This is a genomic window from Arcicella lustrica (assembly GCF_034930985.1).
GTDB lineage: Bacteria > Bacteroidota > Bacteroidia > Cytophagales > Spirosomataceae > Arcicella > Arcicella lustrica.
The window spans coordinates 1-57,671 of the sequence record NZ_JAYGIM010000022.1 but is presented as its reverse complement, the minus strand read 5'-3'; the positions used below and the strand labels follow the sequence as shown (position 1 = coordinate 57,671).

47 protein-coding genes and 1 other RNA gene (1 of these 48 running past the window's edge) are annotated in these 57,671 nt (G+C 34.7%); 21 read left to right on the top strand and 27 right to left on the bottom strand.

The genetic code is table 11. The annotated features are described in order from the left end of the window. The 13 genes from VB798_RS23125 to VB798_RS23065 form a co-directional block, all read right to left on the bottom strand. Positions 1-481, bottom strand: partial view of a sugar phosphate isomerase/epimerase family protein gene (locus VB798_RS23125; protein WP_323689610.1) — the 5' portion only. The gene continues 431 nt to the left of window position 1, outside the view; the window shows 481 of its 912 coding nt (coding positions 1-481); it begins with the start codon at positions 479-481; the stop codon falls past the left edge of the window. 96 nt (positions 482-577) lie between these two features. Further along, a complete protein-coding gene (locus VB798_RS23120) occupies positions 578-1,087 on the bottom strand; it encodes a hypothetical protein (RefSeq protein WP_323689609.1) in 510 nt (169 codons plus the stop codon). Position 1,088: 1 nt separating this feature from the next. Then, positions 1,089-2,987 (bottom strand): OmpA family protein, encoded by a 1,899-nt coding sequence (locus VB798_RS23115; RefSeq protein ID WP_323689608.1) that lies wholly within the window; start codon positions 2,985-2,987, stop codon positions 1,089-1,091. A gap of 165 nt (positions 2,988-3,152) precedes the next feature. Next, a complete protein-coding gene (locus VB798_RS23110) occupies positions 3,153-3,794 on the bottom strand; it encodes a 7-carboxy-7-deazaguanine synthase QueE (RefSeq protein WP_323689607.1) in 642 nt (213 codons plus the stop codon). Between the two features lie 275 nt (positions 3,795-4,069). After that, positions 4,070-4,507: a VOC family protein gene (locus VB798_RS23105; RefSeq protein WP_323689606.1), complete on the bottom strand. Its 438-nt coding sequence runs from the start codon at positions 4,505-4,507 to the stop codon at positions 4,070-4,072. 613 nt (positions 4,508-5,120) lie between these two features. Beyond that, positions 5,121-5,518: a transfer-messenger RNA gene (gene ssrA, locus VB798_RS23100) on the bottom strand. 154 nt (positions 5,519-5,672) lie between these two features. After that, positions 5,673-6,254, bottom strand: a complete 582-nt coding sequence (locus VB798_RS23095) for a hypothetical protein (protein ID WP_323689605.1) — start codon at positions 6,252-6,254, stop codon at positions 5,673-5,675. 134 nt (positions 6,255-6,388) lie between these two features. After that, entirely contained in the window at positions 6,389-8,422 is a 2,034-nt protein-coding gene (locus VB798_RS23090; protein WP_323689604.1) for a TonB-dependent receptor family protein, read from the bottom strand. A gap of 92 nt (positions 8,423-8,514) precedes the next feature. Further along, positions 8,515-8,898, bottom strand: coding sequence for a type II toxin-antitoxin system VapC family toxin (locus tag VB798_RS23085; RefSeq protein ID WP_323689603.1), 384 nt, complete (start codon positions 8,896-8,898; stop codon positions 8,515-8,517). Further along, positions 8,898-9,113 (bottom strand): type II toxin-antitoxin system VapB family antitoxin, encoded by a 216-nt coding sequence (gene vapB / locus VB798_RS23080; protein WP_323689602.1) that lies wholly within the window; start codon positions 9,111-9,113, stop codon positions 8,898-8,900. The genes VB798_RS23085 and vapB overlap by 1 nt, the downstream gene beginning before the upstream one ends. A 56-nt stretch (positions 9,114-9,169) precedes the next feature. After that, positions 9,170-9,637, bottom strand: a complete 468-nt coding sequence (locus VB798_RS23075) for a DUF1801 domain-containing protein (protein WP_323689601.1) — start codon at positions 9,635-9,637, stop codon at positions 9,170-9,172. A gap of 89 nt (positions 9,638-9,726) precedes the next feature. Beyond that, positions 9,727-10,737 carry a threonine aldolase family protein gene (locus VB798_RS23070; protein ID WP_323689600.1) on the bottom strand — a complete coding sequence of 337 codons (1,011 nt, stop codon included), beginning with the start codon at positions 10,735-10,737 and terminating at the stop codon, positions 9,727-9,729. A 152-nt stretch (positions 10,738-10,889) separates the two neighbouring features. After that, entirely contained in the window at positions 10,890-14,747 is a 3,858-nt protein-coding gene (locus tag VB798_RS23065) for a pyruvate carboxylase (protein WP_323689599.1), read from the bottom strand. 396 nt (positions 14,748-15,143) lie between these two features. Here VB798_RS23065 and VB798_RS23060 point away from each other — a divergent pair, with 396 nt between their 5' ends. The 5 genes from VB798_RS23060 (at position 15,144) to VB798_RS23040 (ending at position 19,574) form a co-directional block, all read left to right on the top strand. Continuing rightward, the gene (locus tag VB798_RS23060) at positions 15,144-15,614 is read left to right on the top strand and encodes a DUF418 domain-containing protein (RefSeq protein ID WP_323689598.1); all 471 of its coding nucleotides are present in this window, start codon (positions 15,144-15,146) and stop codon (positions 15,612-15,614) included. Positions 15,615-15,673: 59 nt separating this feature from the next. After that, complete coding sequence (locus VB798_RS23055) at positions 15,674-16,366, top strand: DUF418 domain-containing protein (protein WP_323689597.1); 693 nt, start codon at positions 15,674-15,676, stop codon at positions 16,364-16,366. Positions 16,367-16,517: 151 nt separating this feature from the next. Continuing rightward, positions 16,518-17,537, top strand: a complete 1,020-nt coding sequence (gene pdxA / locus VB798_RS23050; RefSeq protein WP_323689596.1) for a 4-hydroxythreonine-4-phosphate dehydrogenase PdxA — start codon at positions 16,518-16,520, stop codon at positions 17,535-17,537. A gap of 83 nt (positions 17,538-17,620) precedes the next feature. Then, positions 17,621-18,499 (top strand): sugar phosphate isomerase/epimerase family protein, encoded by an 879-nt coding sequence (locus VB798_RS23045; protein WP_323689595.1) that lies wholly within the window; start codon positions 17,621-17,623, stop codon positions 18,497-18,499. Positions 18,500-18,632: 133 nt separating this feature from the next. Continuing rightward, on the top strand, positions 18,633-19,574 hold the full coding sequence (locus VB798_RS23040) for an NAD(P)-dependent oxidoreductase (RefSeq protein WP_323689594.1): 942 nt from the start codon (positions 18,633-18,635) through the stop codon (positions 19,572-19,574). A 95-nt stretch (positions 19,575-19,669) separates the two neighbouring features. On the opposite strand, the gene VB798_RS23035 is transcribed toward VB798_RS23040, so the two are convergent. Next, positions 19,670-20,122 carry a methylglyoxal synthase gene (locus VB798_RS23035; RefSeq protein ID WP_323689593.1) on the bottom strand — a complete coding sequence of 151 codons (453 nt, stop codon included), beginning with the start codon at positions 20,120-20,122 and terminating at the stop codon, positions 19,670-19,672. 225 nt (positions 20,123-20,347) lie between these two features. Between VB798_RS23035 and VB798_RS23030 the strand changes: the two genes are divergently transcribed. Continuing rightward, positions 20,348-21,700, top strand: a complete 1,353-nt coding sequence (locus VB798_RS23030; RefSeq protein ID WP_323689592.1) for an MATE family efflux transporter — start codon at positions 20,348-20,350, stop codon at positions 21,698-21,700. A gap of 338 nt (positions 21,701-22,038) precedes the next feature. Here the strand turns inward: VB798_RS23030 and VB798_RS23025 are convergent, their stop codons facing one another. From VB798_RS23025 to VB798_RS23005, 5 genes are all read right to left on the bottom strand, one after another. Next, on the bottom strand, positions 22,039-22,572 hold the full coding sequence (locus VB798_RS23025; RefSeq protein WP_323689591.1) for a YfiT family bacillithiol transferase: 534 nt from the start codon (positions 22,570-22,572) through the stop codon (positions 22,039-22,041). Between the two features lie 128 nt (positions 22,573-22,700). Then, positions 22,701-23,123 carry a PIN domain-containing protein gene (locus VB798_RS23020; RefSeq protein WP_323689590.1) on the bottom strand — a complete coding sequence of 141 codons (423 nt, stop codon included), beginning with the start codon at positions 23,121-23,123 and terminating at the stop codon, positions 22,701-22,703. A 3-nt stretch (positions 23,124-23,126) separates the two neighbouring features. Beyond that, the gene (locus tag VB798_RS23015) at positions 23,127-23,375 is read right to left on the bottom strand and encodes a DUF6364 family protein (protein ID WP_323689589.1); all 249 of its coding nucleotides are present in this window, start codon (positions 23,373-23,375) and stop codon (positions 23,127-23,129) included. 161 nt (positions 23,376-23,536) lie between these two features. Further along, positions 23,537-26,344, bottom strand: coding sequence for a leucine--tRNA ligase (gene leuS, locus VB798_RS23010; protein ID WP_323689588.1), 2,808 nt, complete (start codon positions 26,342-26,344; stop codon positions 23,537-23,539). 199 nt (positions 26,345-26,543) lie between these two features. Then, complete coding sequence (locus tag VB798_RS23005) at positions 26,544-27,572, bottom strand: GntR family transcriptional regulator (protein WP_323689587.1); 1,029 nt, start codon at positions 27,570-27,572, stop codon at positions 26,544-26,546. A gap of 368 nt (positions 27,573-27,940) precedes the next feature. On the opposite strand from VB798_RS23005, the gene VB798_RS23000 reads away from it, so the two are divergent. After that, entirely contained in the window at positions 27,941-28,756 is an 816-nt protein-coding gene (locus VB798_RS23000) for a substrate-binding domain-containing protein (protein WP_323689586.1), read from the top strand. Positions 28,757-28,812: 56 nt separating this feature from the next. On the opposite strand, the gene VB798_RS22995 is transcribed toward VB798_RS23000, so the two are convergent. Further along, positions 28,813-29,430 (bottom strand): hypothetical protein, encoded by a 618-nt coding sequence (locus VB798_RS22995; RefSeq protein WP_323689585.1) that lies wholly within the window; start codon positions 29,428-29,430, stop codon positions 28,813-28,815. A 70-nt stretch (positions 29,431-29,500) separates the two neighbouring features. Between VB798_RS22995 and VB798_RS22990 the strand changes: the two genes are divergently transcribed. Beyond that, complete coding sequence (locus VB798_RS22990; protein WP_323689584.1) at positions 29,501-29,965, top strand: GNAT family N-acetyltransferase; 465 nt, start codon at positions 29,501-29,503, stop codon at positions 29,963-29,965. 187 nt (positions 29,966-30,152) lie between these two features. Further along, on the top strand, positions 30,153-31,151 hold the full coding sequence (locus VB798_RS22985) for a zinc dependent phospholipase C family protein (protein ID WP_323689583.1): 999 nt from the start codon (positions 30,153-30,155) through the stop codon (positions 31,149-31,151). Positions 31,152-31,211: 60 nt separating this feature from the next. Here VB798_RS22985 and VB798_RS22980 read toward each other — a convergent pair whose 3' ends face one another. The 3 genes from VB798_RS22980 to VB798_RS22970 form a co-directional block, all read right to left on the bottom strand. Then, positions 31,212-31,955: a phosphatase PAP2 family protein gene (locus VB798_RS22980; RefSeq protein ID WP_323689582.1), complete on the bottom strand. Its 744-nt coding sequence runs from the start codon at positions 31,953-31,955 to the stop codon at positions 31,212-31,214. Between the two features lie 101 nt (positions 31,956-32,056). Then, positions 32,057-36,136, bottom strand: coding sequence for a two-component regulator propeller domain-containing protein (locus VB798_RS22975; protein WP_323689581.1), 4,080 nt, complete (start codon positions 36,134-36,136; stop codon positions 32,057-32,059). Positions 36,137-36,189: 53 nt separating this feature from the next. Next, on the bottom strand, positions 36,190-36,831 hold the full coding sequence (locus tag VB798_RS22970) for a hypothetical protein (protein ID WP_323689580.1): 642 nt from the start codon (positions 36,829-36,831) through the stop codon (positions 36,190-36,192). A 358-nt stretch (positions 36,832-37,189) separates the two neighbouring features. On the opposite strand from VB798_RS22970, the gene VB798_RS22965 reads away from it, so the two are divergent. The 4 genes from VB798_RS22965 to pdxH all read left to right on the top strand — a co-directional run bounded on the left by VB798_RS22965 (position 37,190) and on the right by pdxH (position 40,249). Further along, a complete protein-coding gene (locus VB798_RS22965; protein WP_323689579.1) occupies positions 37,190-37,696 on the top strand; it encodes a metallophosphoesterase family protein in 507 nt (168 codons plus the stop codon). Between the two features lie 203 nt (positions 37,697-37,899). Then, on the top strand, positions 37,900-38,364 hold the full coding sequence (locus VB798_RS22960; RefSeq protein WP_323689578.1) for a hypothetical protein: 465 nt from the start codon (positions 37,900-37,902) through the stop codon (positions 38,362-38,364). A gap of 709 nt (positions 38,365-39,073) precedes the next feature. Continuing rightward, positions 39,074-39,385 carry a LytR/AlgR family response regulator transcription factor gene (locus VB798_RS22955; RefSeq protein WP_323689577.1) on the top strand — a complete coding sequence of 104 codons (312 nt, stop codon included), beginning with the start codon at positions 39,074-39,076 and terminating at the stop codon, positions 39,383-39,385. Positions 39,386-39,604: 219 nt separating this feature from the next. Next, the gene (pdxH, locus tag VB798_RS22950; RefSeq protein WP_323689576.1) at positions 39,605-40,249 is read left to right on the top strand and encodes a pyridoxamine 5'-phosphate oxidase; all 645 of its coding nucleotides are present in this window, start codon (positions 39,605-39,607) and stop codon (positions 40,247-40,249) included. Between the two features lie 262 nt (positions 40,250-40,511). Here the strand turns inward: pdxH and bshB1 are convergent, their stop codons facing one another. From bshB1 to VB798_RS22930, 4 genes are all read right to left on the bottom strand, one after another. Then, a complete protein-coding gene (gene bshB1, locus VB798_RS22945) occupies positions 40,512-41,231 on the bottom strand; it encodes a bacillithiol biosynthesis deacetylase BshB1 (RefSeq protein WP_323689575.1) in 720 nt (239 codons plus the stop codon). A 124-nt stretch (positions 41,232-41,355) separates the two neighbouring features. Then, on the bottom strand, positions 41,356-42,474 hold the full coding sequence (locus VB798_RS22940) for a peptidoglycan DD-metalloendopeptidase family protein (protein WP_323689574.1): 1,119 nt from the start codon (positions 42,472-42,474) through the stop codon (positions 41,356-41,358). 46 nt (positions 42,475-42,520) lie between these two features. Further along, entirely contained in the window at positions 42,521-43,459 is a 939-nt protein-coding gene (gene trxB, locus VB798_RS22935) for a thioredoxin-disulfide reductase (protein WP_323689573.1), read from the bottom strand. A gap of 297 nt (positions 43,460-43,756) precedes the next feature. Beyond that, positions 43,757-44,674 carry a purple acid phosphatase family protein gene (locus VB798_RS22930; RefSeq protein WP_323689572.1) on the bottom strand — a complete coding sequence of 306 codons (918 nt, stop codon included), beginning with the start codon at positions 44,672-44,674 and terminating at the stop codon, positions 43,757-43,759. 238 nt (positions 44,675-44,912) lie between these two features. Here VB798_RS22930 and VB798_RS22925 point away from each other — a divergent pair, with 238 nt between their 5' ends. The 8 genes from VB798_RS22925 (at position 44,913) to VB798_RS22890 (ending at position 56,998) form a co-directional block, all read left to right on the top strand. Beyond that, complete coding sequence (locus VB798_RS22925) at positions 44,913-45,491, top strand: RNA polymerase sigma-70 factor (protein WP_323689571.1); 579 nt, start codon at positions 44,913-44,915, stop codon at positions 45,489-45,491. Between the two features lie 39 nt (positions 45,492-45,530). Next, positions 45,531-46,424, top strand: coding sequence for an Rpn family recombination-promoting nuclease/putative transposase (locus tag VB798_RS22920; RefSeq protein ID WP_323689570.1), 894 nt, complete (start codon positions 45,531-45,533; stop codon positions 46,422-46,424). Between the two features lie 342 nt (positions 46,425-46,766). Beyond that, positions 46,767-47,744 carry a FecR family protein gene (locus tag VB798_RS22915; RefSeq protein ID WP_323689569.1) on the top strand — a complete coding sequence of 326 codons (978 nt, stop codon included), beginning with the start codon at positions 46,767-46,769 and terminating at the stop codon, positions 47,742-47,744. Between the two features lie 108 nt (positions 47,745-47,852). Further along, complete coding sequence (locus VB798_RS22910; protein WP_323689568.1) at positions 47,853-50,891, top strand: TonB-dependent receptor; 3,039 nt, start codon at positions 47,853-47,855, stop codon at positions 50,889-50,891. 90 nt (positions 50,892-50,981) lie between these two features. Continuing rightward, entirely contained in the window at positions 50,982-51,893 is a 912-nt protein-coding gene (locus tag VB798_RS22905; RefSeq protein WP_323689567.1) for an AEC family transporter, read from the top strand. Positions 51,894-52,251: 358 nt separating this feature from the next. Beyond that, positions 52,252-53,514, top strand: coding sequence for a cation:dicarboxylate symporter family transporter (locus VB798_RS22900; protein WP_323689566.1), 1,263 nt, complete (start codon positions 52,252-52,254; stop codon positions 53,512-53,514). Positions 53,515-53,693: 179 nt separating this feature from the next. Then, complete coding sequence (locus VB798_RS22895; protein WP_323689565.1) at positions 53,694-54,560, top strand: aldose 1-epimerase family protein; 867 nt, start codon at positions 53,694-53,696, stop codon at positions 54,558-54,560. Positions 54,561-54,724: 164 nt separating this feature from the next. Further along, on the top strand, positions 54,725-56,998 hold the full coding sequence (locus VB798_RS22890; protein WP_323689564.1) for an NADP-dependent malic enzyme: 2,274 nt from the start codon (positions 54,725-54,727) through the stop codon (positions 56,996-56,998). Positions 56,999-57,671 lie beyond the last annotated feature (673 nt).

Here is a 57,671-nt window from a genome sequence, read left to right as displayed (position 1 = left end):
AATCAGCCGTTTGTTTTCCAATCTCATTCATAACGAAAGCCAAACGTTTTAACTCATCGGTTGTTGGCAATCTATCTTTCGGACGCACAGAATTAGTTAATTGAATAGCGTTTCCACCCAAGGCTTTTACAAAACTTGCATGAGCTACGTGATAATCAATAGTACTTGCTTCTTTAGCAGGGTCAATCTCAACATTTCCACTAGAAAACATCGCTAAAGACAAACCGTTAGAAGCGATTACGTCTTTCAATTCTTGTACTTTGGTTTTATAGGTATCATAGGCATTGGCTCTTAATTGAACGCCTTTAAAGCCTAATGAAGTAATATCTTTCATAGCATCAAGGTCTTTGCCACCCCAAGTAATGGCAGAATATGCTAATTGAAGATTAGGTACTTTAGCCAGACTTTCAAAAGAAAACAGAGAAGCAGAAGCTAATAAACCTGCTTGATAAAGGAAATCACGACGAGAAATTTCAGACATTTTCTTAGTTATTTTAGGATATGTAATACTTTATGTCAAAAGTATAAAGCAAGTTTAAACTACTGAAATTCTGAGATTAAAAATATGCTTTCACACTCAAAGCTGACTCAAAATCTTTAATGCTCGATTCTTAAATGCTGGAGATTGATATGGCAATTGCTCTTCTAAGATAAATTTCAATTCCGTTTTAAGTTCAGGATAATGCTTGCTGAGATTGGACAAAACCGTCATTGAAAATGCTTTGATGGCAACCGCTTCTTCATGGTTACTCAAGTATTGAAAGCAAATATCTGCCGCAATTCCATTTAACTCTTCAGGGATTTCAACAGTTTGTAACACTCGAATCGTATTACGTTTGATGGCATCGTGTAAATTATCTTGCTTGAGATTCAACAGCATTTTTTCAATGTAAGGCATTATCAAAAAATTCCAACGGTCAATACAATGCGACATAATATTGGCAGCATGCTGGTTTTTCCTGCTATCTCCTTCAAAGAAAACAGTCATTAATTCATCAAATCTTGCTGGATTTCCATCTATCCAATCAATGATTATAGCAAACTTTTCTTTTGAAAACCGTTCTGGAATAGCTTCTTTGACATTCATTTTATAAAAATTTTATCTCTATTCTTCGGTTTAGTTTTCTATTTTCTGCGGAAGTATTTGGCAAAAGTGGTTTGGTTTTCCCATATCCTTCTGATTTTACCATGGCAGGGTTTATTCCTTTCTGCACTAAATAATCTCTGACGGATTTGGCTCTTTTCTGAGATAAAATTAAGTTCTCAGCGTCCTTTCCTACATCGTCAGTATGCCCCGAAACTTCAATCGGTAAACCTTTATTTTCATTCAGCAAAAGTGTTAATTTATCCAATTCAATCATAGACGCTGGTTGTAATTCCCATTTTCCAGTATCAAAAAAGATATTGTTTAATATTTCTTTCGCATTCTTTTGAATAGGTTCAAGTGAAATATTAAGGATTTTATCAATCCCGATTTGTTGTGATAAATCCACATTGATACTCTTGAAAAAGTAGCCTTTTTTATTCACAAAAATGGCGTATTCGTTGCCAGCCGTAAGTACGAAAGTATAAATTCCAGTTTGATTATCAGCAGTAAATAAACCTATTTTTTCTTTATCTTTCAATGATACTAATTCAATGTTAGCCGATATTTTTTGCTTGGTTTGTGCATCAGTAACAACTCCTTTCAAGAAAAAAGTAGGTTTGAATTTAGCCTGTAAACTTTCTGGCAAAGTAATTTCTACAATTTTTGCCCTACGAATTTTATCATCTTGACTTCTTTCCAGAGAATAATAAGCTTTTTTGCTATCTGAACTAATATATAAAGCAACTTGGTCTTCATGAGTATTCAATGGAAAGCCTAAATTTTCTGGAGTACTCCATTTCCCTTGTTGATTTTCAGCAAAAAACAAATCCAATCCGCCCATACCAACATGTCCTTCGGAAGAGAAAAAAAGCGTTTTACCATTGGCATGAATAAATGGAGAAAGGTCGTCTTCTACGGTATTGATTGTATTGCCTAGATTGATTGCCTTCGTCCAAGTATTACTTGAGTCTAATTGACTTACCCAAATATCTCTTTTACCTATACTTCCTTTTCTATCCGAAACGAAGTATAAAGTTCGTCCATCGGCAGAAAGCGATGGCTGAGATTCCCATTCGCCAGAATTAATGTTTGTTCCTAAATTTTGTGGTGCCGACCAGTCATTTCCTTCTTTATAAGCAATGAATAAATCGCAACTTCCAAAGCCTCTTCTCCCACCACAAGAAGTAAAAACCAAAGTTCTACCATCCGCAGAAATAGAAGCCGTTCCTTCATTTTCAAGCGTATTGATTTTATCTGAAATTGAAACAGGAACAGACCAAGTACTGTCTTTGAAAACAGATTGATAAAGATTCTCATCTTTATCTTGTTGACCCGTAAAAATTAGTGTTTCACGGTCAGCAGAAAGTACGGGGAAGTATTGAGAATCAAAACGATTGACAGTTTTGGGTAATTCAACTGGTGTAATTTTTAGCGGATTTTCTAAAGATTTAAGGGCAAACTTACAGCTTTCTAAACGAGCCAAATATCGTTTTTGGTTTGAAACTGCAACAGCGGGAAGTCCTTTTTCCAGATAAACTAAAGCCTTTTGATAATCTCCTTTTTTGAGGTATAATTGTCCCACCTGTTGCGAAGCGATTTCGGTAACAGAGCTTTTTTCTTTGGCATTTACAGCTTTTTCATAATTGAGTATGGCATTGCCAAATTGGCGACTTTGTTCGTACAATTTGGCTAAATGAAAGTAAGGTTCGACAAATAAATTATCTTTTTCAATGGCTTCTTCAAATTCATTGAAAGCCATTTCAATGTTGCGTTCTTGTAATGCTTTTAAACCTTTTTGGTAAGCCTCAATTGCTTTTTTATTGGTTGAAGACAGCGTATTTTGAGCTTTTGAATGAGAAGTACAAACAAATAAAACGAAGAATAAAAGAAAGTATCTCATGTCTGAAAAATTTAATAGAGCAAAAGAATTTAAGTAAATGAATAAAAGTTTTCAGGATAAAAACGATTGCTCAAATCTAAATTCATTAGGGTGGGACTTAAGTCCCACCCTAATGAAAAGAAACATTTTGTACACCTAATTATGCGCTATTAACTCATTCGATTACTAAGGAATATCCATAAATTTATGAACTTGTAACGAAATTCTCCACTTCGGATTGTTCTTGATGTACTCAATGATTTGTGGAAGCATTTGTTCCATTCTACTCCATTCAGGTTGAAGGTATAACATACAATCTGGAGAAACCACCGCTGCAAAGCTTTCAGCCCATTCAAAATCTGATTGATTGAAAATGATTACTTTCAATTCATGCGCTTTTGCATAAATATCAGGATTAGGCGATTTGAATTTTTTAGGTGAAAAACAAATCCAATCCCAAACACCCGTTACTTGTTCGCAAACGCCAGATGTTTCTATATTGGTTTCAAAACCAGCTTGATGCAAAGCTTCAGTTAGTTCATCTAAATTGTGCATCAAAGGCTCTCCACCTGTGATTACCGCCAAACGCCCTTCATGAGCAGAAGCCTCCGCCACGATTTGACTAATACTTAATTTTGGATGTGCGTTTATATCCCAAGATTCCTTCACATCGCACCAGTGACAGCCCACATCGCATCCGCCTAAACGAATAAAATAAGCGGCTCTGCCTTGATGAAAGCCTTCGCCTTGAAGCGTATAAAAGGCTTCCATCGTAGGAAGTGATTGATTGGAAGGAAGAATTTCTATATCGTTTTGCTCTTTTGTCATGCGTGTAATATAAATAAAAATACAAACACAAAATTAGCACATTTCCCTCAGTAAATTGTTGTTGGGGTTTGAAAGCTGTAAAAGGGAGGATTTGAAGGTGCTGAGGATTGATTGTAGATGTATTTAAACTCATGGCATGACTCAGAGTCATGCCATGAGTAACAAACTATTTATCAACTCTTCTACTTGTCTTTCTGAACTAGTAGAAAAGCAGTAATTCATAATACTTTATTCGGTTAAAACAGAATTCATTTTAGGTACAAGTGACGCTACGATTAAATCTGTCCTTTATAATTTGGGTCAAAATCTACCATCCATTCAATTCCGTATTTGTCTCTAAACATACCAAAATATGAACCCCAAGGACTGTCGGCAATAGGCATTTCAATTTGTCCGCCTTCTGAAAGTCCGTTAAATAATTTGTCGGCTTCTTCTTTGCTTTCTGCACTGATTGAAATTTTACTTCTGTGTTCATTTTCGTTTGTTTTTCCCATAATTTCGGGAACATCATTAGCCATCAGAACGTTGTTGCCAATCGGCAAAGCAATGTGCATTATTTTGTTTGCTTCATTTTCTGAAACTGTAAATTCAGGACCAGCAAGGTCTTTGAAACGCACAATCGTTGCGAATTCTCCACCAAATACAGATTTGTAAAAAATAAATGCTTCTTCGGCATTTCCGTTAAAGTTAATGTGAGGATTGATGAGTGCCATAGTTTTTTAGTTTAAATTCTTTATACACAAACCTAAGCTTTAACAGTAAATAAACAAGGTATAAAAGCGACAAAATAGAGGTTCTTTGTGCCAATATCTACAATTAGTCTCAAGTTCTCTCCTACGACTCAAATTAAAAAGAACATCCGATGATTCTATTGAAACTATTTTTTTCTTCGATGAAGAAAATTATCTCTATTTTGTGATAGAAATATAGTCTTTGTAATTGGTGCATTACTTAGGCAGGTGTTGGTGATTTTTTTATTAAAATAATGGATTGATACAAAAAAACCAATTATCACTCTTGATAGCATATAAATAACTAATTTCCAATCAATTACATATATTATTTTTAACAATTCCGTCTAATATATAGGAAAAAGTACAAAGTCTATAGAAAAAAACTTGTCAGAAAAATTGCAAAGTAGATAAGAAAAACTCCATTACTTACTAGAAAATGTTTAGAGTAAACTAGAACAATAAGAGTTCTTTTTAGAAAAATTCTCAGGAAGACAATTGTACTAATGGGTATAATAAATAGAATGTTTTAGGAAGAATACGGAAAGGCATATAAAACAAAAACCGCTCATACACATTGTATAAGCGGTTTAAGGAGTGGAGACGGAGAGATTCGAACTCTCGTCCAGACAAGGAACTCGATAGCTTTCTTCACGTTTAGTCTTGATTATTTTTTCGAGATAGGCAGGGTTCAAGCCGGACCTTAAACTATCCTTATCCTCTTTGTACTAAATGTTTGCTTAGAGAAATCACAACATTCGACTCTGCGTTTCGACACCCCGTATCCCAGCGGCAGAGTTTAGCCGAGTGGGGTGTGGCGAATAGCTCCAACTCCGTTGATAACTATCCAAAACGAAATCCTTTAAGGATTAAGCTGCCATGGCATACTGAGTATTGCCGATTGTTTTTCGGACTAATTTTTAACAGGAGATTAGACCAACTCCCGACGTGCTTACCACCGACCTGCACAAGCTGTCAATACCGGTCGCCCCCAAATGATTAAAAGAACCTCAAATGAAATGAAATGTTTCATTCTTTGGGATGGCGAAGATAATATAATTTTTGAAGAGTTTGGAAAAAAATATTTTACCAACAGATTTTCAGAGATAATAATTGTAGATTCTCTTAGAGAAATGCAGGGAAAGAATCAGTGAGAATCATCCAGTGAAATGTCAGGATTTTGTTCCATTTTATCGATAAACTCAATAATGGCTTTTTTTTGTAGTAGCCAATTCAAACACCAGTTTACATAGTTATATCGCTGTTCATTTTTTTCTGTTGATTTTAATGTATTATTAATTAACAGAATAGATGTGTTTATATCTTTTTTTGAAACTTTTCCTTCATATTCCTTCAAGATTAAATGAATCATTTCAAAGGCTTCAAAATTGTCCTTTTTAGGATTAAGGTTACATAAAATGTCAATTATATCAACAACATAATCTCCTATATTTTTATCAAGTAGAGAATATATTAATGACCCAATGTCTTCACCATTGAGATATTTTTTAACATCATTGATAACAATTGGAACAAAATCTTCATTACTAATTTCAGAAAGTAAAATGGCAATATCATTTTTCACCTGACAAGGTTTTAAAGCTACAAATGAATCAATTAAAGAAGAGGAATACATTGCTATATCCAGTTCAATACTCTTTAATAACTTAAATGCTTTTTCTTCATTTTCATTTACCAATGTATTTTTAATTTTTTCATAATTTTTCATAGATAAGTATTTAGAATAAATTAATTGAGAATATAAACCTATAAGGGTTTGAGGTTAAAGTTCTTATTATTAGTCAATTATATAAATCCTTATAGGTTTAATTAATCCGACGACAGAAATCCCAAATCCCATATCTAAAACGCTCGCACACTAATTCCTCCAAACAAAAAGCTTCCAGAAGCGGGTTCAAAATAACGATTTGCTGTAGCATTGATTTGAACATTGGCATTGTAAACGGTATTCGTTAAGTTGTTAATACCGATAAAAGGTTCTAAAGTTAAAGCTCCAATTTGCTTACGATAGCCCACTCGTACATTTGCTGTGAAATATCCATTATTAGTTACAGTATTCGCATCATCCGCATAAATCTTGCTGATACTTCTTAACTGAACAATGCCAAATAAACCAGATTTATCGAAATATCTAAACTCCGAATAAATATTATGTTTCGGAATGCCCGGCAAAGTATTTCCATCAAATTTTCCAGCAGTTGTTTGGTATTCTTTGTAAGCAAAATCGGAGAGAGTATAATTCAAATAAGTAGTTAAACCTGCCAATATTTTGTAGGTTAAACCAGCTTCAATACCTTTTCGGTTAGATAAACCTGCATTTCTAAAGAATGTTCTTCCTGCTTGTCCTGCAATTTGGTAAGCAACAATCTCATCTTGTACTTCAATCGTGAAAAGGGCTAGGTCAAATCTTAATTTTTTACTAAGAATACCTTTATAACCCAATTCAAAATTTCTTGATTTCTGAGGACTTAAATCAGGATTAAAACCGCCAGTATTCAATGGATTATTGGATAATTCATTCAAAGATGGCGTTTCAAAACTGCTTGAAATATTGGTGTAAATAGATTGATTGGCTGTTGGAGCAAACGAAAATCCTAACATCGGACTAAAACGCTGAAAAGACTGTGTTGAAGATTCGTCGCCACCACTCAAGAATTTATCCAAAATTTTTAATTGAATATCATCAAAACGAGTATTTAATGAAAGTCTGAATTGATGATTGAAAGTATATTCTTGCAAGATAAATGTACCGATATTGCTGAAAGATTCAATTTGGTCGAGTTTTAAATTGCCTCTTTCTCCTTTTTTATTATCATATCTTTGGCGATTATCCTCTTGATTTTCAAGGTCTAATCCTGCTTTTAATCTATATTTTTTTTCAGTGAATTGATAGTTGAAACCTCCGCCAGAAAAATCTCTTTTAAAGGCAATTTGTCCGTTTGCTTCAAAAGCTTGCAGATTACTAAAATCACGATTTAAGTAAAATGCTCGTACATTGATTTGATGTTTTTCGCCAATTTTTTGATCGTAAATCAAGGCTATTTTTGCTTGTTGAAAAGTCTCGTAAGCATTGTAGTCTATGTTTAATTGTCTGGCTTGTCGTCTATCTTTGTCAATATCTGCTTGCGTTAATCCTCCTGGGTCTTCTGCTTTTGGACTATCCACATAACTCATCAAAACACTCAGATTACTTTTATCTGAAAACTTATAAATTACTTTTCCATTGAAAAAATTACGTTCTAAAGCACTGTGATTACGATAACCAGTACTTGTCAAACGAGAAGCATTGAAAAAATAAGTGACTTTCCCAATTTCTTGACCCGTTTTAAATTGTAATCTTTGAAACCCAAAAGAGCCGAAAGTAGCTTGTGCTTCGGCAAAAAAAGTTTTAGGCGTTTCTGAAAAAAGACTAATTACGCCACCCGAAGCATTGCCATACAAACCAGCAGTTGGTCCTTTAATTACTTCCATGCGTTCCATTAAACCCATGTCTAAATTGCCAACTTTTGCGGTTCCGTCTGGAATAGATTCTGGAATGCCATCCATCACAACCTTCAAGCCACGAATACCAAAAGAAGCTCTTGCACCAAAACCACGAATAGAAATGCGTAAATCTTGGGCGAAGTTTTCAGAATTCATGGCAAAAACGCCAGGCACGGCACCGAGCGCATCGAACATTGAAAGTTTGGATTGTCCAGTTTGTAAACGAGTTTGGTCGATAACCGTAACAGCCAAAGGCCTTTGAATATCCTTTCCAACAAAACGAGAAGAGCTAATAATAACAGGTTGAAGTTCAGTGACTTTCAAACTTGAGTCTGTTTGAGCCACCAAAGCAAAGGAATTTATAAAGCAGAGTAAGGATAAAAGTATTTTCATTTTTGAATTTTTCTGAAAGATAATTCAAAAAGTGGAATGATTTAGCTGGATTTGTTTGTGACTAAAATAAGAATAAAAATAGATTTTAAGAATTACCAGATTGTAACTACATCGTAGGCATTGAAATAACTATCTTTTGAAATGATTGTTAATTCTTTAGAAATACTTTGTGATATAATAATTCTATCAAATGGGTCTCTGTGATGAAAAGGTAAGCTTGAGAGTATTAAAGTATCTTCAAATGTTATTGAAAGAAGCTGAAAACCATTAAAATTAATTTGTTCAGCAATGCTATGAAAGGGAGAGTGTAAATCTAATTTGTTCAAACTCACTTTTATGGCTATTTCCCACAAACTTGCAATACTAACATAATTAATGGCATTTTTGTGTTCTATCGCTTTTCTCGCATTTTCCGACAAATTATAATCTCCATTCAAAAACCAAATTAATGTATGAGTATCAAGTAGATTTTTCATTAATTCATATATTCATTAAAATCGTCCAAAGGTTTATCAAAATCTTCTTTAATAGTAAACATACCTTTTGCACTACCAAATTTTGCTTTAGGCTTTTCAGGTTCTTGATTACTCTTTTGCGATTTACTTAGGAGGAAATCTATGAAATCAGACACTTCAGCTTTCATGTTTTCAGGCAAATTAATCAGTTTGTTATATAATAGGATATTGTCCATGACTTTTAGTAGTTTATACAAAATTAATGAAAAATATTTAAGTAAAAATTGGGTACTTAAAATTCTGTTTCCCGTTTCAATTGTGCTTCATAAATCTTAATCCATTCATCAACAGTTACTTTAGAAGCTAACTCTCCAATTAATTCAAATGGAATTTGGTCTAATTTCTTGAATCTGATACAGCTTTTTCCCATATCCAATTTAGATTTAGAATGCTTGGGGAATTCGTTTACAAACCATTGATTGATATTTGGGTCAGAGTAAACAAGCATGTGATAAACCGCAATAAAGTTTTTCTGTGAAGCAATATTCAAAAAAGGGAGTGGGAGATTCGGAGTACAATGATACCCACTTGGGTAAAGTGAATGTGGTACTACATAGCCAATCATACCATAGCTCATTGTTTCTTGAAAACCTTCAGGTAAGTTTTCCTGAATTACTTTTCTTAAATTGCTGATGGCGATTTTTCTGTCCTCAGGCAATTCTTCAATGTATTGGTCGGGAGTTTGGGCATTACTTTGCATCAATAAAGTTGTTTAGTGTTAGGATAAATTTACACAATACAGATGACATTAAAAAAGGCACAGTAAATAAATACTGTGCCTAATATCATTTATAAAACTCTCTTCTGAAACTCCTCTAAATGTTCATCCGTAAAATCTAAATGCGTTACAAATCTAACTAAGTGTTTGCCAAAAGTTGCGGCTCTAATACCTTTTTCGTGCAATTGCTGAACATAATCAGATGAAAGTATTTTTTCATTTAATCTGAAAATGACGATGTTGGTATCTACGGGTAAAATCTCTTCTACTTCTGGCAGTTTTGCCATTGTTTCGCCGATTATTCTAGCACGAGCATGGTCTTCTTTTAGTCTTTCAATATTATTATCTAGTGCGTAAATACCTGCTGCTGCCAAATATCCTGCTTGTCGCCAGCCTCCGCCCAAACGTTTTCTTACTCTTCTGGCTTTTTTGATAAAGTCTTTTGTGCCTAATAATACAGAACCAATTGGCGTTCCTAAACCTTTTGAAAGACAGACTGAAATGGAATCAAATAATTTGCCATATTCCAAAGGACTTTCCTGTGTTTCTACCAAAGCATTGAAAATTCTCGCTCCGTCCAAATGTAAAGGAATGCTGTTTTCGATGCAAAGCTTTTTGATGTCTTGAATATCAGCTAATTGATAATAAGCACCACCGCCTTTGTTGACGGTATTTTCCAAAGAAACTAAAGCTGAAATAGGATGATGAATATTGTCAGGCTGAATTACTTCTTTGATTTGAGAAGCCGTTAATCTTCCTCTATCTCCCTGCAATAAATTAACAGAAGCCATAGAATTGGCTGAAATACCTCCGCCTTCGTATAAATAAATGTGAGAGAGAGCATCGCAAATTACTTCGTCACCTTGTTTTACGTGGACGTTGATGGCTATTTGATTGGTCATTGTGCCAGAAGTACAGAATAATCCTGCTTCGTAGCCAAACATGGTAGCTGTTTTTTGTTCGAGAGCAATGACGGTTGGGTCGTCTTCAAAAACATCATCTCCAACTTCCGCCGAAAACATTGCTTCTAACATCGCAGGTGTAGGTTTTGTAAAAGTATCGCTTCTTAATTCAATGGTCATATTGTTGATAGTTTTTGATGAAATAAATTCTTACAAAGATAAAGAAGTGATTTGCTTTGCGCTTTATGACATTCTCTTTTTTGAATGGAATAAAACCAGAAGAGCCTTGAATTTCTCCAAGGCTCTTCATGAATTTTCAAGTCAATGATTATCTAGGCTAAAAAATCACCGCTTGTTATTTCTGGTAAACCGTCTGTCGGATGATTGTACAGATATGCGTATGCTTCATAAGTTGTTCCATCAATACTCACTGAAACGGCATTTCTTACAAAAACACTTTCAGCAATATTTTCTGGATAGAATTCTTCATACTCATCTAAAATTCTTATTAATCTTAAAGAATTTGAAAGTTTATACAATTCACCAATTACTTTGCTATTGGCATCATCAGAAACTACAATACCCGGATATTCACCGATATTGTACATTTTCCCTTGATAATCAGCTATTCCGATAAATTCAGAATTACGAGTAATTAGTTTATGTAATTCATTTCCGAAGTCTTTTCTAAGCGTACCATAAACGAATAAGTATTCTTCTTTGTCTGGCTCAGGTAAAGTGGCTTCTTCAACGGCTAATACTAAATCTTCTTGTTCAACTACCGTTCCTTCATTCAGAACAACTCTTGAAACGATACCTTCGAATGGAGAAGAAACGATTGATTCCATTTTCATGGCTTCAATGATATACAATGGTGCATTTTTCTTTACTTCATCGCCTGGTTTCACCAAGATTCTACTCAAACGACCTTGTAAAGGTGCGCCAATATCGCCTTTAGCCGAAGCTTTAGTATGTTGAGCACGTTCAATTTTGATGTTTTTATCTAATACTTTAATTCTTCGAGCTTGTCCGTTCAATTCAAAAGTAACGGTACGAAGTCCAGATTCGTCAGGTTCAGATTTATACAAATATTTTACAATAATTGTTTTTCCTTCATCAATTGTAATCAAGATTTCTTCGTCTGGTTTTAAACCATACAAGAATGCAGGCGTCGGAATTAATGAAACTTCACCATAAGTTTGTTGCGCTTTGTAGTAATCTTCATATACTTTCGGATACATTTTGTATGAAAGATAATCTAATTCTCCTTGCTCGTTTTCTGGGAATTTCGTTTTGAAATCTTCAAAATCCTTTCCAAAATCAATTGGAGGAATTGTATCGTTCGGACGAGTAGTCAATGGAGTTTCTCCTTTCAAGATAATTTCTTGTAATTGTTTTGGGAAACCGCCATAAGGCTGACCTAAACCACCTTTGAAGAAATCTTTTACAGACTCAGGGAAAGAAAGCGTTGCCCCTTTCGCATATACATCCTCAGCAGTTAAAGAGTTGGCGGTCATAAAGATAGCCATATCACCAACCACTTTTGAAGACGGTGTTACTTTTACGATGTCGCCAAACAATTTGTTAGCTTCAACATAATTGCTCTTCATCAATTCAAATTTATCGCCTACGCCCAGAGCAATGGCTTGTCCACGCAAGTTAGTATATTGTCCGCCCGGAATTTCGTTATCGTAAACCTCGGCAGTTCCTGCTTTTAATTCAGATTCAAACGGATAATACAATTGACGAATATCTTCCCAATAAGTAGAGTATTGGTTCAATAATGGTAAATTGATTGGGCATTCACGCTCGTTTCCTTGCATCATTGCCACCACCGAATTGAAGTTTGGTTGAGCCGTTAAGCCAGACATTGAACCTAAAGAACAATCCACAATATCAACACCAGCTTCAATGGCTTTTAAATAAGTAGCCGCTTGAATCGAAGCAGTATCGTGTGTATGTAAGTGTACAGGAATTGAAAGAGCTTTTTTCAACTCTGTTACTAACAATTGTGCTTGGTAAGGTCTAAGTAAACCTGCCATGTCTTTAATCGCCAAGATGTGCGCTCCTTCGTCTTCTAACTGGCGAGCCATATCTAAGTAATATTGTAACGAATATTTTTCATTCGTAAAGACATCACCAGTATAACAAATAGAAGCTTCTGCGATAGCATTTGTACGTTCACGAACAGCTTTAATAGATACTTTCATAGCTTCAACCCAGTTTAGGGAGTCGAAAATACGGAAGACATCAATACCTGTTTCGGCAGATTTTTCTACGAATTTCTCAATTAAATTATCTGGATATGCTGAATAACCTACCGCATTTGAACCACGGAAAAGCATTTGTAAAAGCATATTTGGCATTGCTTCACGGAATGCTTCTAAACGTTTCCAAGGAGATTCGTTCAAGAAACGCATCGCTACGTCGAAAGTAGCACCGCCCCAAACTTCCATTGAAAATAATTGTGGGAAGTTTTTAGCATAGCTTTCAGCAACCGCTACCATATCTTTAGTACGGACACGTGTTGCTAATAAAGATTGGTGACCATCTCTGAAAGTAGTATCAGTATATAAAATTTGCTTTTGTTCTTTGATGTACTGACTGAATTTATCAGCACCCATCGAATCTAACAATTGTTTATTTCCTGCTGGATATGCTGCAAAAGCATCAAAAGCTGGTACAACTGGTGTACGGAAAGTACGTTCGTTTTTAACTTTTACATCTGGATTACCATTTACTACCACATCACCCAAATAACGAAGTACTTTCGTTGAACGGTCTCTTGAAGTTTTAAAATCGAATAACTCTGGATGTGAGTCAATGAATTGTACCACACATTTTCCTTTTTGGAAAACTGGGTGCGTAATTACATTTTTAAGGAAAGGAATATTCGTTTTTACACCACGAATACGGAATTCTGTTAAAGCACGTGAAAGACGTTCAGAAGCTCCTTTCAAGGTTCTACCACGAGCAGACACTTTCACCAACATCGAATCGAAGTATGGAGAAATTTTTACACCTGGATATGATGAACCTTCATCTAAACGAATGCCAAAACCTGCGGCATTTCGGTAAGCGATAATTGTTCCGAAATCTGGTTTAAAGCCATTAGCAGGATCTTCTGTTGTAATACGACATTGAATGGCATAACCATTCAACGGAATATCTTCTTGTTTTAAAATAAAGATATTACTGTCTGAAAGTTTATAGTTTTGAGCAATTAGAATTTGCGTTCTAACAATGTCAATTCCTGTTACTTCTTCAGTAATGGTATGTTCTACTTGAATACGTGGGTTTACTTCGATAAAGAAAATGTTTTCGTCTTTATCCACCAAGAACTCAACCGTACCAGCATTATAATAATTTACTGCTTTACCAATTGATAAAGCATATTGATATAATTTCTGACGAGTTTCTTCTTTCAAACCAAAAGAAGGTGCAACTTCAACTACTTTTTGGAAACGTCTTTGTACAGAACAGTCACGTTCATAAAGGTGAACTAAATTTCCGTGTTGGTCACCTAATAATTGTACTTCAATATGTTTTGGTTGGTCGATAAATTTTTCAATGAAAATAGTATCGTCACCAAAAGCATTTTTTGCTTCGTTTTTGGCTTCGCTGAATGCTTTTTCTAAAGATTCTTCTTCACGAACTACACGCATTCCTCTTCCGCCACCACCCGCAGCAGCTTTTACCATTACTGGGAATCCGATTTTACGTGCTTCCGAAAGTGCAATATCATAATTGATTAAATCTTCTTTAGAGTCCTCAATCATTGGTACTTGTGCGATTCTGGCAGCTACTTTAGCAGCTACTTTATCACCCAAAGCATCCATTGCTTCTGGAGATGGTCCAATGAATTTGATACCTTCTTCACGACAACGGCGAGCCAACGTTACGTTTTCAGAAAGAAAGCCATATCCTGGATGAATCGCATCAATTTTTTTCTCTTTACAGAGTTTAATAATTCCTTCAATATCCAAATAAGGTTTTAAAGGCTCATCATCTTTCCCGATTTGGTAAGCTTCATCGGCTTTGTATCGGTGAAGAGAATAACGGTCTTCAAACGTATAAACGGCAACGGTGCGAATACCTAATTCAGAGGCAGCACGCATGATTCGGATAGCAATCTCACCACGATTGGCTACCAAGAGACTGTTGATTTTTTGGACGTAAGGCTGAGCCATATTTCAGAAATTGGTTGTCGATTATTGGTAAATGCTTTATTTGAAAGGGTCTTGTGTTTTGAAAATCTCTTACTAAGGCTAACTATTAAGAAATTATAATCTACAAAACAAAAACATATTAAATCATACAAAAATCAAAAATAAATTGGGTATTTGGTTACTTCTACACAAGAAAATTTGGCAGATATTAGAAAGATGCAATTTGGTTTTGGTTAGATGCTATTTTTGTAAATGTGCTTGGTGTTTCAATGTGATAAATGACAAAAATCATTTATTATCCTGAGCTAAGGATTTATTGAATTACTAAGTTACAAATACATTTACATGGATTTGTAATCTTACTTGAAAAGAGTATATAAGGTTCTCAATTTTTAATAAACCCTAACAAGTTTAATCATGATGAATTTAAACACCTCAAAAAATAGAATTTTGTTTGTTGATTCCCTTAGGGGATTTGCATTGCTAGGAATGGCTTTAACACATATTAGGGCTTGGTTTGTCCTAAGCATCATTCCCAATATAATCAATGTAAAGTATCAAAATGATTTAGCAAGTGTTGTTGTAAATCAATTTAATAATTTTTTTATTGTGGGTAAATTTTACACCATTTTTTCTTTATTATTTGGAGTGAGCTTTGCCATTCAATTAGGACAGAGGAAAGATTCGGATAAAAAATTTATTCCAAGATTTATTTGGAGGTTACTTATTCTTTTTATCATTGGCTTTATCCATCATGTGCATTGGAATGGAGATGTGTTAGGAGTATATGCTTTTCTAGGTGTTTTTTTAATTTTATTGAGGAATATTGGAAGTAAAACCTTATTAAGTTTTGCATTTTTTTTATTCTTATTCTGCCTAGTTTTTTAAGAAATCAAATCCAATTTTATGGTTCAGTTCCTAAAGCACAAACAAGTAGAGGTGTAGAAATGGGAAATGAACATCAGGAAAAAAGCTACATTCAAAGTTTTTATACTTTGAAGCAAGGAACTTATCAAGAGATTGTTACTCAAAATTTGAAGGGACTTAAAACAAAAGTTGACTATCAGTTTAATACCAGTAGAATTTTTGTGACTTTTGGCTTTATGCTGTTTGGACTTTTTATTGGAAGGGGAAAGGTTTTAGAAAACCTAGATCTTATAAGGCCTCATTTGAACAAAATATTACTGTTCTTGATAATTGTTACTCTTTCTTGTGTCATTTTACTGAAAAAAGTAGATTTTGGGTTAAATAATCATGTAGGAAACAACCCAGTAATCATTTTTCATAATTTTTTAATTTTATTGAAATCTCTTCTCATTACAATGACTTACATCACTGGATTATTTTATTTAAGTAATTTAAAACAAATGGCAGTTGTGAATATGACTTTAGCTACAATTGGCAAAATGGCAATGACAAACTATTTAATGCAAAGTGCCTTTGGTGTATTGTTATTTTATGGAATTGGTTTTGGCTTGGCGGGCGATATTAGTCCTGCTTGGTGTTATGTAATTGGTATCGGAATTTTTATTTTTCAAATCATTTTTAGTAAATGGTGGCTAAGTATATTTATTTGTGGACCAATGGAATGGCTTTGGCGTTCAGCAACTTATTTAAAATGGCAAGCCTTCAAAAAGTAGTTTTAACAGAATTCAATATTGGGTTCAGCGAAGCAATTCGTTGAACCTTTTTTATTTCCCCTACTTTTAAGATAACTTGCAACTCAAATTTATAGAATGGTGAAAACTCTGTTATTTTAAAGAAATCAACCATTCCCTCATTACAAAAACAATGGAACAACAAAAACCAATCATAGGAATAACTTTAGGCGATTATAATGGTGTAGGGCCTGAAGTAATTTTAAAGGCATTAACAAGTAACCGTATTTTAAAACTTTGTACGCCTGTAATTTATGGTTCGCAAAGAGTATTTACTTATTACAGAAAAGCACTTGAATTAAAAGATTGGACTTTACATGGTATTCAGAGTATCGACCAAATCAATCCAAAATTTACCAACGTCATTACTTGTTGGGATGATAAACAAACCGAAGTAACACCGGGTAAAGTAACTCCTGAAGCGGGTGCTGCTGCTTTAGCTTGTTTACAAAAAGCAACGGAAGATTTAAAAGCTGGGCATATTCATGCTATCGTGACGGCTCCCATCAATAAAAATAATATCCAATCTGAAGAATTTAAATTCCCTGGGCATACTGAATACTTCACTGAAGCGTTTGATTCCAAAGAATCTTTGATGTTTTTGGTTTCTGATGTGTTGAGAGTTGGCGTAGTAACAGGACATATTCCTTTGGGAAGAGTACGTGGAGCGATTACTCAGGAAAAAATTACGCAGAAACTGAATTTGATGTTTACTTCTTTGGTAGAAGATTTTGGTATTCAAAAACCAAAAATTGCTGTATTGGGCTTGAATCCTCACGCTGGAGAAGATGGCTTATTAGGTAATGAGGAAAAAGAAGTAATCTCTCCAGTTTTGGAACAATTCAGAAAGAAAGGTAATCTTGTTTTTGGACCTTTTCCGGCGGATGGATTTTTCGGAAATGCTCAATTTAAACATTATGACGCTGTTTTAGCAATGTATCACGACCAAGGATTGATTCCTTTTAAATACATTTCTTTTGAAAATGGTGTCAATTTTACGGCTGGACTTTCGATAGTACGTACTTCGCCAGACCACGGAACGGCTTATGATATTGCTGGAAAAAATATAGCCAAAGAAACATCCATGCTTGAAGCTATTTTTACAGCCATTGATGTAGTAAGAAATAGAAAAGAAATAGTTAGTCCAGTATAAGGAAAATTCAAAAAAGCCTTAATTTGTAAGGGTAAAATATTTTCTAAAAATATTATTCAATCTAAATTCAACCTTAATTAACAATGTCAATCGAACAACAATCACGTCGTGACTTTTTGAAAAATAGCTTAATTGCTACTGCTGGTGCAACGCTTCTTGCGAATGATTTATGGGCTGCTAAAAAAGAGGCTCGCCATATTGGGGTACAGTTATATTCTGTGCGTGATGCCATCAAAGTAGATGCTAAAGATACTTTGGCTAAAATTGCTAAAATGGGTTACAAAGAAGTAGAAGGTTTTGGTTATTCAAACGGCAAATTCTTTGGTTTAACACCTGCTGATTATGCAAAAACGTTGGCTGATAACGGTTTGAAAATGCCATCTGCTCATGCTATGGTTACTTCAAAAGACTATGCAAACGGACAGCTTTCTGATGATTTCAAGAAATTGGTAGAAGATGCAATCAAAGTTGGTCAAAAATATGTGATTGCTCCATACATGTCTGACCCAGACCGTTTGATTGGTAAGCAAATGGCAGAAACTTTCAATAAAGCAGGTGAATATTGCAAGGCTTCTGGTGTGAAATTTGGTTACCATAACCATGATTTTGAATTCAAAAAGTATAATGGCGAACAACTTTATACAACCCTTTTGAATAATACTGATAAGAATTTAGTAACATTCGAAATGGATTTATATTGGGTAGTTGTGGGTAAAGAACAACCTATCGAATGGTTCAAAAACCATCCAGGAAGATTTACGCATTTCCACGTAAAAGACCACGATCCAGTTAAAAATGTAACAGTAGAAGTAGGAGAAGGCGATATTAATTTCCAAGAGATTTTTAATGCGGCTAAAATTGCAGGTACAAAATACTTTGTGGTTGAATTAGAAAACTACAAACGTACTCCAATGGAAGGCATTGAAATTGGCTTAAACAACTTGAAAAAATTAAAGTTTTAGGCGCTAATTTTTCTGAAAAATATTTAATCTGTTAAATTTGTAAACAGAAAATGAACCTGTCACCTCAGTGGCAGGTTTTTTTAGTACTTATTCATACCGAAGCGGAATTAATTAATCGGTACGAACAACAAATATGATGAAGAAAGTTTTAATTGCTGATGATATGCACCCAAGCATCCTGACGATGCTCAGTGAAATAGGTTTTTCTCCAGATTACCAACCCAATATTCAACGTCCTGAATTATTGAATATCATAAAAGATTACGAAGGATTATTGATTAGAAGTAAAACTAAAATTGATAAAGAGTTTTTAACGCATCAACAAAAATTAGAATTTATTGGTAGAGCTGGCGCAGGTTTAGATTTGATTGATATTGAAGCCGTAGAGCTATTAAATATTCAATTGTTTGCAGCAAATGAAGGAAATTCTGATGCTGTTGCGGAGCATACTTTAGGAATGTTGTTGTCGCTTTTCAATAAAATCAATTGGGCTGATGCAGAAGTTCGTCAGAAAATTTGGTTGCGTGAAGCCAATCGTGGCACAGAATTAAAAGGTATGACGGTCGGTATTATCGGTTATGGTAATATGGGAAAAGCGCTTTCTGAGCGACTAGCGGGCTTTGGTGTAGAAGTATTGGCTTACGATTGTTTCAAAACAGATTACTCATCCAACTTGGTAAAAGAAGTAACGATGGAAGAAATCTTTGAGAAAACAGATATACTTTCTTTGCATATTCCTTTAAATGAGTCATCGAAAATGCTGGTGAACGATGTGTATTTATCGAAATTCAAAAAGAATATTTTCCTAATAAATACTTCTCGTGGAGAAGTGGCTTCTGTTACGGATATTTTGAAAAACTTACAATCGGGTAAAGTAAGAGGGGCTTGCTTGGATGTATTAGAAAATGAGAAAATGAAACAATTAACACCTGAACAAGAAGAGGTTTATGAGCAATTGTTTCAAATGAAAAATGTAATATTAACGCCACACATTGCGGGTTGGACGGTTGAAAGCTACCGAAAAATTAACGAAGTACTTTTTGAGAAAATTAAGAAGATGTATGGCTTGGGGTGATTTGAAAATTTGGTGATTTGAAGATTTGAAAATGTGATTGATGAATAAAACTTACTTGTTTATTTCTTGCCATTTTCAAATCTTCAAATTGAAAACTATACTTTTCTTCCCAAATAAACAGAATAATCTGTCAGACGAGATTCGTATTCATCATTCATTAATGGCGAAGTCAACATAAAATCAGCCGTGGCACGGTTACAAGCCATTGGGATATTCCAAACTACACCCAAACGCAACAAAGCTTTAATATCTGGGTCATGCGGTTGTGATGCCATTGGGTCCCAGAAAAAGATAATCATGTCAACAGCACCTTCGGCTACTAAAGCACCAATTTGCTGGTCGCCACCCAACGGACCACTTAATAATTTTGTTACTGGTCGGTCGATAGATTCTTCAACCAATCTGCCTGTTGTTCCTGTTGCAAATAATTCATGTCTTGATAATACTCCTCTGTTGTAATAAACCCAATCAATTAATTCGGCTTTTTTATTATCGTGTGCAATAATGGCAATTCTTTTTCGAGGCTTTAATGTTCTAATATTCGACATAGTATCGTTGGATTGTTTTTAGGTAAGTTAAGTGTTTAGGATTTCTGCAACAAAAGTACAGTTTTTAGTCTTTAATGTTAATTTATTTCATTTGATGTTTTAAATCAAAAGCCAATTAAGTATATCAATTATTTAGGTTTTAACTTTGTAGAAGAATCTACAAAAACTTTCTTTTCTCAATCATTTCTTTTGTTTGTATCAACAATCTCTTAAAAAAATATACCCTTGAAAAATTTGTTTAAAAATTATCAGCCCGACCTTATTGCTACTTATCGTTTGTCGCTTCCCATCATTGCGGGGCAGTTAGGCATTATGATTATGGGTTTGGTAGATACCATACAAGTAGGACGCATCGATAAAGGTGCGGTAGAATCCTTGGCGGCAGCGGCTGATGCTAATGGAATTTTGATTAATATTTCCATTATTGGTTATATCTGTTTACAAATTGTTTCGCCAATGGTTGCCAAAGCCAAAGCTGAAAACGATTTCGCCAAATGTAATTTATTATTAAGAGCAAGTTTGTGGGTAGCCTTGTTGATGGCAATTATTTGTTCGGTATTAGTAGTGGCATTTGGACTGAATATGGAAATACTGCAACAGCCTCCACAGATTAGAACACTTACACAAGAGTATCTTTGGATAATGACAGCCTCTACCATTCCAGCTTTTCTTTTCTCGGCGATGAAAAGTTTTACTGACGGACTTTCACATACCAAAGTAGCCATGAATATTACTTGGACAGCCCTTTTGATGAACGTTATTCTGAACTATTTTTTGATTAATGGTATTTGGATTTTTCCAGAATTGGGATTAAAAGGTGCTGGTTATGCTACTTGTATTGCTAGGCTTTATATGTTTCTTGCCATCACTTATTATGTTTTTCGTTCAGGTAAGTTTAAAGAATATATAGGGACAAAAATTCATGAAAATGAAATGCCTAAACTGATTAAAAATATCCTGAAAGTAGGCATTCCAAGTGGTTTTCAGGGCTTTTTCGAAATTGCGGCTTTCTACGGTGCTGTTGTAATGATGGGTTGGATAAGTATTGAACATAAAGCGGCGCACCAAGTAGCAATTGGTTTTGTGTCACTTACTTATATGGCTGCCACTGGAATTGCTACCGCTGGGGGCATCAGAGTTGGGGCAGGTGTAGGAGAAAAAAACCGTACTGCCATCTTTAGAGCTGGAACCGCTGCATTACTCATGGGTGTAAGTTTTATGGGCGTTTGTGGCGTGTTGATGTTGACTTTCAATGACTTTTTTGCGAGTTATGTAAAAGACGAAGGCGTAATATTATTGGCAGCCCAATTAATCATTTGGGGAGGAATTTTTCAATTATTCGATGGCGTTCAGGCGGTGAGTTTGGGTATTTTACGAGGAGTGCAAGATGTAAATGTTCCTACCTTAATTACCATTTTTGCTTATTGGGGCGTTGGCTTGCCTTTGTGTTATGTTTTAGGATTTATTTATGATTTAAAGCATATTGGTATTTGGATTGGGCTAACACTTAGTCTTTTCGCTTCTGCGAGTTTATTAAGCTGGCGATTTTATAATAAAGTCGGTAAAATGAAATTATAAAATTGCGGTTGAAGTAATAAGTACATTGGTACTAAAAACCGTAATTTTCCGCAAAAAAGAAAGAATTTTTATATCCAGAGAAGAGATTTTCTTATTTGAAATAGCAAAATTGCTATCTAAAACCGCAACAATCCGAAGTTTCGATTGAATATTGCTGTTAAAAACCGCAATATTCCGCAAAAAAGTAGAAATGTTGATACTTGGAATACCAATTTTCCTACTAAAAGATGAAATTTTTCCTCTTTTAGTAGGAAAATACCTTCAAAAAGGATAAAATTTTATCCTTTTTGAAGGTATTTTCTATAGAAGACTTTAAAACTTTTTGTATTAGATAATTTCTATGATTGGGCAATTCCTAGTGCAATTTTAATATGTGCCAAATGATGTTGACTATGCCAAACGCCAATATCAACGGCATCTTTCAAGGTCATGTACATCTTACGTGTTGGATGATAAAATCCTTTTTGAAAATCTTCTTCCGTCATTTGTTCTAAAAGATACGTCCAACGCTGATGAACACCTGCTAATAAAGTCAAAGAGAAATCAATAGGAGCCGTTTTTGCTTCCTCTAAATTTGCCCAAGCATCAACTTTTCCTACCACAGCTTCCGAATTCACTTCAGTGAGAGCATGTTTAAAACGAACAAAATACAAAACGTGCATATCGGCAACATGGTGAATGATTTGTCTGACCGACCAACTACCTTCACGATATTGTTTCAATAAATCCTCCTCGCTTAATTCAGCAGTTACTTCCTTATATTTTGCAGGAATCGTTTTTAACAAAGCTATTTTTTCTTGAATCTCTTCCCAAGTATGCGTTTCTTGAGGGACCCATTTTCCAATGGGATATTGTAAGGCTTGTAATTCCATAAAAAAGATAATTTGATGAAAGGTATATTTTAGTTTTTGAAGTTAAGGATAAAAAACTAAAAGCACTTGAAGAGATTGTTATTTTTGAGAATTGGGTATATTAAGGTAGGAGATAGGATATTGATTTCTTAATGATTAGGTTTTGATTTTAAATAGTTTTCAGGTGTCATGACAGATAGGGAGCTGTGTTTGTAATCTTTGGTATTACGTGTGATGATGATGTCAATCTCTGTATTCAACTCTGCTGAATAGTTTTGTAAAGCATCTTCAAAATCTTTGAACTCTGATTTCAAAGCCATAATAATTGCTTTTCTATCTATGATTAAAATTTCCATAATAGAAATGAGTACGCTAAGTTTTCCAATTACTTTTTCATGTGAAGCTGTTTTTCTTAGCAAGTAATAGACATTACTAATGATTACTGGAGTAATGAATCCTTTTATTTGTTTCGACTCACAAAGTGATAAAATTTTTGCTGCATTTTCAGAGAAGGGTTCTCTATCGAAGAAAAAATCAAGAATTATATCTGTATCAATTAAAATCCTTGTCATAATTTATAAATACTTTTCAGATAAACTATTACTTAATTCTTCTTTGTAGTCTAATTTCTCAGGGGCAGAAAAAGTACCTTTTAAAGATTTCACAATTGGTGTTAATTCAATTTCATCTTGAGGGTTATCTACTGGGAGTGTTTTTAGATAACTTTCAATTAAATCGGATAAGCTTCGTTCTTTTTCTTTGGCATATTTTTTTGCCTTATCAATAACAGCTTGCTCTATTGTGAGGGTCAATTTAGCGTTCATAACAGTATCTTTTAGATAAAACTTGTATATATAAATTTAGAAATAAATGCTCTTCTCTGCAAATTTTAAAAGTATTCAAGTTGTATAAACAAAAAAAATCCTATGAGGTTTCAAAAACCTCATAGGATTGAATAGAATTAAATCTTCGTAAATAAACTACCTTACAACACTACATTCACAATACGTTTTGGAACGACGATTACTTTTTTAGGAGCTTTGCCGTCTAACCATTTTTGTACTACTTCATTGGCTAATACGCCTGCTTCAATATCCGCTGGAATCGCATCGGTTGGGAAAGAGATGTTTGCTCTTACTTTACCGTTGATTGAAATCGGATAATCGAAATTAGCTTCTACCAATAAAGAAGCATTGAATTTAGGGAAAGTAGCATAAGAAATTGTTCCTGCTTCGTTGCCTAACAATACCCAAAGTTCTTCAGCAATGTGTGGCGTGTATGACGACATCAAAATGACTAATTCTTGCAAGATTGCTTTCTTATTACATTTCAATGTACCTAAATCATTTACGCAAATCATCAAAGTAGAAACTACTGTATTGAATGAATAACGCTCTAAATCTTCTTCTACTTTCTTGATACAAGTATGTAAAACCTTCAATTCTGCTGGCGTTGGAGCTTCATCTTTTACTTTGAAATTTCCCAAATCGTCATAGAACAAACGCCATACTTTTTTGATAAAACGGAATGAACCGTCGATACCATTGGTATTCCAAGGCTTGGCTTGCTCTAATGGACCTAAGAACATTTCGTACAAACGCAAAGTATCTGCACCAACTTTATCGACTAAAACGTCTGGATTGACTACGTTGTATTTAGATTTTGACATTTTCTCTACTTCTACACCGCAGATATATTTGCCATCTTCTAAAATAAATTCAGCATTTTCAAAATCTGAACGCCAGTTTTTAAAAGCTGTTATATCCAATACTTCGTTTGAAACAATGTTTACATCCACGTGGATTGGCGTAGTTTCATATTGTTCTTTCAAACCGAATGAAACAAAGACTGGATTTTTGCCTTCGCCCACAGAAGATTTCACACGATATACAAAATTAGAACGCCCTTGAATCATGCCTTGATTAATCAATTTCTTAGCAAATTCTTCTTCGGGTACTAATCCTAAATCTTTCAAGAATTTATTCCAGAAACGGCTGTACAATAAGTGTCCAGTAGCGTGTTCTGAACCGCCTAAGTATAAATCAACAGCTTTCCAGTAATTGATAGCTTCTGACGAAGCAAATTCTTGCTCATTTTGGGCATCCATATAACGATACCAATACCATGACGAACCTGCCCAACCCGGCATTGTTGACAATTCATATTCGTATTCGCCTTTGTACTTCCAACCTTCTGCACGTCCTAATGGTGGCTCGCCTGTTTCGGTTGGTAGGTATTTGTCGATTACTGGTAATTCTAAAGGCAATTCGCTTTCTTCAATCAAATATGGTAAACCGTCTTTGAAGTACGCTGGTACTGGCTCGCCCCAATAACGTTGGCGACTGAATACTGCATTACGCAAACGATATTGAATTTTACCTTTACCGATTCCTTTTTCTTCTAACCATTTTGTCAAAGTTGCCGTTGCTTCTTTGTATCCCATGCCGTCGATAATTCCTGAATTGATGTATTTTCCTTCTTTGGTATTATCGGCTTGTTCTTCAATATCTTTTTGTGCATCTAAAATTGGCACAATTGGTAAATCGAAATGTTTCGCAAAATTCCAGTCACGTTGGTCGCCTGAAGGTACGCCCATAACTGCACCTGTTCCGTAGCCCGCCAAAACATAATCTGCTAAGAAAATAGGAATTTTCTCGTCGTTAAATGGATTGATTACATAGCTACCTGTAAATGCACCCGTTACTTTTTTCACTTCCGACATACGGTCTAATTCCGTTCTTGAAGCTACCCATTTTATATACTCATCAACTGTGGCTTTTTGTTCTGATGTTGTCAAGAATGGAACGTACTCATGTTCTGGAGCAATTACCATAAACGAAACACCATAAATGGTATCAACACGAGTCGTAAATACTTCAATAAATTCAGGTGCATTTTCTTGAACAGTCGAAGCATCAACTTTAAATTTCACACTTGCACCCGTACTTCTACCAATCCAGTTGCGTTGTTGTTCTTTCAAAGCGTCTGACCAATCTACTTCGTTCAATCCGTCGATTAATCTATCGGCATAAGCAGTAATACGCATTGCCCACTGCTTCATTTTTTTCTGTTCAACAGGATAACCACCACGTTCTGAAACGCCATCTTTGATTTCATCATTCGCCAAAACTGTTCCTAAAGCTGGACACCAGTTTACCACAGAATCATCAGGGAAAGTCAAACGGAATTTCAATAACAAAGTTTGTTGCTCTTGTTCGTTCATTCCATTCCATTCTTCCGCAGTAAAGTTTGGTGTATCTTCATCACAAACGGCATTAATGCCTTTGTTACCAGAAATTGCAAAACGTTCTACTAAAGAAGCAATCGGTAAAGCCTTGTTAGCATCTTTATCATAATAATGCTTGAACAATTGCATGAAAATCCACTGCGTCCATTTGTAATATTTGGCATCAGAAGTACGTACTTCACGAGACCAGTCATAACTAAAACCAATTTGTTTTAGCTGACGAATATAAGTAGTAATATTTTCTTCGGTAGTAATCGCAGGATGTTGCCCCGTCTGGATGGCATATTGTTCGGCAGGTAAACCGAATGAATCAAAACCCATTGGATGCAATACATTAAAACCTTTCAAACGTTTGTAACGAGCGATAATGTCAGAAGCGATATAACCAAGTGGATGACCAACATGTAAACCAGCACCTGATGGATAAGGAAACATATCCAAAACATAGTACTTTGGTTTATCGTGATTAATCTCTGTTTTATAGGTTTGGTTTTCTTCCCAAAACTTTCTCCATTTCTGTTCTGTTTCTTTGAAATTGTATTCCATTGCTTGTGGTTTTTGTTGTAGTCATTAACAATAAGTGTGATTTGGCTACAAGATAATTTTTTTAGAGTTGCAAAATTACAGGATTTTAACAGAAAAAGAGCCATGAAAACAAAACAACCTTGACTAAAGATAGTCAAGGTTGTAAACAAGGGATAAGATTTTTATCATCTTAGCCTATTTTTCAATTAAAAAAGTGCTTTTAAAGTGATTTCCTTAAAACCATTTCCATCGGTACTTGTACCTGTTGGCGTTTACCGGCTTGGATAATGTTGGCGGCCATTTTTCCAATCTCAGTAGGCTTTGAGGATATTATCGTGATGCCACCGGCTAATATTTCTTTATAACAATTGTCGTTCAAAGAGATTAAACCAATTTCTTTGCCCAATGTAAAGTTTTGTTGTTCTGCTGATTTAATTACTGCTACTAAATCAATGTCATCCATCGTCAAGTAAGCATTTCCTTGCATTACTTCTTCATCTTGAAAGCCATCCAACACTTGGAAATCGAAATGATTTGTCTCACAGAAATCTCTAAAACCAGTAATCAATTCAGAATCGAAGTACTCGTCTTCTGTCAATACCAAATTCAAGGTTTTGTATTTCTTGAAATGCTTTAAGTTTTGTTGCATTACTTGTGCAATCTCATCACCCGAATTACTCAAAATACTTGAATTCAATCCATGAAGTGATGCTAACGATTGTTCTAAAAAGATAAGGCGTTCGCCAGAAATCTTCTTTAAACATTTAATGTTTTCTTCACTTTCCTCAATTAAGTGAGGCATGATAACATAGTAGTGATAATTACCAAGATGGCTGTTGATGATTTCTCTGAAATTATCACTCTTGTAATTGTAAGTGAAAATATCAACCGTTACATCTTTGTTAGAGGCATTCACAAAAGCATTAAAAATAGCTTTGTTGTTTTCTGTAATTTTCCCAACTAGGAAAAATACTTTCGTTTTGGTTTTGGCTGACTTCCCAGAAATAAAATATCCTTTTCTGAAAATAGAAGTAATAACGCCCAAACGATGAAGTTCTGAATAAGCACGTTCAACAGTATCACGAGACAAGTAGCACTCTTCACTAGCTTCGTTGATGGAAGGAAGGCGTTCACCCGTTTGTAAGTTTCCGCTTTCAATATCAATCAACAAAGTATTTACCAGTTGTTGATATTTTGGTGTTTTTGAATCTTGCTTGTTTTGAGAAAACTCTCTGAATGTCTTTATCATTTTATTGGTTGGATAAAATTGGGTTATTTATATATTGGTAATAGCAGGTAATACGCAAGTGATAAATAATACAATTACATTTTGCTTCAACTGTAATTTTTGACTTTAAATAAAACGAGTGCTTTGAATGATTTAATAAGTCAAATAAATTATTGAAATAGTGCAGTAATTGTTTCGTAAAATTAGTTGCTAAATGCTTCTGATGGTTAGGACATTTCTTGCAAATGCTGGTATATATTTTGCAAAACTGTGAAAATGAGTATTTTGTGTCCTGATATGACCTGTCTTTTACGCTCGGTGTAAAACAGGATATTTAGTTCTTCGGAAATATGTTACTTGGACACAATAAGACAAAAAAGACACTCTCATTGACAGCACAAATAGCCAATTCGCACAGAAGCCTTCAAAAAAAAGAGCTAAAAATCCTGATGGTTTTTAGTAGGCTGAACGATTTTAAACATGAAATCTACGATGGTTTTATGAATGAAATTGAAGGGAAAGCTACGGTAGATTTATACATTCATCAGTTCAGTACCCAGAACGCTTTTCATTTTGAAAAGGTCATAAAAGAGAAAATCAATCAGTATGATTACTTCGCTTTTATGCTTCATGCCAATTGCCCGAACGAAGATTTCCTCAAAACCGTCAACAGTATTCCAACTGGGAAATTGATTCTTTTAGAAAAAAGGAATGAATTTATTCGGGGAAATTACGCTTGCGTTTATCAAGATTTCGAGCAAGATATTTACGAAGCTTTGTTCAAAGCGAAGGAAGCTATCATGAAATATAGTACAATCAATTGTATTATTCAGGAGCATTATGCCAACGCTTATTTCGTAATTGAAGGACTGAAGAAGTTTGCTAAAGAACATCAATTGCAGTACAACATTTATTCAGAAGTAGAAGAAAATACCATCAGAAGTAAAGAAGCATATTTGATTCTTTCGGAAAGATATTTGGCAGAAACGCTGATGTGTTGCCAACATAAAAAGATGAAAGTAGGAGAAGATATTGGCATCGTTTCCTATAACGAAACACCGATTAAGGAAATACTTTCTGGAGGAATTACGGTAGTTGCTACCGATCATTTTCAATTAGGAAAAAACGCTGCCGACTTAATTCTGAGTGGCAAAAAAGAACACATCAGAAATCCTTTTGTGTTTATTAGAAGAAATTCTTTGTAAGCTGTCAGCTATGAGCCTTTAAATAAAAAAAGCTCATAGCTCATAGCTAAAAGCTATTAATTAACCCCTAACTCTTTCCCAATCGAAACAATCCATTGGTCGAACAAAGTCTTTTCAATATCACAAGCGATTTTAGCGTGCGTTTCCCATTCAGGAGAAAACTCTTTTAATTGACTAATCATCTCTGCCAAATGTCCTTCTTCTTCAACAATGATTGATTTCATGTTTACTTTAGACGATACTTCATCAAGTAATTCTTGATAGGCAGGATACAATTCGTCGGCTCTTACTTCAATGGCATAAGTAACCAATAGATAAGCGGCATATCTCAAATCACTTCCTGAAAGCTTCAAGCTGCTTTTTAAATATCTACAAACCTGAATGTCCAGCGTATGTAAATAAGTATAACTCGCAAAAGGAGCGATGAGATATGGGTTTTCGTAGGTTGGGAAATCTGCTATTTTTCCGACCTTCTGAATTTGCTTTTTTAAGTAAAAAGCATGACGTGCTTCTTCGGCTGCGTGCTTCAAAACGATATAAGAAACCTTAGTTTTATCTTCTGAAGCCGATATTTTTCTTGCACCTGTATTCTCCATTAATGAAAGAGTATTCAAGAATCGAGAGTGAAGAGAATCGTTAGCAATGATGTTTCGGAATATTTCTTGTAATTTCATACCCAAAATTAGTAAGTGATTTTCATTCAATTTTTTTTATCCTTAATTATTTACTCACAAAATTAAAAATATGCAATTCCATTATGTGAATTACTCACCTGAGGAATTAGATGAAGTAAGAAAAATCTTTATAGAATATGCTGAATATTTGAAGATTGACCTTTGTTTTCAGCATTTTGAAGAGGAATTACAATCTTTATCAAAAGTATATGCAGCACCCAAAGGCTGTATTATTCTTGCCAAAATCAATCAGGAAATTGTAGGTTGTATTGCGCTAAAACTCATTGCTGATGGCGTTTGTGAAATGAAACGCCTTTACGTAAAACCAACAGCTAGAGGACTGAAAGTTGGTAGAAAATTGGTTGAAGAATTAATCACTTTCGCTAAAAATGCCCATTATCAAACCATGAAATTGGATACTTTAACCAGTTTGACGGAAGCTATCGCTTTGTATCGTTCTTTTGGTTTTAAAGAAACATCAGCTTATGTTTATAATCCTTTGGATGAAGTATTATACTTTGAATTAAACTTTTAAAGAGTAATTGCTTGCTAAAATCTGAAAGAATTAATTATTACTTAAATCATCAAGTTGATAATATAATCTCTTTCATTCTATCTTTGTTTTGATACCAATTAATTTAATTGAGAATCAAGTTCGTTGCTAATTAACAAATTCTAATTTATAATCAATTCACTAATTTTTCATCAGCAAAATTAAATTCATGAAACAACTACCAAAACTTAATGCAATCCTTGCTCTTTTAATACTGTTAGTCTGTTGTTCTTGGGGCTTTTTAGGTCACAAAACCATTCATCAAATTACGGCTTATGCTTTGCCTAAGAAATTGTCAACCTTTTTTATGAAGAATGAAGACTACATGGTTTATAATTCTGTTCGTCCAGATGTTCGTAGAAATACCGATAAAACAGAAGCTCCAAAACACTTTATTGATTTAGATGCCCCAGTTTATGGTAAAGATCCTTTAAATGCTATTCCGCAAGATTGGGATTCGGCTGTAAAGAAATACTCTGTTGACACACTGAAAGAATATGGTACTTTACCGTGGGTAGTAGTAGATATGCAAGAGAAATTGACCAATGCTTTCCGTAGTAAAATGAAAGACAGTATTTTATTTTATGCAGCAGATTTAGGACATTATATTTCGGATGCGCACGTGCCTTTACACACAAGTTATAATTACGATGGACAGTTGACCAACCAAAAGGGACTTCACTCACTTTGGGAAACTGCTGTACCAGAGATGAATATTGAAAGTTATAATCTTCATACAAAACATAAAGCCAAATACATTAAAGACCCTTTGGCTGAAATTTGGAAAAAAATCGCAGCAACCAGCAAATTATTAGATGGCGTTTTCAAAGAAGAAATTAATGCTAGCATTGGTTTTACTGAGGAAAGAAAATTTAAACGTTCAGAGCGTTTTGGACAAATGAGGAAGAATTACACAGGCGAATTTGCTAAGGCTTACGGAGAACGTTTAGGCAATACTATCAATAATCAGATGATATTATCAAGCGAAAGCGTTGCAGATTTTTGGTACACTGCTTGGGTAAATGCTGGCAAACCAGATTTATCAGATTTAGAAACAGTTTCCAAAGAAGATAAAGCTAAATTTAAAACAGCCATTAAAGCTTGGAAAAATAACGAACTCATCAAACAAGGCTTGTTGCAAGCCCGAAAAGGGAAGAGAGAAGAGTAAATAAAAAAGCTCTTGGCTAATTTAAGCCAAGAGCTTTTTTGTTAGTATCTTTCTGTAAAACTAAAAGCCAATCACTAAATTTCCACCAACTGTTCTGCCATCATACATCGGAGTAAAGGCAATTTTAGATGGATTATTACTTTGCTTTTTTCCTAATTTTTCTTTCAACCAAGGATAAATTACATAAGCCGCTTTGCCTGAAAGAATACCAATCCCTGCACCAACAACTACATCCGAAAACCAGTGGCGATTGTTCATGATTCTTAATGCACCTGTGGCGGTTGCTACAGAATATGCTCCAATTCCATACCAAATACTTTCATCATTATATTCTTGAGCGACTATTGTTGCCCCAAAAAAGGCATTTGCTGTATGACCTGAAGGAAATGAATCTTGTGCGGAATTATCAGGACGAAGTACTTTAGTCGTATGTTTTAAGCTAAATACTGTACCCGACATTACTGCTGCCCCAATGAACAAAACACCCATGCGGTCGCCAAAGCTATGTTTTGCCTTTACACCTACGAGGTCTAAACCGACATAAGCAGCATAAGGAGCATATTGAATAATATCATCAACATTGGTTTCGAAATCCTTATAATATTTATCATGCCATTCTAGTTGTTCTTGCTTTAAACTAAAACTTTTAAGCAAGTAACCTCCAGAAAGTAATACCGCAGGAACAATTAATTGTTTGACAGTAAGTTTACGGAAGGTAGAATCTCTTTGTTGTGATAAAGCAGCAGGACAAAAGCTAAAACATACAAAAAAGTAAAGAATAATGTTCTTTTTGAAATTCATCATTAGACGGAAATGTTTGGTGCTAAGCACGATTATAGCGAATAATCTAATTAGGGTGATACAAAAGACTTGATAGAATGAAGTAAATTGATGATAACTAATCATTATAAAGTCGATTTTTCAAGATACTCTGATGGTGATTTGCCAAACTCCTTTTTAAAGATACGAGTAAAATAAGATGGGTCGTTGAATCCAACTTTGTAAGCAATTTCGGCAATCGTAAAGCTTTCTGTTTCAAGTAATTGTACTGCTTTTTTTAAACGTACATTCTTGATGAATTCGTTCCCAGAAAAGTTGGTTAAACTTTTTAGCTTACGGTATAATTGCATGGTACTCATGTTGAGTTCTCTTTCCAAGAAAGCAATATCCAAGGAAGTATTCATCATGTTTTCTTCAACGATTCTTACTGCTTTTTCTAAGAAGTGTTCATCAGAAGAATTTAAAGTAATTTCTTTTGGATTTACTTTGATTTCTTTGCTGAATCGCTCTCTTAATTTCTTCCTGCTTTCAAGCAAGTTTTTTACTCTTGCTTCTAATAAATTAGCATTAAAAGGCTTGGTGATATAATCATCCGCACCAATTTCCAAACCAGCCAATTTACTGTCATTACTTCCTCTTGAAGTAAGAATAATTACAGGAATATGACTCGTACTTTCTTTTAATTTGATATGCTCGCACAATTCTCCACCTGTCATTTCAGGCATAATCCAGTCAGAAATAATCAAATCAGGTACTTGTTCAATCGCAATATCAAGGGCTTTTTTACCATTGTTTGCTTCAATCACATTGAAATTGTCAACGAAAATCTCTTTGATATAATTGCGTAAATCGTCGTTATCTTCTGCAATTAATAAAAGTGGCGCATTCTTTTTGGATGTTCCATGCTGTTGATTTTCAGTAGCATTATCATGAATATTGATTTGTACCATTTCTGGAGTATTCGCATTTTCACGAATCCAACTACTGTCATAAGCGTTTTTATCAATCGGTAAATGAACTGTGAAAGTACTTCCTTTGCCTAAACGACTGCTTACTAAAATTTCCCCACGGTGTAATTCTATCAATTCTTTGCACAAAGCCAAACCTACGCCAGTACCCACTACTTGTTTTTGAGGGTCTTTGCCATGTATTTGATAAAAACGATTGAATACATTTTGCAGATTTTTACTGTCTATTCCAATGCCTGTATCGCTTACGGCAATGATGATTCGCTGATTATCAGCAGGATTTAAAGCTACTTTTACCGTGATTTCGCCATGACTATCCGAAAATTTAAAGGCATTTGACAATAAATTGGTGACGATTTTCTCTAAAATATCAGTATCAAAATAAGCTAAAATATAAGGGCTTGAAGGTTGAAAGTTTAGTTTGATGTTTTTCTGTTCTGCCAAACCTCTAAAAGATTCTGTGATTTGTTGCACAAAATCAACCACATCGCTTTGAGTAATCTCTGGCGAAAGTTTCCCTGCTTCTAATTTCGATAAATCTAATAATTGATTAATCAGCTTTTGTAATTGCTTGGCATTTCTGTAAATCGACTCTGTTCTTTTGCGTTGCGCATCAGGAATATCTTTGTTTTCGGATAAATACTTCTCTAAAGGACTGATAATTAATGTCAACGGTGTTCTAAACTCATGAGAAATATTGGTAAAGAAATTCGTCTTGAGCGTATCTAATTCCTGAATTTGTTCTTTTTCTCTTTCTTGTAATTCTATATCTAATTTCAAACGTTCACGAACCAGCACGGTTCTTCTTAAAGAGTAAAGTCCAACACCAATAATAACAACATAAAAGAAATAAGCCCACCAAGTATTATACCAAGGTGGCAAAATGGTTATGCGTAAAAGGGCTTCTCTTTGTGTCCAAACGCCATCATTATTGGTTGCTTTTACCCTAAACAAATAATCGCCTGGATTTAAGTTGGTATAATTGGCTGTTCTTTGTGTGCCTATATAATTCCATTCTTTATCGAAACCTTGAAGTACATAAGCGTATTGGTTGTTCTTGAATTGTTGGAAATCCAAAGCGGTAAAATCTATTGAAAATACATTTTGGTCAGACTCCAATATCAATTCTTCTGTTTGTGAAATATCTTGTTGTAATGGAGAGTTTTTCTGACCAACTACAACTGGTTTATTAAATAGTTTTAACCCAGTAAGATATACATTCGGTACTTTGTTACTTTCTACAAGACTATCTGGATGGAAAATATTAAGTCCTTCTGTACCACCAAAAAATATTTCTCCACGGTTATTTTGTGCATAAGCATTCAGTAAAAACTCAGAACCTTGAAGTCCATCCGCTTTTGTATAATTCTTGAAGGAATTGCTATAATTAATAAACTGTGAAATACCTTGATTGGTTGATAACCATAAGTGATGATGGCTGTCTTCTACAATGCCTTTGATGGTATTATTGGGTAAACCATCTTCTGTTCTCCATACTTTAAAAGTTCTTGTGGCAGGTTGATACAAATTTAAGCCCCCACCATTTGTGCCAATCCAGATTTGTTTGCGAGAATCTTGGAATATTTTATTGATTTGGTTCGCACTTAATCCATCCGAACGATTAGACTTCTTGATGTGTACAATTCTTCTTTTGATAGGGTCATAACAGAAAATCCCATTATTATAAGTACCAATCCAAAGTGTTCCATTTTCTTCTTCTAAAATAGAATTGATGTGCATTCCCAATAGAATTCCTTTACGATTTAGATCTGGCACGGGATTAAATTCTCCAGTTTGTTTATCGAAAAGTAAAATGCCTTCTTCCTGAGTACCAACCCAAACTTTTTTTGGTTTGATAGAAGGACTCAAACAAGTAAGGTGAGTAGTATTACTACCGTCGTCGTAAGGATAAAGAGCAAAGGAATTACTTCCTTTTTTCATGATTCTCAATCCAATTTCCCAAGTAAGTACCAAAAGGTCGCCATCACGGTCATAATATAAATTGTTGATGTCGTTGGTACTGGTTGTCAAGAAAGAAGGATTAATAAAATAATGCGAGAAAGTATTTTTAGCTCTATCAAAAAGTGTTAGTCCATTATTGCTACCAATCCACACACGATTCGGGTCGCTTTCACAAGCAATTGCCGTTACTTTATCTCTTAATAAATTTTGGGTGGAATTTACTTTATGACGATATAATTTGAAGTTATTACGATGTCTGTAATGTACATTCAATCCTGCTTCCCAAGTACTTATCCACACATTATTATCACGATCTACGAAAATACTTTGGATAGCATGAGAACTCAAACCTGTTTCTGAATCAGGATTTGATTCTATATAAGTAAGTTGCGAGAAGTTATTATTTCTCACTAAAAATACGCCATTGTCTGTTCCAACCCATAGCACGCCGTCTTTATCATAAACCAAATCCGTAATCAAATTGGCTCTATTAATTTGATTTGGACTGTACATGATTTGTGTAAACTGATTGGTGCGTGGGTCTAAACGATACAAACCATTACCACGAGTACCTACCAAAATATTTCCTTGTGGGTCCTCTACAAAACAAGTAATTTGATTTTTGCGAGGAGGTAAATTACTTTGAAGTCTAACCGTATTGGCGTGATTATTTTTATCAATATGAGTAATTACACCATAATGTCCGCCTAGCCAAAGGGTATTTTTCTTGTCTTGATAAACCAAAGAAATATCGTTGGTCGTCAGCAATTCAGATTCTACCAAACGCCATTTGATGGTTTTCTGCTGATTATCAAAACAAAGTAAACCATAACCATAAGTAGAAACCCAAATTTTGTTATCGGGCGTGGCGATGATAGAAGAAATACTCAGTCCGCCGATACTTGTTTTATCATCGGCTTGTTTAAAATGTATAAAATTTCCTGTGGTTTTGTCTAGCTTATTGATACCTCCATCAAAAGTACCTACCCAAAGATTTCCCTCTTGGTCTTCTGTAATACATGAAATCGTACTGCTACTGATGGAGTTTGGGTCGTTTGAGATATGTCTGTAAACAGTGAATTGGTAGCCGTCGTACTTGTTTAACCCATCTTTGGTCGCAAACCAAATGAAGCCCCGTTTGTCTTGAAAGATTTTACCAACTGTACTTTGTGATAAACCTCTTTGTGTACTAATACGGCTAAATTTCAGTTGTGCCACCAAAGGAGTGAACCAACTGCAACAGATTAACAATATGAGTACAATGCGTAATTTCATCAAAAAATAATCTTCCTCATGCAATTTAGGAAAATTTCAATAAAAGCTTGTTTTTAATTAACAGAATGGTACAACAGAAAACTCAGCAAACGTTCGTAAGTAAGTAGTTCGTCGGGACTAGCACCGATGTTTCTTAGCGTATCTCTGTGCTTGTTCGATAAATCTAAAAAGTGTTTATCATGCGTTAGTCTCGCCGTGATAATTCCTTTATAACTGCGATGTAATTGATTGTATAAATACTTACAAGGTTTTGAAAGATGTACATTGAAAATATTATTCAATGCTACCAAACTATCCGAATCATTCATGAATGGGAAACCTCTTTGTTCCAGAAACTCTTTTACGATTTCACAAGTATCATCCAAATCGTTTTCGTTGAAAATTTTATACTTAAAGTATTTAGCATCATTGAATTTCCCGATTGAAATCACCAAAGTATTTGAGTCTGGCCAATAATCACGAGTGTTTCCGATAAACTGTTGGGCAATTTGTTCTACTTGGTTGTTTCTACAACCAATATTTACTTCTAACCAAGTTTCATTCTGAAAGGGCGTTGCCGTAAAAATTACGTTCTGAAAGCCCGTTGGAGTCACTTTGCGAAATTGTTTTTTATCTGCCAATAACACAAAATTATGACTACTGAAAAACGGTTCTAGTTTTTCATAAAGAGTGGTTTCAAATGGTTTCACTGGCATAAAGCAACAATTTTGTGATTTTGTATTGAATTGTAATCAAGTAAATGTTGAAGTATTGAGTTTGAGTTCTTATTTTTTAAAACTCTTTGTACAGTATGTTTGATGTTTATTCAACTATTTTTGTTCATTTATTTGTGAATGATATCCCTGTAAAAATAAGAGATAAATAAAAAGTCTCAATAGATTTTATAATTAACATTATTTAGCAAGGAATGTTCCTGTTGAAAGTGTTCAAATCTATTTCAATTATCAAGTTTATTCGTCTGAATAAGCATTTAAAATCATTTTTTCTATTAGCAGGCGATTAAATCGCTCTATTATATTCAAAACGGAAGTTTTACTTGACTTAGTGAAAATTATGCAAAAAATTTTAATTATTTCAGATACTCATAGTTTTCTTGATGAACGTCTTTTACCTCATCTTGATTGGTGCGACCACATTTGGCATGCTGGCGACTGGGGTTCGGTTGAGCTTTCGGATACTTTAGAAGCCATGAAGCCCATTCAAGGTGTTTATGGTAATATTGATAATGCTACAATCAGACAAATTTATCCTAAAATTAATCATTTTACTTGCGAGGAACTAAGCATTGGAATGACACACATTGCTGGTGCGCCATCCAAATATAAACCTGATGCTTTGGAATGTTTTGCCATTAAAACGCCAGATGTTTTTGTCTGTGGACATTCACATATTCTACAAGTAAAAAGAGATTTGTCCAGAAATGGCATGCTGTTCATCAATCCCGGTGCGGCAGGAACACATGGTTTTCATGGTGTTCAAACAGCAATTAAATTAAAAATTGATGGGAAAAGAATTTTTGAAGTAGCAGTAATTGAAATGAATAGAAAGGTGAAGGGCTAGGAAGTATTAGCAGCAGTATTTACCGTTTAATAAGTTTTCAAAAATATTTTTGCCTTTATGAGCTAACACTATTATTTTTAAGACGTTAAATAGTTTCTACACAAAGTCAAATCGTAATCAATCTACCACCGTTTGCGATATTGATGATGAGTAGTGCTATTAATATCGTAATAGTATTCTCACAAAAAAAACAAAAGACTCTCATGGAAAATCGCATTGCTTTCTCCTTGACCGAAGCTGAAGAAAACCAGCTAAACCTTTATCTAAATGGGATTTTAGAAATCCTTACTCCAAAATCAGTTGTTTTGAGTGCCAAAGACCGAAAAAATTTGGCTAAACTAGGCGATGGTGGTTTGCCATTTGCCGAAAAAGCTATCGGTTATATGGCATCAGACCCACAATTCAAACCAGATTTCTTGCTTACTGCCGATGCAGAAATCGATTTGGATGCTTACAAAGAAACCCGAAAGTATGTTACAAACGCAGAGCAAATCTTTAGAATGATTGATGACGTTTCTATCCTTTCAGGCTCTGAAGCTTATACTGCTGCACTGGTTTATTATCGCAGTGTAAAGTTTCATGCAGATGCAAAGCAACCCAGAGCGAAGGAAATCTATGATGATTTAGCCAAACGTTTTGAAAGAAAATCAAAGAAAAAAACTAAATAAACATGTCTGTAGCATAGTTAAGCTTTGGTAAGTAATGATAAGCAATGATGGCTTGCCAAAGCTTTTTTGTTTCCTGCATTTAAGGAGGTATTAATCACTACTTAAAACATTTCGTATAAAACCAATTCTCTTTTAGCAAACAGTCAATCGCCATTCTCAAAAAAAGGATGGCGATTTTCTGTTTTAGGCTGTTTATTAACACCAATAAACCAATTCAACTAAAAACCGCAATTTCCCGCAAAAAAGAAGGAGTATTCCTTCTCTGAGATAGAATTTTGGTACTTGAAATAGCAAAGTTTCTACCTAAAACCGCAATATTCCGCAAAAAAGATAGGATTTTGGTACTTGAAGAAGCAATTTTCCATGAAAAAGACACAAATTTTCCTCTTTTATATGGAAAATTAGGGTAAAAAGAGGAAAATTTTATCCTTTTTGTCTTTGTGTTTCGTAAAAAAGTAGTGATTTTTTGTGGGCAGATTAGTCATGGTTTTATGCTTACAATAAACTCATTTAATTGTGAAACCATTATTAATCAAGATATAAGAGGCGTTTTTTTCGGTAAATCTCTTGTCGTCAAGGAAGGAGTATGTGTTAGATTTTGTGTTAAATACGGGTTAAATACGGTGTCTTTTACCGTATTTAGCACATTGTTCAAATTGTTATTTAGTAGGAATATTGTTGCGTGAAATCCTCCTAATAGAACAATGCCATGATACCGCAACACATCTTCCAAGTCCAATTCAAATTGGGTAAAAGGGCTACCTTTTTTGCCAATGATATTATCTTTTTTGAAGGTGAGATTAATTATACTCGCATCCATTTTGCGATGGGTAAAACAAGGCTTATCTCCAAAACGTTGTCGAATGTTGAAGAAAGAGTAAATGCGAATTGCTTCCTTAGAATCAACCGAAAGTATTTAGTCAATCAAAAATTTATCAGTAAAATCGGAAGGAAATCTATTGTGCTTTTGGATGGAAGAATTCTTCCCATTTCAAGAAGAAAACGCTTTGTTTTGGCGTAATTGATAATATTTAAACAAATTTGCTTTGTTACAATAACTTTCCTCATTGTTGCTTTGGTTTATTTTCCCGAAATTGTGCCTTAGGAATTCGCTTACTTTTATTCGTTTTGCTAAAATGATGATTTGAAAATATCATTGTGAACAAAAGGAATGAAGTATCCCGAAAATATCAAGAGCATAAACTAAAATTTGGCTAGCAAGTACTTAGCCGACCCAACCATGGCACAAATCGATATTGCTGCACTTCGAGAAAATTATAGTAAAGGCAGTTTAGACGTTCAAGACGTACATGTTTCTCCGATAGAACAATTTCACAAATGGTTTCATGAAGCCATCGAAAGTAAATTGCCAGAGCCAAATGCTATGGTGATTTCAACGGTTTCGAATGATGGTAAACCCTCGGCAAGAGTCGTACTGCTGAAAGGTTTTGATACTGGTTTTACTTTCTTTACGAATTATTTAAGTCGAAAAGGAACGGAATTGGCTGAAAATCCTAATGCTTGTATTACTTTTTTTTGGGTGGAATTAGAACGACAAGTAAGAATTGAAGGCATTATTGAAAAAGTAACGGCTGAAGAATCTGATGCTTATTTCCAAAGCCGACCAATTGGAAGCCAGATTGGTGCGTGGGTTTCAAACCAAAGTATGGTAATTGATAACCGTGAAGTACTAGAAGAAAGAGAGCAACATTTAAAAGATAAATTTGGAGATAATCCAATTCCTCGTCCGCCACATTGGGGAGGTTATCGGTTGATTCCTAATTATGTAGAATTTTGGCAAGGTCGCCCGTCGAGATTACACGATAGAATTGCTTATACCAAATTAGAAGAACATACTTGGAAGATAGAAAGACTATCTCCATAGGCTTTGACATGAGTCATCCCGAATTTTAAAATCACAAAAAAGAGGTCAAAAAACTAATTTTGACCTCTTTTTTGTGATTGATTAGCAATGAATTCCTACTGTTTGAGCGAAGCGAGTTTAGGAATTCTTGATTTTCTTTTGCGGTCCGCCGCTGCGGTTACTTTTATTTCATCAAGGAAAGAAAAGTAAGGACTAGACGATAATACATTGAAATTCTTTAAAACTCATTATTCCAAAGAAAAATTCGGGATGACTCATGTTTTTATTTCAAATGGAATAAATCCGTTACGCCAATTTTTTTGTAAGAAGTATAACCTTCTCCAAATTCTGCACCGATACTGTGTCCCATTTCACGATTACGAGCTTCCACGAACTTTAAAAAAGCAGGCGAACTAAGATAAGAATCTGGGTCTTTTGAATTTGGGTCATAAAACTGACTTCTAAAAGCCCTGATAGAATCTTCTTTTTGTTGCCAGTAAGCAGAAATATCAACGACAAAATCTGGATTTATATAACGGTCTTGAATATAATGGTAAACATTTTTTGGTCGCCAAGCTTGTTGTACAGTTCCGTCGTCTTCAAATGTTTCAACCATTCTTAAACCTGATTTAAAACATGAATCTACCGCTAATTCACAACCTTTGATGTGGTCTGGGTGACGGTCGTTGATAGCATTGGCTAATACAATTTCTGGCTGGTAGCGTCTGATTACTCTGATTAGTTTCATCAAATGTTCTTCATCATTGACAAAGAAGCCATCTCTAAAACCTAGATTTTCACGGGCATGAACGCCTAAAATTCTTGTAGCTTCGGCAGATTCAGCCAAACGAATTTCAGGAGTACCTCTGGTTCCTAATTCACCACGGGTAAAATCTACAATACCAACTTTTTTCCCTTGAGCTATTTGCATGCAAATTGTTCCAGCGCAACCTAGTTCGGCATCGTCAGGATGTGCCGCCATTACCAAAATATCTAACTTCATCGTAAAATCTAAATTCTTATTACTGAGTTGAAAACCTTTGCAATTTAAGAAGGAATTTGAGCTAAAAAACAAAAGCGCCAACAGATTTTGGTTCTATTGGCGCTTTTATCTATCTAAAAAAATATTAATGAATTCTTAATCTTCTACCGATTCTTAAATTAGCTGAAATTCTCATTCCATTCATTCTGGCTAATCTTTCTACAGAAATTCCTGCTCTGTTTGCAATTGAATATAATGAATCGCCAGAACGAACGGTTGTCCAAGCAGTACGACGAGTCTGAACCTTTCTAGCACTTGAACCATATTCGTTATCTAAAGTAAGTCCATAAGTATCAAATACTCTTGCTGAAATCAACACGTGGTCTGAAACAGGTTCAGTTCTTTCTCCTGCAAAATTAAACACATAAATTGCCGGATTGAATGGATTTCCTTCATAACGAGTTTCAAAGTGCAAATGTGAACCAGTACTTCTACCAGTACTTCCGCCTAAACCAATTTGGTCTCCAGCTTTTACATAAGCACCAGACTCAAAGTTTTTAGATGAAAGGTGACCGTAAAGTGTTTCTAAGCCATTGTAATGACGAACGACTAAAAACTTTCCGTATCCGCCACCATCATAACCAGATACTCTGACAATACCATCAAAAGCAGCGTAAACTGGGTCGCCAGTTTCTAAATCTAAATCAACACCTGAGTGCATTCTGCCCCAACGAGGCCCAAAAACTGAAGTCAATTTTGGTGCATTATTTGGCACAGACCAGTACTTCCCTTGTTCTTTATTGTATAATTCAATATCCACTACATCATCAAAATCTTTTGGATTGATGCCGTAAGGGTCGATATTGGTAGCATCCCAAATAGAAAAATAGGTTGCAACTGATACAAAATCATCACTTCCTTCTGTTCTATTTTCCTCTTCAATTTCTACAATTAATGGTTCTCTTTCATCTACAGAAGTGGTATCAAAAATACTTATCGAGCCATTGAGTTCTTTAGCAGGTTCAAATTTCGATGAAGCTGTAATCGCCGATGAAGTTGAAACAGGTTCAGGAACATAATCAGTCCTGAATTGCAGTTTTGGCAATTCATCTAATGCTTCGTCTAAACTTTTATTGCTTTTATCTTTTGAATTTGATTTCACATTCATCTTTGGGTTTTTCTTAAAACTTCCAGATTCTTGTGAAAAAGAAATAAATGATACCGAACAAAATACTAAGACTAATAAATTTTTAACTGTATTCATCTGTAAAAAAATTAATGAAAGATAGAAGGGCAATCACAAAATTCTGTTAGTGCAATTCATTTTCTGCTAACCATCTTTCTGCATCTAAAGCTGCCATACAACCAGTTCCTGCAGCAGTGATAGCTTGACGATAAATATTGTCTTGCGCATCACCAGAAGCAAATACTCCAGCAATATTAGTACGACTTGAGCCTTTTTCTGTTAAGATATATCCTGCCTCATCCATATCCAAGAAACCCTTGAAAATGTCTGTATTTGGTTTATGACCAATCGCTACAAAGAAACCTGTTACTGGCAATTCGGTAGTTTCACCAGAAACATTGTTTTTAATTCTTACACCCGTTACTCCGCCATCATCGCCTAAAACTTCATCAGTTGATGAATTCCAGTGCATTTGAATTTTTGGATTTGAAGTAACTCTTTTTTGCATGATTTGTGAAGCACGTAATTCATCACGGCGTACAATCATGTGTACTTTTGAACAAAGATTGGCTAAATAAGTAGCTTCTTCGGCTGCTGTATCGCCACCACCAACGATTGCTACTTCTTGATTACGGAAAAAGAAACCATCACAAACTGCACAAGCCGATACTCCACGACCATTGAAAGCTTGTTCTGAAGGTAATCCTAACCATTTTGCTGAAGCACCTGTAGAAATGATAACGGCATCAGCCAAAATTTCGTGTGTATCGTCAACTAAAACTTTTTTAGGACTTACAGAAAAGTCAACCGAAGTTACCATTCCATAACGAACATCTGCACCAAATCTGCGAGCTTGTTTTTCAAGGTCTTGCATCATTTCTGGTCCTTGAATGCCGTCTGGGTAACCAGGGAAGTTCTCTACATCATTGGTTATTGTTAATTGCCCTCCCGGTTGTGGGCCTTGATACATTATTGGTGTCAATCCTGCACGTGAAGCGTAAATTGCTGCGGTGTAACCCGCTGGTCCTGAGCCTATAATAAGGCATTTGGTATGCTCTGCCATTGTTAAATTTAATACTTTTTTACTTAATTTTTGTAATGTCTTTTCTTGTTTGTTAGTATGACCAGAACAAAAATTTATACGTAAAAATTGCAGATTAAATCCAGAATGACAAGAATTTATTCTAGGACTAATAATTAGTTAATAGTTAACCAGTTGAATTACAGAAATGTATGCGAAAATCAAGCAGTTTCTTGTCTTTTAAAATCATTCATAAAAAAGCGAATTTAGTGTTGGTCATCTTTATCAAATGACTAATACCAAATTCGCAAGAATGATATTTGTACGAAAAACTTTCGCTTATTTACTTAGTTCAGTATTGTAAACTACTTTACCATCTTCTGTTACTACTTGTACATATAATTTGTTGGCAGTTGCCGAAAAAACCATAAACCCATAGTCAGAAAGCGCTAATTTACTGATTGGTAAAGTACCAATAGGTGTTTTTTCAGAAGCTGAACCAGAAACAAAATAATGCGTTTTGCCTTCAGGTTTTAAATGTTGTAAATCGTGGTCGTGTCCGCACAAGTAAGCATCTACTTGGTGTTTATCCAGAACTGATTTTAATGAATTTCTAGTAGCACGAGTATCGTAACTTTCTCTTCGCTTTTCAGTAGCTGTGTATAATGGATGATGTCCCACTACAATTTTCCATTTGATAGAAGGCGAATTGTTGGAAAGGGTTTTATTCAACCATTCTTTTTGCGCAGTACTATCTTGACCAATTACGGCTTTACTGTACTCGCCTTTATAAAATTCAGGAATCAAAGGGTTTGTATCAATGAAAGCAATCAATACTTGCTGATTGGCATCACCATTGATAGAAAATGTTTTTGAATAATAGCGAGCTGGCATTTTCCAGCGGCGACTAATTTTTGAATAAGCTACTTGTGCATCTGGATTTGATTTATAGTCATGGTTTCCAAGTACTGGATACCAGTCCCATTGCAAAGAGAAATCAGTATAAATATCTTCAAAAGAGTATTTAAAAAGTGGGTCAAACTCACTAATAACGCCACTTGGATAAAAATTGTCGCCCGTAGCAATTACAAATTCTGATTTGATTTTTGTTGCTACTTTTCCCATTTGTGCGGCTACAGGTTTTTGGTGGTCGGCACCGTTTCTGCCCCAATCGCCCATAACCAAAAAGTTTAAAGCATTTGGATGACTGTCTAGCTCAGAGGTTTGAGCATCAGCCAAGCTACAGATAAAGAGCAAGCATATAAAACAAAAATTCCTGAAGATGTTCGTTGATTTCATTACGTAAAAATTAAACTTATGATTTTGTTTGACAATTTATGAATTGATATTTTGGAATATAAAGACATTGAACCGTCAAAACTAATGGTCTTTGTCAGTAATCTCTATTATACAAATGTTAATTCATGAGAATTAGATTAAAAATATTTTTACTTTGGGTGTTTCGTCCAAATATATATTTACTTTGTGCTAAACTATGCAAACAAAAACTTTTGATACTGATCAGGAAATACTTACATCGCTTGCTGAAAGTGATGCAAGGGCTTTTGATTTTTTGTATCAAAAGTTTTTCCCAAAACTGTATGCTGCAGCTTATAAACGCCTTCAAAACAGAGAACTGACAGAAGAAGTAATACAAGAATTATTTGTTTCCTTGTGGGAACGTCGTAAACAATTAGCCATTAACACTACGATTGAAGCATATTTATTTACTTCTGTGAAGTATTTAGTGATTGCTCAATACAAGAAAAACAATTTGTTTGAAAAATACTCAAATAGTTTAGCCCCAGCCGAAGACTATAATTTTACAGAACAAATGGTTGCGTTTGATGAGTTAAATGAAGCTTATCAAAAGGCATTACAATCTTTACCAGAAAGATGTAGAGAAGTGTTTTTACTGAAAAGAACAGGTTTATCACAAAGAGAAATTTCTGAACGCCTAGACATTTCAGAAAAAACGGTTGAAAACCAGATGACCAAAGCGTTAAAAATTTTAAGAGAAGTATTGAGTGATTATACAGCTTTATCTATTATATTGATACCTGTACTGCATTAATGCAAAAGTTTATTGATTGAAATGAAATGTTCTACCATTATGAGTCAACTAAATAATCCGCACGACAAGTTCTTTAAAGAAACGTTCTCTAGGCTAGAGATTGCACAGAGCTTTATTGAAGAAACCTTTCCTGTTGAAATCAGGGAGAAAATAAATCTTCCTAAATTAAAGAAAACAAATTCATCTTTTACCGATGCTGATTTATCTGAACATTTGGCAGATATTGTTTATCAAACTGAATATGCTGGGCAACAAGCTTTAGTTTCTTTACTTTTTGAGCATAAATCTTATCCTGAAAAATATCCTCATTTACAGCTTTTACGTTATATGAATAACGTATGGTTAGAAGAACAGAAACAAAATAAACAATTATCTGTCGTTATCTCAACAGTTATTTATCATGGAGAGGCTCATTGGAAAAAGCTTTCGATGATTGCTTATTTTGGTAATCCTCATGAAAGCCTGCACCAGTTTATTCCTCAATTTGATTACCTCTTGTTCTCTCTAAATGAAATTGAAGATTATCAGATTGAGAATTTTAAAAATGATTTATTAAGTGTAACAACAATGTTGATGAAACACAGTAGAGACAAAGCGAATAACTTTTTGAATTTAGCTCCCTTCTTGGTTAATAAGCTAAATGCTTTGGATGTTGCCCATCAAGATGATTTTATTAAGACTACTTTCCGCTATATCGAAGAAGGTATTAACTTGACACAGAACAAATTATCGCCTATATTTACACAGGTTTCACAAAATGTAAACAATATTGCCATGACTATTGCAGATGAAATTAGAGAAGAAGTTGCTATAAAATACATTAAAGGATTACTTCAAAATGGTATTACGCCAGAGATTATTGCAAAGTCTTTTGGACTATCTGTTCAAAAGGTAGAAGAAATTATTAAGAAATTGAAAAGCACGTCTAATTAAATAATATTGACATGACTATTGCAGATAAAATTAGAGAAAAAATTACATAAACTATGCAAAAGGATTATGGGAAGACGGTAAAAAAGCAGAATATATTGCCAGTGTTTTCAAACTTCTAGTTAGAGAAGTAGAAGAAATTGTCAGGAAAATAGAAAACACTTTAAAATAAAAAATATTCCTTTTCAAAATATACCGAAACAAGCTCAAAAGGCTTGTTTTTTGTTTTTCTTGGAAAGCATACTTTCTATTTCGTTAGTGGCAGAAAAATTATTTTAAAAATATTTCTATCAACGTAGGGGAAAAGTACGGCTTGTTTCACTTAGTATTTGAAAGCGAAATAAAATGAAAATAAATCAAGAAATTATTGAACGTTATCTGAACAATGAAGCCTCGGAAGGAGAGATATTCTTTGTTGAAAGATGGTACGCTTCATTTGAAAATAATCCAGATGGGCTAAGTGAATTAACCCAACTGGAACGTATTGAACTTGAAAATAAAATTAAAAAATCTGTTCGTGAAGAAATCAAGCGTCAGGAAAGATATACTCCTCCTCGCTGGGTTTGGGCAGTGGCTAGTATGGCAGCGATGTTAGTGATTGTTGCGGGGCTTTCATTTTATTTCCTTCCTAACAATAATGAGAAAATAAGTAAAATCAAATCTGATATTCCAATTTCAGATTGGGCAAAATATGAAAACTCATCTGCCAAAATCCTAAAAGTTGTTTTGCCAGATGGAAGCGTAGTTTTATTACAACCTAAAACTCAATTGAGTTATAATCAATCTGACCGAATTTATAGACAAGTAAACTTAAAAGGAGAAGCTTTTTTTGATGTAAAAAGAGATGAAAGTCGTCCATTTCTGATTTACTCTGGTAAAATGACAACCACCGTTTTAGGAACAAGCTTCAATGTAAAAGCATATCCAGCCATGGAAACTTTTGAGGTTTCGGTCGTTACGGGTAAAGTGTCGGTAAAAAATGAAACCGAAAAAGAAGTAATTCTACTCCCTAAACAACAAGTTGTATTAGAAACAAAAACCGATGAAATGCAAGTAAATGCTCTGCCACTCGACAAAACATTTTATTGGGAATTATCATCTCTACAATTTGACGATAATAATATGGAAGATATTATTCAAAGAATTGAACAAAAATTTAATGTAAGTATCGATTTATCTCCCAAACTACGAAACTGCCGTTTGAGCGGTAATTTTGAAAATGTACACCTCTCCACAATCCTCGAAATAATTTGTCGATCCATCGAAGCCGAGTACGTAATTGATGGGCAAAATATTTCATTGAAAGGAAACGGATGTCCTTAATCTAGCAAAAACATTTCTGTAAAACTCCTACTGCTCTCAAGTCAATTTGAGAGAGATGGAAAAATATGTCTCAAATAAATTAAAAACAATACTAAATTTAATTAACCGATGAAAAAACTTCTAGCTTCAAAGCATCTAATGCTTACCATTATGAAAATTACGATTAATCAATGTCTTTTATTTGCTATTTTTTCGGTGATGGCTTTAGGCTCACCGAGCAAAGCACAACAAATTCTGAATAGAGAAGTATCTATGAAACTCAACAATGTGAGTTTAAAAGTGATTTTATTAGAAATTGAAAAACAGTCGGGAGTGCGTTTTGTGTACAGTAACAACTCAATTCATCTTGATAAAGAAGTAAGTCTTGAAGTAAATAGGGAAGCCCTCAGTACAGTATTACCCAAACTTCTTTTTCCAAATCAAATTCGTTATGAAGTAGTGGAGGAACAAATTATTTTGAAAAAAAACAAAGAGCAAACAATCGCTTTTCCCAGTGAAAAAGAAGGTGCTATTGAAGAAGAGAAAGTATCGGGGAAAGTCAGTAGTGAAAAAGGTGAATCATTAATTGGCGTAAGTATTCTGGTAAAAGGGACTTCAAGAGGAACTGTCAGTGATGCTGAAGGTAAATTTAGTATTGTAGCCAAAGATGGCGAAGTACTTGTGTTTTCATTTATTGGTTTCAAGAAACAAGAAGTCAATGTGATATCTAAGGAAACAATACAGGTTACTTTAAAAGAAGATAACGAACAATTGGGTGAAGTAGTAGTAATTGGTTCACGTTCGACAGTGGCTCGTACCAATGTAGAAAGACCAGTACCTGTAGATGTAATCAGTGCTAAAGAGTTGCAATCGACAGGGCAAACAGAATTATCACAACAAGTACAATTTATGTCGCCTTCATTCAATTCGGCAAAAAATGGTATCAATGGTGTTGCTAATTATGCAGACCCTGCATCTTTAAAAGGATTATCACCCGACCAAATGTTAGTACTTATTGATGGGAAAAGACATCATCAGTTTGCTGCACTCAACAATAATGTAACTGTAGGAAAAGGAACAGTAGTGACAGATTTAAACGCTGTACCTTCAATCGCTTTAGAAAGAATGGAGATTTTACGAGATGGAGCGGCAGCGCAATATGGCTCTGATGCCATTGCAGGTATCGCCAATTTAGTATTGAAAAAATCTGTTAATAACGGTACTGCACAAATTCAGTATGGAGTTACTTCCGAAGGGGATGGCGGAGGTTATACTGCGGCGGTTAATTACGGATTTTCATTGGGTAAAAAGGCTTCATTGAATATTACAGGAAGTTATCAAGATGTAAAAGGTACAGACCGTTCAGATCCTTATAATCCTCAACCAGTAACTGGCGGAGCTTATACTGGGATTTACACTAACGTAAAAGCAACTGATGAAGCAGCTTTAAAATCACGAGGATATTGGGGAGATGGTACTTATGGCTCGTTCCGTCCTACGGCTTATGGAAGTAATGCTATGAAATCGGGACAAGTATTTTATAACCTTGATATTCCACTAAAAATTGACTGGACTTTATATTCTTTCGGGGGCTTTTCTCAAAAAGATGTATTTGCACGTGCTTTCCTTCGTACAGCTTTACCAACAAGTGCTACTTCAAATGTAGATTTATATCCAGATGGCTATGTGCCAGAATTACCTGGTACTTCTGTTGATTACTCATCTTTTGTAGGAATTAAACGTAAAACTTTTACGGGTTGGAACTGGGATTTTAGTACTGGCTATGGTAGAAATTACCTTGACCAATCTGCTAAAAACTCATCAAATGCTTCGATGGGAGCGTCTTCTCCTAGAGATTTTTACATTGGTAGAATTTCTTTTGGACAAAGCTTAACTGAAATTAATGTATCAAAAACTATCCTCGGTTTGTGGAATACAAAGTCAGTAAACTTTGCTTTTGGAACACAATATCGTGTAGATAATTTTGCACTAAGTGCTGGCGACGAAGCATCGTATCTTGTTGGTCCTTTAGCAGCTTCAAAAAATAAAACGCCTGGTTCACAAGGTAGAGTAGGGATTGATAAAGCTGATGTGAAAAGTGTGAATCGTTCAAATATTGGTATTTATGCAGATGTGGAAAGTGATATAACTAACCGATTATTGGTAGCAGCAGCTTTACGCTATGAAAACTATAGCGATTTTGGTAGCAATATCTCTGGGAAATTGGCTTCTAGAATAAAAATTACAGAAGATTTCTCTATCAGAGGTTCAATCAATAAAGGTTTTAGAGCGCCATTACTTCAACAAATTGCGAATGCTGCCACTACTTCAACAGTACAAAATGGCATTATTAGAAGTACTAAACAATTGCCTTCCGACGACCCTCGATTAAAACAAATTGGTATTGAAGATCCAAAGCCAGAAACCTCTTGGAATTATAATTTAGGCGTAACCGCAAAAGTAGGAAACAACCTTTTATTAACAGTTGATGCTTATCAGATTGATATTACCGACAGAATTATCATTACTGAAAACCTGAATGTTAATAACATAGCCGCTTTAAAAAACTTGTTTCCTAATTTTCAAGAAATCACCTTTTTTACCAATGCTATTAATACTGGCACAAAAGGGATAGACGTAGTGGCATCTTATAAAAATTCAATTAGTCCTAAAAGTAAATTTACTGCTAGTGTCGCTCTGACGATTAATAAAACAGAAATTACCAAGATTAAAGCAACGCCTACGGCTTTACAACAAGATACCAAAGCACCAGTAGTATTGATTGATACAGTAAGTAGAGCCTTGATTGAAACCAGTCAGCCACATACTAAAGTTTTGGTATCTTTAGGGTATCAAGTAGGCAAGTTTAGTGTCAATTTCAGAAGTTCTTACTTTGGTGAAGTTACGGCTTGGGAGAAACCATCAGGACAAAATCATCGTAGTCAAATATTTGGAGGAAAAAATCTATTTGATGCCTCAGTAGTTTATAGCATCAATAAATCACTGAGTATTACTGTTGGTGGAAATAATTTTACCAATGTGTACCCAGATAAAGTATTTAGTAATTACGCTTCATATTCAAATGGACAAGTGCCTTATACCCGTAATGCGAATCAATTCGGTTTCAATGGGGCATATTATTATGGCAGTCTAACAATTAGGCTGTAAAAGTTTATCAATATTTTAAGCTTAAGGCTCACAGCTCATAACTCACAGCCATTATTTAATTACTGAGTACAACTAATAAATCTTTAAAATTTGATTAATCTATTATTACTTTTTATCTGCCTAGCCATTGGTGTATTCCTCAGAAGACTGAAAGGTTTTTCTGAGGATGCTTCAACAGTATTAAACACTATTATTATTTATGTTTGTTTGCCTGCCATCACATTGCTAAATACTACCGAAATACATTTTAGTAGTAATTTATTGTTGCCCATTTTAATGCCTTATATCATTTATGTAGGTTCTTTTATATTTTTTAATTTGGTAGCTCCATTGATAAACATTGATTCAAATACCAAAGGAGCTTTGATATTAACGGCAGGTATCAGTAGCGTTTCATTTGTAGGATTCCCAATTTTTGAAGTGCTTTTTGGCAAAGAAGGACTACAAAATGGAATATTAATGAGCCAAGCAGGTTCGTTTGTAGTTTGTGGAACGCTAGGAATTTTTACGGCATCTTATTACTCTTCGGCTGATTTTTCAATGAAAAACGTAGCCTTGAATATTTTTAAGTTTCCTCCCTTTTTAGCTTTTTGTGTAGCATTAAGCCTAAATATTTCAAATTGGCATTTTCCTTTATGGAGTCAGCAGGTTTTAGATAAAATCGGAAGTCCATTCAGTTTTTTAGCTTTACTTTCTATTGGCTTACAAATTAATTTTCAGAGAAGTCAATTAGATTTAAAAGCACTTTTTTATGGCTTATTTTACAAATTATTGCTTGCGCCACTTTTAATTTTCACCATTTATATACTCATTTTAGGAGAATATTCGCCTTTAGGAAAACTTTGCGTAATCGGGGCAACATTGGGTTCGATGAATACCGCCACAATTATTGCCATTACTTATAAACTCAATCCAAACTTAGCAACCCAAATGGTCAGTATTAGTATTCCTTTATCTTTATTGAATGTTGCTATTTGGTATGGATTAATGCTCTATTTTTAACCATTGAATTCATTAACAGATTGTAAAATACATAAAAATATTCTTTTACTTATTTGAAAAGTGTTTTAAACAATGATACAAATTCAAAAGACCCTGATTATTGGACGATTTTCATACACAGAGTTTAGCAGAGTTTTTACTGAGTTTCACAGAGTATTTTTTACAATGTTTCTCTGTGAAACTCTTTGTATTCTCTGTGTTCCTCCGTGTCTTTTATAAGATTTCGCAGTAGTCAGCAAAAGATATTTCAATAACAATCAAATTGTTGACTTCCAGAACTGTAATCACTAAATCACTCATTCATTAAATCACTCAATTTTTTATTACAAGAATCATTGCTAAACAATTGATAATTTCCATGAAAAAACTATTTAAAAATTTAACTTTCTGGGTGCTTACTGCCATTACTGCGGGTGTATTATTGGGGCATTTTGCTCCTGAGTTAGCACTACAACCTATTTTAGAAAAACCCATAAAATTCAGTTTGTACCTTTCTGAATTTGAGATTAAAACTAGTTTTAGCGAATTCCTGAGCAGTATTTTTATCAGTATCGTAAAAATATTTATTTGTCCAATCATTTTTATTACAATTATGTTGGGTATTATTTCTATGGGCGATTTGAAAAAAGTAGGCAAAGTTGGTGCTAAATCATTGTTATACTTTGAAGTCGTTACAACACTCGCATTGTTTATTGGCATCATCATGGCAAATATCATTCGTCCGGGTGATGGCGTGGTTACTTCTGAAATAAAAGGCGGTGATATTTCTAAATATACCAAGTCTGCGGAGGCTTTTAGTTGGTTGAAATTTTTGATGGATAATGCCACACTTCAAGTACTTATTTTGGCGATTATTTTAGGAGTAGCATTGAGTAATTATGCTAAACGAAACGAAATCGTAGCTTTCCTTCAACCTGTTTCCAAAAAAATATTTTGGGCTTTGCACAAAGTAATGCTTTTTGCGCCTGTAGGTGCTTTTGGCGGAATGGCTTTTACGATTGCCAAATACGGTGTTCACACGCTTTTGCCATTGGGAAAACTAATGGCAACGGTGTATTGTACGATGGCAATTTTTATTTTTGTCGTGTTATATTTTATTCTAAGAATGTATAAAATCAATCTTTGGAAATTTTTAAAGTACATTCGTGAAGAGTTACTGATTGTTTTAGGAACATCTTCTTCAGAAGCTGCTTTACCATCATTGATGGAAAAACTAGAGAAAATGGGTTGCTCCAAATCGGTAGTTGGTTTGGTTGTTCCTGCTGGCTATTCTTTTAATTTAGATGGCACTACGATTTACTTGTCGATGGCAGTACTTTTCTTGGCACAAGTATTCAATGTTCATTTAGATTTGCAACAAATCTTGACGATAATCGGTATTTTAATGGTTACTTCAAAAGGTGCAGCAGGCGTAACAGGTAGCGGTTTTATTGTATTGGCTTCTACGCTGACGGCTATTAAAGTAATTCCAGTAGAAGGTTTGGCTTTGTTGCTGGGTGTTGATAGATTTATGTCGGAAGCACGAGCAATTACTAATTTTATCGGAAATGGCGTAGCAACGATTTGGTTAGCAAATAATGAAGGAGAGTTTGACCGTGAACAAATGGAAAGAGTGCTTTGAGTGCGGAGTGTAGAATTTTGAATGAGGAGTTTTTTATAAAAGACGTAGCGGCAATCCCTTGCGGTTGCCGTTGGTATTGTAAAGATTCTCTGATGCGGCAACCGTAAAGGATTGCCGCTACGCAATATTTATTTCAAGAAAATAAAACTATAAACTGACACAAAATATATTTTTAAATTATGCAAACTATTGAAAATCAATTCTTAAAAGTAAGTATTAATCCGCTTGGGGCAGAGTTAGTTAGTCTTTTCAACAAAGAAAATCATACAGAATATATGTGGAATGCCGACCCAGCTTTTTGGGGAAAGAGTTCGCCTGTACTTTTTCCGATTGTGGGTGCTTTAAAGAATAATCAGTATTTCTATCAAGGAAAAACCTACACGCTTCCTCGACATGGTTTTGCTCGTGAAAGAGTATTTTCAGTAGAAGTACAAAAAGAAGACAGCATTACTTTTCTATTAAAAGAAGATGAAGAGAGTTTGAAAGTATTTCCTTTTCCTTTCGAATTTCGTTTGATTTATACTTTAGTGGAGAAAACACTTTCAGTATCATACTCTGTAAGAAATACAGGAAATGAAGAAATGTATTTTTCAGTAGGCGGACATCCAGCTTTTGCTGTACCACTTTCGGAGGATACAGTTTATGAAGATTATTACTTGGAATTCAATCAAACCGAAGATTTTCAAAGATGGGAATTGGCAGATGGCGGCTTAATTAAAAAGGAAGCCACAAGGTTTTTAGAAAATACCAATCGTTTAGCATTAACGAAAGAATTGTTCTATCAAGATGCCCTTGTTTTCAAACATCAAAAATCAACCGAAGTAATTTTAAAAAGTGACAAAGTATCAAAGCAATTGAAATTTACTTTTGAAAATTTCCCATTTTTAGGGATTTGGGCAGCAATAAATGCCAATTTCGTTTGCATAGAGCCTTGGTGTGGCATTGCAGATAGTGAAAACCATGAACAAGAATTAACAGAAAAAGAAGGTATTGAAGTTTTAGCTTCTGACCAAATATTCTTGCGTACTTGGTCGGTATCGCTTTAATAAAATTTTATGTTGAAATATTTAGACGATGTTTTTCCTCAACTAAAAACCTTCGTCGTTTTTCCTGCTGTTTTAATACAACACGATTTTCTTAGTTTATCAAAAACCCTTAGCGTACTTTTGCGACAGTTTTTTAAACAAATTCACTTTAGTGACACTTCATTATGAGCCAAATCTCAATTAGGAAACAAGATGCGTTAGACTACCACTCTAAAGGTCGCCCAGGCAAAATTGCAGTAATCCCAACCAAAGAAACCGAAACTCAAAGAGACCTTTCTTTAGCTTATTCTCCCGGCGTAGCAGAGCCATGTTTGGCAATTGCTGCCAACCGTGAAGACGTTTATAAATATACTGCAAAAGGTAATTTAGTAGCCGTAATTTCAAATGGAACTGCCGTTTTAGGACTTGGGAATATCGGTGCAGAAGCCTCAAAACCAGTAATGGAAGGGAAAGGCGTTTTGTTTAAAATATTCGCTGATATTGATGTTTTTGATATTGAATTAAATACCGAAGACCCCGAAGAAATTATTCGTACTGTTAAGATTTTAGAACCAACTTTTGGCGGTGTAAACCTTGAAGATATTAAATCACCCGAGTGTTTTGAAATTGAGGAAAGATTAAGAAAAGACCTTAATATTCCTATCATGCACGACGACCAACACGGTACTGCCATCATTTCGGCAGCCGCTTTGTTGAATGCTTTGGAAATTGTAGGCAAACGTATTGAAGAATGTAAATTCACCATTTCTGGTGCAGGTGCTGCGGCTCTTTCTTGTGCGAAATTGTACTTAGGATTAGGGGCGAAAGTAGAGAATATTTTGATGTTCGATAAAGATGGTCTGGTTTCTAAACAACGCACAGACCTCAATAAATATGTTCAGCCATTTGCGACAGAACGCACAGATATTCATAACCTAACTGAAGCAATGGTTGGGGCAGATGTATTTCTAGGTTTATCTGTCGGTAATATTGTTTCTCAACAAATGATAAAATCAATGGCGAAAGATGCTATCGTTTTTGCGATGGCAAACCCAACGCCTGAGATTTCTTATGAAGATGCCGTAGCTGCTCGTGAAGATATTATCATGGCGACTGGTCGTTCGGATTATCCCAACCAAGTAAATAATGTATTGGGTTTTCCATACATTTTCAGAGGAGCATTGGATGTTCGTGCTACTGAAATTGACGAAACCATGAAATTGGCGGCAGCTAAAGCTTTAGCAGAATTAGCAAAGAAACCAGTTCCAGACATTGTAAACTTGGCTTATAACGAAAAGAATCTTTCTTTCGGAAGAAATTATATTATTCCAAAACCAGTTGACCCACGTTTAATTACTACAGTTTCGCCAGCGGTTGCTCGTGCGGCAATGGAAGCTGGTTTGGCTCGCCAACCGATTTTAGATTGGGATGCCTACGAACAAGAATTAAGCAAACGTTTGGGCTTGGATAACCAATTGATGAAGTATATTTTCAACCGTGCAAAACGTTCGCCTAAGCGTGTGGTATTTGCTGACGCTGAAAATCTGAAAGTATTAAAATCGGTTCAACAATCGAAAGATGAAGGAATTTGTATTCCGATTTTGTTGGGAGATAAGACTAAAATCAAGCGAATTATTCAAGAGAATAATCTGGATTTAAACGAAGTACAAATCATTGATACTCGTGCGCCAGAAACCCTTGAACGATTGAGAGAATACGGTGATATTTTCTTCAACAAAAGAAAACGCAAAGGTTACAATCAGTACGAAGCCCATAAACAAATGCAAGTACGCAGTTACTTCGCTTCGATGATGGTAGAAACGGGTGATGCTGACTGTGTGATTTCAGGTCTTACTCGTAATTATCCAGATGCTATTCGTCCAGCTTTGCAGATTATTGGTCGTGAAGATGGCGTGAAGAAAGTAGCGGGTATGTACATTTTATTGACGAAAAAAGGTCCTGTATTTTTCTCGGATACAACGGTGAATTTCAACCCAACGGTTGAAGACATTGTTGAAATCACAGAACTAACCGCCAAAGCCGTTGAGCGTTTCAACTTGAAACCAAGAATTGCTTTGTTGACCTATTCCAACTTTGGTACTGCCAACGGAGAAGATGCCGTAAAAATGCGTGAAGCAACGGCTATTTTACAGAAAAAGCATCCAGAAATGATTGTAGAAGGTGAAATGCAAGCACATTTGGCTTTTGATAATGAGTTGATTAAAGAGAATTACCCTTTCTCTAAATTAGCGGAAGAAGGAGCAAACACTTTAATTTTCCCTAACCTTTCTGCAGCAAACATTGCTTATAACTTATTGAAAGAAACCAGTGATATTGAATACATCGGACCTATCCTTTTAGGATTACGTAAACCTGTACACGTATTACAATTGGGTTCATCAGTTCGTGAGATTGTAAACATGGTAGCCATTGCCGTGGTAGAAGCACAAGGGAAATAAGTATCAGTTTTCAAGGAAAATAATCATTAAAATAGAAAAAGGTCGGGATTAATTCCGACCTTTTTCTATGAAGAGCCAACTCAAAATTCAACTCATGGCAGGACTTAGAGTCATGCCATGACTAAAACAACAAAAGGATATATCTAAATTTATGTATGGCTATTTCCCTTGATTAATTAGCTTGTTAATTGAATAATAAAGCGTTAAAATGGAGAAGGCTAGAAACAAAAATATTGAAATGAAAACCACTATATCCCCATTATAATAAATAGTATTATATTGTGTGAGTAGCAATAAAAAGGAGATAACAATAATTGTAATTGTAACAATACTATCTGCTTTATTGTTAAATTTTGAATATGTAGAGTATATTAAATAAATTATTGAAGTAATTGAAAAGAGACTAAATAGTATTTGCAAAAGACCACCTGTAAAACTTAATAGAATTATCAAAAAAACAGGAAATGATAATTTATCTCCAGGAATTATTAACAGTAGCGAAAAAATGATTGTCGGAATTTTATAGTCTCTTTTCATAGGTAATTAGTTTAGTGTGTCTCATCCTAAAAAAGCTTGACAGTATTAGCTAACCTTTAGCACAATGTCTTTATCGAGCGAATCTTCTTTTAATACAACTTTAGTTTCTTCGTCTTTCGAGCAACAGGATGAGGAT

What these genes read in the sequence shown, in the direction of transcription:
- VB798_RS22910 (WP_323689568.1), top strand. Translation starts at nt 47,853, where the DNA reads ATGAAAAAACTTCTAGCTTCAAAGCATCTAATGCTTACCATTATGAAA.
- VB798_RS23005 (WP_323689587.1), bottom strand. Translation starts at nt 27,572, where the DNA reads ATGATAAAGACATTCAGAGAGTTTTCTCAAAACAAGCAAGATTCAAAA.
- VB798_RS22985 (WP_323689583.1), top strand. Translation starts at nt 30,153, where the DNA reads ATGAAACAACTACCAAAACTTAATGCAATCCTTGCTCTTTTAATACTG.
- VB798_RS23025 (WP_323689591.1), bottom strand. Translation starts at nt 22,572, where the DNA reads ATGGAATTACAAGCCTTACAATATCCCATTGGAAAATGGGTCCCTCAA.
- VB798_RS22920 (WP_323689570.1), top strand. Translation starts at nt 45,531, where the DNA reads ATGAGTCAACTAAATAATCCGCACGACAAGTTCTTTAAAGAAACGTTC.
- VB798_RS23085 (WP_323689603.1), bottom strand. Translation starts at nt 8,898, where the DNA reads ATGAAAAATCTACTTGATACTCATACATTAATTTGGTTTTTGAATGGA.
- VB798_RS23115 (WP_323689608.1), bottom strand. Translation starts at nt 2,987, where the DNA reads ATGAGATACTTTCTTTTATTCTTCGTTTTATTTGTTTGTACTTCTCAT.
- VB798_RS22980 (WP_323689582.1), bottom strand. Translation starts at nt 31,955, where the DNA reads ATGATGAATTTCAAAAAGAACATTATTCTTTACTTTTTTGTATGTTTT.
- VB798_RS23035 (WP_323689593.1), bottom strand. Translation starts at nt 20,122, where the DNA reads ATGTCGAATATTAGAACATTAAAGCCTCGAAAAAGAATTGCCATTATT.
- VB798_RS22955 (WP_323689577.1), top strand. Translation starts at nt 39,074, where the DNA reads ATGATACCGCAACACATCTTCCAAGTCCAATTCAAATTGGGTAAAAGG.
- leuS (WP_323689588.1), bottom strand. Translation starts at nt 26,344, where the DNA reads ATGGAATACAATTTCAAAGAAACAGAACAGAAATGGAGAAAGTTTTGG.
- bshB1 (WP_323689575.1), bottom strand. Translation starts at nt 41,231, where the DNA reads ATGAAGTTAGATATTTTGGTAATGGCGGCACATCCTGACGATGCCGAA.
- VB798_RS23110 (WP_323689607.1), bottom strand. Translation starts at nt 3,794, where the DNA reads ATGACAAAAGAGCAAAACGATATAGAAATTCTTCCTTCCAATCAATCA.
- VB798_RS23015 (WP_323689589.1), bottom strand. Translation starts at nt 23,375, where the DNA reads ATGAACGCTAAATTGACCCTCACAATAGAGCAAGCTGTTATTGATAAG.
- VB798_RS23105 (WP_323689606.1), bottom strand. Translation starts at nt 4,507, where the DNA reads ATGGCACTCATCAATCCTCACATTAACTTTAACGGAAATGCCGAAGAA.
- pdxA (WP_323689596.1), top strand. Translation starts at nt 16,518, where the DNA reads ATGGAACAACAAAAACCAATCATAGGAATAACTTTAGGCGATTATAAT.
- VB798_RS22900 (WP_323689566.1), top strand. Translation starts at nt 52,252, where the DNA reads ATGAAAAAACTATTTAAAAATTTAACTTTCTGGGTGCTTACTGCCATT.
- VB798_RS22990 (WP_323689584.1), top strand. Translation starts at nt 29,501, where the DNA reads ATGCAATTCCATTATGTGAATTACTCACCTGAGGAATTAGATGAAGTA.
- VB798_RS23070 (WP_323689600.1), bottom strand. Translation starts at nt 10,737, where the DNA reads ATGACCATTGAATTAAGAAGCGATACTTTTACAAAACCTACACCTGCG.
- vapB (WP_323689602.1), bottom strand. Translation starts at nt 9,113, where the DNA reads ATGGACAATATCCTATTATATAACAAACTGATTAATTTGCCTGAAAAC.
- VB798_RS23040 (WP_323689594.1), top strand. Translation starts at nt 18,633, where the DNA reads ATGATGAAGAAAGTTTTAATTGCTGATGATATGCACCCAAGCATCCTG.
- VB798_RS22915 (WP_323689569.1), top strand. Translation starts at nt 46,767, where the DNA reads ATGAAAATAAATCAAGAAATTATTGAACGTTATCTGAACAATGAAGCC.
- trxB (WP_323689573.1), bottom strand. Translation starts at nt 43,459, where the DNA reads ATGGCAGAGCATACCAAATGCCTTATTATAGGCTCAGGACCAGCGGGT.
- VB798_RS22970 (WP_323689580.1), bottom strand. Translation starts at nt 36,831, where the DNA reads ATGCCAGTGAAACCATTTGAAACCACTCTTTATGAAAAACTAGAACCG.
- VB798_RS23120 (WP_323689609.1), bottom strand. Translation starts at nt 1,087, where the DNA reads ATGAATGTCAAAGAAGCTATTCCAGAACGGTTTTCAAAAGAAAAGTTT.
- VB798_RS22960 (WP_323689578.1), top strand. Translation starts at nt 37,900, where the DNA reads ATGGAAAATCGCATTGCTTTCTCCTTGACCGAAGCTGAAGAAAACCAG.
- VB798_RS22890 (WP_323689564.1), top strand. Translation starts at nt 54,725, where the DNA reads ATGAGCCAAATCTCAATTAGGAAACAAGATGCGTTAGACTACCACTCT.
- VB798_RS22895 (WP_323689565.1), top strand. Translation starts at nt 53,694, where the DNA reads ATGCAAACTATTGAAAATCAATTCTTAAAAGTAAGTATTAATCCGCTT.
- VB798_RS22975 (WP_323689581.1), bottom strand. Translation starts at nt 36,136, where the DNA reads ATGAAATTACGCATTGTACTCATATTGTTAATCTGTTGCAGTTGGTTC.
- VB798_RS22940 (WP_323689574.1), bottom strand. Translation starts at nt 42,474, where the DNA reads ATGAATACAGTTAAAAATTTATTAGTCTTAGTATTTTGTTCGGTATCA.
- VB798_RS23060 (WP_323689598.1), top strand. Translation starts at nt 15,144, where the DNA reads ATGATGAATTTAAACACCTCAAAAAATAGAATTTTGTTTGTTGATTCC.
- VB798_RS23090 (WP_323689604.1), bottom strand. Translation starts at nt 8,422, where the DNA reads ATGAAAATACTTTTATCCTTACTCTGCTTTATAAATTCCTTTGCTTTG.
- VB798_RS22925 (WP_323689571.1), top strand. Translation starts at nt 44,913, where the DNA reads ATGCAAACAAAAACTTTTGATACTGATCAGGAAATACTTACATCGCTT.
- VB798_RS22965 (WP_323689579.1), top strand. Translation starts at nt 37,190, where the DNA reads ATGCAAAAAATTTTAATTATTTCAGATACTCATAGTTTTCTTGATGAA.
- pdxH (WP_323689576.1), top strand. Translation starts at nt 39,605, where the DNA reads ATGGCACAAATCGATATTGCTGCACTTCGAGAAAATTATAGTAAAGGC.
- VB798_RS23045 (WP_323689595.1), top strand. Translation starts at nt 17,621, where the DNA reads ATGTCAATCGAACAACAATCACGTCGTGACTTTTTGAAAAATAGCTTA.
- VB798_RS23055 (WP_323689597.1), top strand. Translation starts at nt 15,674, where the DNA reads ATGGGAAATGAACATCAGGAAAAAAGCTACATTCAAAGTTTTTATACT.
- VB798_RS23020 (WP_323689590.1), bottom strand. Translation starts at nt 23,123, where the DNA reads ATGACAAGGATTTTAATTGATACAGATATAATTCTTGATTTTTTCTTC.
- VB798_RS23065 (WP_323689599.1), bottom strand. Translation starts at nt 14,747, where the DNA reads ATGGCTCAGCCTTACGTCCAAAAAATCAACAGTCTCTTGGTAGCCAAT.
- VB798_RS23095 (WP_323689605.1), bottom strand. Translation starts at nt 6,254, where the DNA reads ATGAAAAATTATGAAAAAATTAAAAATACATTGGTAAATGAAAATGAA.
- VB798_RS22995 (WP_323689585.1), bottom strand. Translation starts at nt 29,430, where the DNA reads ATGAAATTACAAGAAATATTCCGAAACATCATTGCTAACGATTCTCTT.
- VB798_RS23075 (WP_323689601.1), bottom strand. Translation starts at nt 9,637, where the DNA reads ATGCAAAGTAATGCCCAAACTCCCGACCAATACATTGAAGAATTGCCT.